Here is a 55,080-nt window from a genome sequence, read left to right on the forward strand (position 1 = left end):
GTGAACACGAAGGTCAGCGGTAGGGTGATGATCATCACCGCATACGAATACGGAAGGTAGTAGCGCTTGAGCGACTCGGGCCACCGGTCGCGAAGGAGCAGGCCGAGAAGAATGACGACGTTGACCAGTCGCAACGGAAGGTCGTTGTAGCTGGGAGCGGTCTTGGTGAATCGCAACAGATAAAGGAGCGGAAACCCGAACAGCACGAGCAGGCTCATGTAGCGCAACAGCAAGGGCCCATGCTGGTGGTAGGCCTTGTAATGGGCAAACAGCCGATGGATCCACTTCATGGCTGTATCACTGAGGCCGGTTCGTGTCGTTGCGCCCCGACAGGCTGGCGGCGACGCCGGTCGAGCCGCCGCAGATCAGGGTGTAGCGCTTTTCCGTACCTGACAAAGGGACGTCCTTGGCGAAGGCGTTGAAGCCGAAGCGGCGGTACAGCCGCCCGAGCACGTGGGTGCAGGAGGCATACAGGTCGTCCACCTGCCGATGCGTGCAAGCGTACTGCAGGGCCAGGTGGAGACAGTGACGAAGTGCGTCCACGTCGCTGCGGTGCTCGGGTGCGAGCACGAGCCGGCCCACCTCCCAATCCGATGGAGTAGGCACCGGCGCACCGTGACCGAGCTGCAGCAGCAGCGTCTCCGTCAAGGTCAGCTGATAGCCCATGGGCACGATGCGGATCGTGCCGATCGGATCGCCCTCAAGGTAGAAGCCGAACACCAGACCGCACTCGTCTCTTTTTTTTCGAGCACGGCGAACTGCGGCCCGGCGGCCGCATGGACGGACAAGTCGATCTCCTCGCGAAGGTGCAGCACGCTGGCGATCTCCGCGGGCGTCTTCAGGTGCCGCAGCACCACGTCCTGGATGGAACCGCCCTCGCGCTGCGGCGGCGCGACCGGGTAGCCGATGGCGGCCACGGGGGAAAGGACTTGAACGCTCATTGGGAGGATCCTGGGATGCGAGCTCGACGTGGCCGCATTATCAGGCCGGGCTGGACCGTAACTCAACCCTGTCAGTTTTGACAAACTCATCCTTGCCGGTGGGCGCTATGCCCCCGCACCCCGGTGTCTCGGCCTGCGGGGCCGACAATCCATCCGCCAAGCCAAGGCCCGCGACTTGTCGGGCGTGCGGACCTTGCGGGCGCTGGTGCCGTCCCCATTTGACGGGCATCCCGCCACAAGGCCCAATAGCCGGCTTTCCGCCCGACGGGGTCACCTCCATCGAATTCAGCTGCTCATCTCATGACCTACCCGATCCAGAAAACCGAGGCCGAGTGGAAGGCCCTGCTGGCGCAGAAAGGCGCCGAGCCCCGCGCCTTCGACGTCACGCGCCACGCCGCCACCGAGCGCCCCTTCACCGGCAAGTACGAGCGCGTCTGGGCCGACGGCAGCTACCACTGCATCTGCTGCGGCAACAAGCTGTTCGACTCCGGCACCAAGTTCGATGCCGGTTGCGGCTGGCCCAGCTTCTCCGAGGCCGTGCCCGGTTCGATCAAGGAGATCACCGACCGCAGCCACGGCATGGTGCGCACCGAGACGGTTTGTGCACAATGCGGCGCCCACCTCGGCCATGTGTTCCCGGACGGGCCGACCCCCACGGGCCTGCGCTACTGCATGAACTCCGCCTCGCTCGACTTCGCACCCAAGGCATGAAGCTGCTCATCGACTTCTTTCCCATCCTGCTGTTCTTCGCGGCATTCAAGCTGTGGGACATCTGGGTCGCCACCGGCGTGGCCATCGTCGCGACCATCGCCCAGATCGCCTGGCTGCGCTGGAGCACCGGCAAGGTCGAGCCCATGCAGTGGCTCAGCCTGGGCGTGATCGTGCTGTTCGGCGGCGCCACCCTGCTGGCGCACAACGACACCTTCATCAAGTGGAAGCCCACGGTGCTGTACTGGCTGATGGGCGGCGCGCTGCTGGTGGGCCAGCTGCTGTTCCGCAAGAACCTGCTGAAGTCGCTGATGGGCGCCCAGATGCAGCTGCCCGAGGCCGCCTGGCGGGTCCTGAACTGGAGCTGGATGGCCTTCTTCGCCGCCATGGGCGTGCTGAACCTGTGGGTGGCGTTCAGCTTCGACACCGACACCTGGGTCAACTTCAAGCTGTTCGGCGGCCTGGGCCTGATGGCTCTGTTCGTGGTGGGGCAGGCGCTGTACCTCGGCCGCTACCTGAAGGCCGAGGAATCGCCCCACAAGCCCTGAGGACGCGCGTGGCCGGCACCGGGATCACCGCTCAGGCCCTGCAGCAGCGGCTGCAGGAACTCCTGGCGCCCAGTCACCTCGAAGTCATCGATGAGAGCGCAGCCCATGCGGGCCATGCGGGCGCCGACGGCACGGGTTCCGGCACCCATTTCCGGGTGCGGATCGCTTCCCCGGCCCTGGCCGGCAAGCCCCGCGTGGCGCAGCATCGCCTTGTGTATGATGCGCTGCGAATTTTCATCGACCGTGGCCTGCATGCGCTGGCGATCGAAACCCTCTGATCCTTGCCGATCATCTCCCGCTCCTGACCGTCCCTAGGCAATCCCATGAAAAAGCACCTCCTCACGGCCCTGGCCGCAGCCGCCCTCTGCGCCGCCCTGCCCGCCGCCGCACAGAATGTCGCTATCGTCAACGGCAAGCCGGTGCCCAAGGCGCGCGTCGATGCGCTGTCGGCACAGGTGGCCAAGTCGGGCCGGCCGGTCACGCCGGAGATGAGCAACCAGATCAAGGACGAAGTCATCGCCCGCGAGATCTTCATGCAGGAAGCGCAAAAGCGCGGCCTGGAAGGCAGCGAGGACTTCAAGTCGCAGATGGAACTGGCCCACCAGACGCTGCTGATCCGCGAGCTGTTCGCCGACCAGCAGAAGAAGAACCCGGTGACGGATGCCGAGATCCAGGCCGAGTACGACAAGTTCGTCGCGGCCAACGGGGGCAAGGAGTACCGGGCCCGCCACATCCTGGTGGAAAAGGAAGACGAGGCCAGGAAGATCATCGCCGGCCTCAAGAAGGGCGGCAAGTTCGAGGAGATCGCCAAGAAGCAGTCCAAGGACGCGGGGTCCGGCGCGAACGGCGGCGACCTCGACTGGGCCAACGCCAGCAGCTACGTGCCCGAGTTCGCCGAAGCCATGGTCAAGCTGAACAAGGGCCAGACCACCGAGGCGCCGGTCAAGAGCCAGTTCGGCTGGCACATCATCCGCGTGGACGACGTGCGCCAGGCCCAGCTGCCCAAGCTGGAAGAGGTCAAGCCGCAGATCGCGCAGCAGCTGCAGCAGCAAAAGCTCGCCAAGTTCCAGGACGACCTGCGCACCAAGGCCAAGGTGGAATAAGGCTCAGGCCGGGGCCGAGCTCTCGGCCTGCAGCTCCTGCTGGCGCGAGCGCAGTTGCGATCCCAGTGCGTCCAGGTCAAGGCCGGGCGCCGTCCTGGCCTTGGGGAAAAGCTCGTCGCGCTCCTCCTTGACGTGGTGCTCGATCGCCCGGTTCAGCTCGGCCACCAGCGCATCCATGGCCGCATCGGCGGCGTCCATGGCCTGGATTCGCGCGATCATCTCCTTGGCTTGCTGGTGCTCGGCGCGCGCCTCTTGCAGCAGGTCGCCCGCATCGGGCATGGCGCGTTGCAGCGCCGGATAGAAGATCTCCTCCTCGATCTGCGCATGCACGGTGAGCTCGTCGCAGATCCGCATGGCGATGGCGGCACGGTCGGCACCGGCCGCGCCAGGAGACACGGCGGCGAGCCGGGCGTACTCCACGAACAGGTGTTTGACGGCGATGTGGTCGGCGTCCAGCAGCTCACAGGCGTTCTTGTCGGCCAGGGGTGTCATGGTGGTGTCTCCGTGTCGGGTTGAAGGTTCTTCACAGCAGCGGCGGGTCCATCTCGCGGCCGAAATGCCGGTGCCGGGTCATGCCCTCGATGAAGGCGGCGATCGCCTGGCGCGCGTCGCCCGCCTCGGCGAAGATGAGCCCGGTGCCGCCCTGGGCGTGGCTCTTGTCCATGCTGACCGGCAAGCCGGCTTTGACCATCAGCTGGCGCGACGCACCCAGCGCCAGGATGGTCTTGCAATGGCGGAACTGGTCCCTGATGAACTCCATGGTGTGCCCGTCCTGGGCCAGTGCCGCCACGGCTTCCTGGCCGTCCGGAAGGATCAGGGCGTCGAACAGGAAGCCGGGCTCGTTCTCCAGCGAGGCGTCCGCGTCCAGCGCGTCGCCCGCGCTGGTAGGCATGCGGCCGATCCGGGTGCCGACCAGGCGCGCGATCGCCCCTTGCTCCAGCAGGGCCGCCTGCGCCAGGGCGACCGATTTGCCTTCCACGCCGGGCGCCACCAGCACGGCCACCTTGCGTCCCTTGAGCGAGCCGTCGCCCGGGCGCGCCAGCAGCGACAACGCCGGGGACTTCTGCACCTCGGGCTTGGCAGGGTTGGCCAGAGCCAATGGCTGCGGTTCGGGCAGGGGATCGATGCCCAGCCCCGTAGCGACCTTCCTGGCCAAGGGCTCCGACGCATTGCGCAGCATGGCGACGATGCGCTCGCGGATCGCCGGCACCGTCACCTTGGACAGCTCGAACCGGAACGCGTTGGCGATGTGGTCCTGCTCCACCGGCGTCTGGCTGTCGAAGAACAGCGTGGCCTGTGTGTAGTGGTCGGCGAACTTCTCCGGCTTGCCGCGCACCTTGCCCTGCTCCTCCTGCGCCCGCAGCCGCGCCGGCACGGTCACGAATCCCTGTTCGGCGCCGGCCTGGAACGGGCAGCCGCCCGCCAGCGAGTTCGGCTCGTAGGCCACGCGGCCGCGGTGGATGGCCTGGCGATGCAGGCCGTCGCGCTGGTTGTTGTGCACCGGGGCGACGGGCGAATTGATCGGGATCTCGTGGAAGTTCGGCCCGCCCAGGCGCGTGATCTGGGTATCCACATAGGAATGGATGCGGCCGGCCAGCAGCGGATCGTTGGAGAAGTCGATGCCCGGCACGATGTGCGCCGTGCAGAAGGCCACCTGCTCCGTCTCCGCGAAGAAGTTGTCGGGATTGCGGTTGAGCACCATGCGGCCCACCGGCCTGATGGGTACCAGCTCTTCGGGCACGATCTTGGTGGCGTCCAGGATGTCGAAGCTGAACTGGTCGGCCTGCTCCTCGGTGAAGATCTGCAGGCCCAGCTCGTATTCCGGGTAGGCACCGGCCTCGATGCGCTCCCACAGGTCGCGGCGGTGATAGTCCGGGTCGGCCCCCGAGATCTTGACCGCTTCGTCCCAGACCAGCGAATGGGTGCCGGCCGTGGGCGTCCAGTGGAACTTGCAGAACACCGACTCGCCGGCCTCGTTGACCAGCCGGAAGGTGTGCACGCCGAAGCCCTGCATGGTGGCGTAGCTGCGCGGGATCGCGCGGTCGGACATCACCCACATGAGCATGTGCGTGATCTCGGGCATGAGCGAGGCGAAGTCCCAGAACGTGTCGTGCGCGCTGGCCGCCTGGGGCATCTGGTGGTGCGGCTCGGGTTTCACGGCATGCACCAGGTCGGGGAACTTCATCGCGTCCTGGATGAAGAACACGGGCATGTTGTTGCCCACCAGGTCCCAGTTGCCCTCGTCGGTGTAGAACTTCACCGCGAAACCGCGGACGTCGCGCGCCGTGTCCTTGGAGCCGCGCTCGCCCTGCACGGTGGAAAACCGGACGAATACCGGGGTGGTCTTCCCGGCCTCGCGGAACGGCGCCGCCTTGGTGTACTGCGTGAGTGGTTCGTAGCATTCAAAAAAGCCGTGCGCACCGGAGCCGCGCGCGTGCACGATGCGCTCGGGGATGCGCTCGTGGTCGAAGTGGGTGATCTTCTCGCGCAGGATGAAGTCTTCCAGCAGCGCCGGCCCGCGCACGCCGTACTTCAGCGAGTTCTGGTTGTCCGCGACCGGAACGCCCTGGTTGGTGGTGAGCCGCTGGCCAGACGAATCCACCCGCACCCGGTCCAGCGGTTCGATCGTGGCATTGACACCCTCGGGCGCGACGCTGCCGGTCTTGCCCGAGCCGTTCTCCTCCGACAGCGTGCTGCCGGTCGGCAGGCGCGAAGCCGGCTGTGCCGTGGCGCCCGGCTGCGGCTTCAGGCCATTGGCAAAGCCGTGCTCCGCCGCCTTGGTCGGGTTGTGGGGCATGGCCGCGGACAGCGCCTCGACCTGGGCCATCTTCTCTGCGGCCAGGTCGCCCGCAGCGGCTGCCACGCGCGACGGGCCGCTGTCTGTGTTGCGGGCGGCGGCCTTGGCGGCAGTGCGCTTCTTGGCGCCGGCGTCGCCGGCAGCCGTGGGTTTGTCGCTGTTCCTGGGGGATCTGGGCATGGAGGGGGTGCTTGTTGTTGGGTTCGGCGGTATTGCCGCCAGCCACGCTACAAGCCGTCCTGCCCGCTCGTCGTCGGACGGGGCCTTCCTCGTCGGGAGCGATCGGCCTGCGCCGAGCTCAGGCCCAGCGCCACGCCGTCATCAGGCCGATCAGCACCGGCTGGTGCAGCATGTACCAGCTCAGGCTCCAGCGCCCGAGCCAGGCCAGCGGCGCGGCGGCCGTCGGCAGCCGCCCGGCCACCCGCTCGGGCCGCCGGCGCAGCAGCCACTGGCCGGCCGCCATGCCCCACCACATCACGCCCAGCCAGGGCAGCAGCGGCACGTAGTCCTCGGTGACCGGCTTGCGCCCGATCAGGCCCAGCCAGTTCCAGGCCGCATCGTTCAGGAACCCGGGCGCCACCCCGAGGGCGTGGGCGTGGCTCGCCGCGAACTTGGCGGCGATGGCCAGGGCACCGGCCAGCCACAGCCAGCGCCCCCAGCCGGCCGTCAGGCGCACGATGATGAGCATCACCGCGATGCCATGCAGCACGCCGAAGTAGATGAAGCTCCTGGGGAACATCAGGTAAGAGCCGGCCGTGACCAGCAAGGCGCATCCGGCGACCTGGGCCCAGCGCTTCCAGAACCGGGGCCAGCGCTGGCCCTGCTCCACGGCCGCCGCCTGGCCCAGGCCGGCGCAGAACAGGAACAGGCTGACGATGGCGGTGCGCTGCCAGGTCCAGAACGGGTCGGTGTAGAAGTCCTGCTTCAGCCAGCCGAAGTGGTTCAGGTCGAAGCAGAAATGGAACGCCGTCATCCAGACGATGGCCAGGCCGCGCAGGGCATCGATGCGGTCGTGGCGGCGCGGTGGCATGACGCGCAAGTGTAGGGCTTGCGCCGCGCCAGCCCGGCAGCGCGGCCGGAATGGCCAGTTGACGAATCGGTGGTTGCGGCATCCAATCCCACGCTGCCAGCCGTTGGCATGCCAACCAACACGGACCACCAGGAGCCATCGATGAGAACATGCCCGCTGTATGCCTTGCCGCTGCTCGCCGCGCTCGCGGCCTGCGCTCCCATGGCCAATGTCCCCGCCACCGGCGGCTCGGCATCCATGCCGGTGGCCTCCGCCGCCTCTGCCACGCCCACCGCCGGCAAGACCGAGGTGCTGTGGCTGGGCCAGGCCACCACCCGCATCACCACGCCCGGCGGCAAGGTCATCGTCATCGATCCCTGGCTCAAGACCAACCCCAAGACGCCGGCCAACTTCAAGGCACTGGAGGCGCTGGGCAAGGTGGATCTGATCCTGGTCACGCACGCGCATTTCGACCATTTCGCCGACGCGCCGGAGCTGGCCAAGATGCACAAGGCGCCCATGTTCGGCCCGGCCGGACTGGGCCAGACCGTGGCCACCCTGGGCATCCTGCCGGGCGAGCTGGCGCCGCGCTTCGGCAAGAGCGGCACCGTCGCGCCGCTGGGCCCGAACGGTCCCAAGATCACGGCCGTGCGGGCCGAGCACTCGTCCGAGCTGGCCTGGAAGGACAGCGCCGGCAAGGACATGGTCTACCCCGGCGGCGAACCGGTGGGCTTCATCATCGAGATGGAGAACGGCTTCAAGGTCTGGCACATGGGCGATACCGGCGTGTTCGGCGACATGAAGCTGATCGGCGAGATGTACAGGCCCGACCTGGTGCTGATCCCCATCGGCGGCCACTTCGTCATGGACCCGAAACAGGCCGCCATGGTGGTGCGCGACATGATCAAGCCCAAGTACGCCGTGCCCATCCATTACGGCACCCTGCCGGTGCTGCGCGGCACGCCCGCGGAGTTCGAGGCCGCGCTGGGCAGGAGCACGGCCCGCATGCTGGCGCTGGAACCCGGCCAGAAGCTGGACTTCTGATGCGGCGGCGGCTTTGGCTCGCGGCAGCGGCTGCCGGGCTGGCGGCGTGCGCGGCACGGGCGCCACGCTCCGCCCCGCCGATGGCCGAACTGGCGCCCACCGGCACGCTGCGCGCGGCCATCAACTTCGGCAATCCCATCCTGGCTGGCCGCGGGCCGGACGGCCAGCCGCGCGGCGTGTCGGTCGACCTGGCGCGCGAGGCCGGACGCCGGCTGGGCGTGCCGGTGGAGCTGGTGACCTTCAACTCGGCCGGCACCGTGGTCGAGGCCGTCAAGGCGCGCAGCGTGGACCTGGCCTTCGTGGCCATCGACCCGGTGCGCGCGGCCGACACGGAGTACACCGCCCCCTACGTCGTCATCGAAGGCGCCTATCTGGTGCGGGAGGGCTCGCCGCTGCGCAGCAATGAGGAGGTGGACCGTCCCGGCACGCGCGTGGCGGTCGGCCGCGGCAGCGCCTACGACCTGTTCCTCAGCCGTGAGCTGAAGTCGGCCACCCTGGTGCGGGCGCCGACCTCGCCCGCCGTCACCGACCTGTTCGTCGCACAGGACCTGGAGGTCGCCGCCGGCGTGAAGCAGCAGCTGGAGGCCGACGCGCGGCGCGTGCCGGGGCTGCGGCTGCTGCCGGGCCGCTTCATGGTGATCGAGCAGGCCATGGGCGTGCCCAAGGGCCGCACCGCCGCGCAGGCCTGGCTCAGCCGCTTCATCGAGGAGATGAAGGCCTCCGGCTTCGTCGCCGAGGCCCTGCGGCGCCATGGCATCGAAGGCGCCGCGGTCGCACTGCCGCGTGGCACCTAACGCACGATGGCACAGACATTGCAGCGCTGTCCCGTCTTTTGCCGTAACTTGAGGAAGCCATGCTCTCTTTCGATTTCTCTACCTCCCCGGCCGGACGCCGGGCCGCCCTGCGCGGCGGCGGCGCCGCGCTGCTGCTGGCCCTGGCCGGCCTGCCGGCTCAAGCCCAAACCGCCGACTGGCCGCAAAAACCGGTGCAGATGGTGCTCTCGTTCCCGGCCGCCGGCGCCACCGACATCCTGGCGCGCGCCGTCGGCCAGAAGATGTCCGAGGCGCTGGGCCAGTCGGTGGTGGTGGAGAACCGCCCCGGCGCCGGCGGGAACATCGGCCTGCTGCACGCCGCCAAGGCCGCGCCGGACGGCCACACGGTGTACATGGCGGCGGTGACGAACGCCGCCATCGCCGCGGCCGCCTACCCGCCGCAGCAGGCGCACCTGGTCAAGGACTTCGTGCCCGTCGCGGGCGTGGCCATCATCCCGCACATGCTGGTGGTGCCGGCCTCGCTGCCGGCGCAATCGGTCGGCCAGCTGATCGGCCTGCTCAAGAAGGAGCCGGGCAGGCACAACTTCGCCTCGCAGGGCGCCGGCACGCTGTCGCACCTGGAGTCCGAGGTCTTCAAGGCGTCCGCCGGGCTGGACATCGTGCACATCCCCTACAAGGGCAGTTCGCAGGCCCTGCCCGACCTGATGGCCGGCAGCGCCAGCCTGATGTTCGACAGCATCCCCGCCTCCATGCCGCACGTGAAGTCCGGCAAGCTGCGTGTACTGGCGGTCGCCTCCAGCAAGCGCATCGCCATGCTGCCGGACGTGCCCACCGTGGCCGAGAGCGGGGTCAAGGGCTTCGCGGCCGACAACGTGTTCGGCGTGGTCGCGCCCAAGGGCACGCCGCCCGCCGCGCTGGCGGCGCTGGCCAAGGCGGTGCGCTTTGCGATGGAGTCGCCCGAGCTGCGCCAGCGCATGCAGGAGCAGGGCGTGGAGTTGCGCTACACGCCGGCCGATGAGTTCGGCAAGCTGATCGGCGACGAGTTCCGCACCTGGGGACGGGCCGTGGAGCAGGCCAAGGTGCGGCTGGAATAATCGGACCATGTCTGAATCCTCCGCCTCCTTCGCCCCGTCCTGGGACTTCCCGTACACCTCGCAGCGCATGCCGCTGCTGGCGCGCAACGTCGTCAGCACCTCGCAGCCGCTGGCGTCCGCCGCCGGCGCGCTGATCCTGGCCCGCGGCGGCAACGCCGTGGATGCGGCGCTCGCGACCGCCATCACGCTGACCGTGGTGGAGCCTTGCATGAACGGCATCGGCGGCGATGCCTTCTGCATCCTCTGGGACGGCACGCGCCTGCACGGCCTGAACGCCTCCGGCCGGGCGCCGCGCCGCTGGACGCCGGAGCATTTCGCCCGCTACGACGCCATGCCCTTGCGCGGCTGGGATTCGGTGACCGTTCCCGGCGCCGTGTCGGCCTGGCGCATGCTGTCGGACCGCTTCGGCACCCTCCCCTTCGCCGAACTGTTCGAGCCGGCCCTGCGCCACGCACGCGAGGGTTACCTGGTCTCGCCCACCGTTCGCCGGCAATGGCAGGCGCAGGTGCCGGAGCTGCTGCCGCAGCCCGGCTTCCGCGAGGCGTTCGCGCCGCGCGGCGAGGCGCCGCAGATCGGCGACCTGTTCATCTGCCCCGGCCAGGCCGACACGCTGGAGCGCATCGCGAAAAGCAAGGGCGAGGACTTCTACCGCGGCAGCCTGGCCCGGGCGATCGCCGACCACGCGCGCGCGACCGGCGGCCTCATCAGTGAGGAGGACCTCGCCGCGCACCAGGCCGACTGGGTCCAGCCGCTGTCGGTGCGCTACCGGGGCGTGGAACTGCACGAGATCGGCCCCAGCGGCCAGGGCATCGCCGCGCTGATGGCGCTGGGCATGCTGCAGCACCTGGACCTGCGGTCGGCCGGTCGCGACACCGCGCTGTCCCACCACCTGCAGATCGAAGCCATGAAGCTCGCGTTCGCGGACCTGCACGAGTACGTGGCGGACCCGGACGCGATGCGCGCGGTGACGGCCGAACACCTGCTGGCTCCCGGCTACCTGGCCAGTCGCGCCAGGCTGATCGACGCCGACCGCGCCGCGCCGGCGCGCCCGGGCGCGCCGGCCAGCGGCGGCACCGTGTACCTGACGGCGGCGGACCAGAGCGGGATGATGGTGTCCCTCATCCAGTCCAACTTCAAGGGCTTCGGCTCGGGCGTGGTGGTTCCGAACACCGGCATCGCCCTGCACAACCGCGGCTGGGGCTTTAACCTGAAGCCGGGCCATCCCAACCAGGTGGCGCCGCGCAAGCGCCCCTTCCACACCATCATCCCCGGCTTCCTGATGCAGGAGGGCCGTCCACTCATGAGCTTCGGCGTGATGGGCGGCTCCATGCAGGCCCAGGGACACGTGCAGGTGGCGGTGCGCATCGCCGACCACGGCCAGAACCCCCAGGCAGCCAGCGACGCACCGCGCTGGCGCATCCACGACGACAACGTGACGGTGGCGGTGGAGTGGAACTTCCCGCCCGAGGCGATCGAGGGCCTGAAGTCACGCGGCCACGACGTGCGCGTGGCGCAGCGCTTCGACACCGAGTTCGGCTCGGCCCAGTTCGCGCTGAAGACCCAGCACGGCTACGTGGCCGCCTCCGACCACCGCAAGGACGGCTACCCGGTGGGGTTCTAGGAGCTGTCCTGCGCGCCGGGGAGGACACGAGCCCGACCCCGGCGGTTGCGGAAAGATCACTCCACCACGAGCTTGCGCTCCGTGATCAGCTTGCGCCACTTGGCCGTTTCCGCGGCCACGGTGGCTCCCATCTGCTGAGGCGTCCCGCCGGTGGGCACCGCGCCCAGGATGGCCAGCCGCTTCTGCAGCTCCGGCTCCTTCAAAGCCGCGTTGAAGGCCGTGTTGATCTTCTGCACCACCTCCGGCGGCGTGCCGCGCGGGCCGTAGAGGCCGAACCAGTTGCTCACCTCGAAGTTCTTCAGTCCCTGCTCGTGCAGCGTCGGCACGTCGGGCAGGAAGGGCAGCCGCTTCAGGCTGGTCACGCCGATCACGCGCAGCTTGCCCTCCTTGATGTGCGGCATGGCCGTGACCACGTTGTCCATCAGCATGTGGACCTGGCCGGACACCATGTCGTTGAACACCAGGCCGGTGCCGCGGTACGGGATGTGCGTCATGAACACGCCCGCTTCCGCCTTGAACAGCTCGCCGCTGAGATGGCTGTTGGTGCCGTTGCCGCTGGAGCCGAAGTTGAGCTTGCCGGGCTGCGATTTCGCCAGCTTGATGAACTCCTGCAGGTTGTTCACCGGCAGCGTCTTGGACGCCACCATCACGCTGGTGGTGCTGGCCACGTCGACGATGGGCACGAAATCGCGCTCGACGCTGTAGGGCGTCTTGGGATTGATCAGCGGGCCGATGGAGTGGGTGCTGCCGGTGGCCATCAGCAGGGTGTAGCCGTCCGGGTCGGCCTTGGCCACCAGGTCCGAGCCTATCGTGCCGCCGGCGCCCGGCTTGTTGTCGATCACGATGGGCTGGCCCAGCTTTTCGGCCGCGTGGAGCGTGATGGCGCGGGCCAGCACGTCGGTGGCACCGCCCGCCGGGAACGGCACGACCAGGCGAACCGGTTTGCCGGGATAGGCTTGCGCGGCGGCGCTGCCTGCGCCCAGGGTCAGACCGAGGGCGATGAACAGGCTGGAGAGTTGTCTTCGATTCATGAGGCAGTTACTGCTGGACGGTGGGCGACGATGATCGCATAGCGAGCAGGCGTCATGCCATCGCCGTAAAATCCCCGGCTCCCGCCACCTGCCCGGCCGCAGACGCCCGCCGGGCTCGCCACTTCCCATGTCACTGCTCTACCACCAGCTCGAGCTGCTCGCGCCGGCGCGCGACGCCGACATCGGCATCGAAGCCATCAACCACGGTGCCGATGCCGTGTACATCGGCGGCCCGGGTTTCGGCACGCGCACCGCTTCGGCAGCCGCATCTTCATCACCCTCAACACCATCCTGAGGGACGACGAGCTGGAGCCGGCACTGCGCATGGCCCGGGACGTCTGGAACGCCGGCGCCGACGTGCTGATCGTGCAGGACATGGGCCTGCTGGAGCTGGACCTGCCGCCCATCCAGCTGCACGCCAGCACGCAGACCGACATCCGCACGCCCGAGAAGGCCCGCTTCCTGCAGGACGTGGGCTTCTCGCAGATCGTGCTGGCGCGCGAACTCACGCTGGAGCAGATCCGCGACATCCACGGCGCGCTGGACGCCGAGCGCTGCAAGCTGGAGTTCTTCGTCCATGGCGCGCTGTGCGTGGCCTACAGCGGCCAGTGCTACATCAGCCATGCCCACACCGGCCGCAGCGCCAACCGGGGCGACTGCAGCCAGGCCTGCCGCCTGCCCTACCACGTCACCGACGCCCAGGGCCGCTTCATCGCGCACGACAAGCACGTGCTCTCGATGAAGGACAACAACCAGAGCGCCAACCTGGCGGCGCTGGTGGACGCCGGCGTGCGCAGCTTCAAGATCGAGGGCCGCTACAAGGACATGGGCTACGTGAAGAACATCACCGCCCACTACCGCAAGCTGCTGGACGAACTGGTCGAGGCGCGCGAAGGCAGCGGCCGTCCGCTGGCGCGCGCATCCAGCGGCCGCGCCACGTTCACCTTCACGCCCGACCCCGACCAGAACTTCAACCGCGAGTTCACCGACTACTTCGTCAACGGCCGGCAGGACGACATCGGCGCGTTCGACTCGCCCAAGAACCCCGGCCAGGCCATAGGCTGGGTGACGCGGGTGGGGCCGAACTGGGTCGAGCTGGAATGCGCCGACACCCGGACCCTGCTGCACAACGGCGACGGCCTGTGCTACTACGACCTGCAAAAGGAGCTGGTAGGCATGGCCATCAACCGGGCCGAGCCGGCCGGCAAGCCGGGCCGGTGGCGGGTGTTCCCCAAGGACCCGGTCGCCGATTTTCGCGACCTGCGCAAGGGCACGCAGGTCAACCGCAACCGCGACATGAGCTGGGTGCGGGTGCTGGAGAAGAAGTCGAGCGATCGGCGCATCCGTGTGTGGGCCGAGTTCGCGGAGACCGCGGACGGCTTCAGCCTCGCCCTCACCGACGAGGACGGCCACGTCGGCTCGGCCGCGCTGCCGCACGTCAAGGAGCCGGTCCGCGAGGCCGCACGCAACGAAGCAAGCCTGCGCGAGCAGCTGGGGCGCTTCGGCAGCACGATCTTCGAACCGCTGGACATCCGGCTGCGGCTGTCCCGGCCCTGGTTCGTGCCGGCCTCGCTGCTGAACGCGCTGCGCCGCGATGCCGTCGCGGCGCTGGAGGCGACTCGGGCCAAGGCCTACCAGCGCCCGGTGCGTGCGGCGGCCGTGGAGCCGCCCGTGCCCTACCCCGAGGACACGCTCAGCTACCTGGCCAACGTCTTCAACCAGAAGGCGCACGACTTCTACCGCAAGCATGGGGTGCAGGTGGTCGACGCCGCCTATGAGAGCCACGAGGAGGAAGGCGAGGTCAGCCTCATGATCACCAAGCACTGCGTGCGCTGATCCATGAGCCTGTGCCCCAAGCAGGCCAAGGGCGTGATCGGCGTCAAGGGCACGGTCAAGGCGGAGCCGCTGCAGCTGGTCAACGGCAAGGAGAAGCTCACCCTGCGCTTCGACTGCAAGCCGTGCGAGATGCACGTGGTCGGCAGGATGAAAAGCTCGGTGAAGAACCAGCGCGCCCGCGAGATGGCCGAGGCGCCGCTGGTGTTCTACCGGACCCGGCCAGCGCGCCCGGCCTGAGGCTCAGCCCACCCACTTCCTCGCGTTGCGCCAGATGCGCAGCCAGGGGCTGGCGCCGTTGACGTCGCCGCCGGACCAGCTCATCTGGATGTTGCGGAACACGCGCTCGGCGTGCGGCATCATGGCCGTGAAGCGCCCGTCGGCGGTGGTCACGGCCGTCAGGCCGCCCGGACTGCCGTTGGGATTGAGCGGATAGGCCTCGGTGGGCCGGCCGTGGTGGTCGGTGAAGCGCATGGCGGCGATGACCCGGCCCGGGTCGCCGCGGCGCGCGAAGTTGGCATAGCCCTCGCCGTGCGCCACCACGATGGGCAGGCGGCTGCCGGTCATGCCGTCGAAGAACAGGCTGGGGGACTCCAGCACCTCCACCTGCGACAGGCGCGCCTCGTAGCGCTCGCTGCGGTTGGTGGTGAACCGGGGCCAGCCCTGGGCACCGGGGATGATGTCGGCCAGCTCGGCCAGCATCTGGCAGCCGTTGCACACGCCCAGGGCGAAGCTGTCCGTGCGGGCGAAGAAAGCCTGGAACTGCTCCGACAGCCGGGGGTTGAAGGTGATGCTGCGGGCCCAGCCGATGCCGGCGCCCAGCGTGTCGCCGTAGCTGAAGCCGCCGCAGGCGACGAAGCCCTTGAAGTCGGGCAGCCGGGCGCGGCCGGCCTGCAGGTCGCTCATGTGCACGTCCACCGGGTCGAAGCCCGCCAGGTCGAAGCAGTAGGCCATCTCGACATGCGAGTTGACGCCCTGCTCGCGCAGGATCGCGACCTTGGGTCGCGCCAGGTTCAGGAACGGCGCGGCGACGTCCTCCTGCGGGTCGAAGCTGGGGGCGAACTGCAGCCCGGGATCATTCGGATCGCCCGCAGCCGCATGCTCGGCATCGGCCCCGGCCGGGTTGTCGCGCTGCCGGCAGATCTTCCAGCTCACGCTGTCCCAGACCTGGTGCAGGTCGGCCAGCTGGGCGCTGAACACGGCCTTGGTGTCGCGCCAGACCTGCACCTGGCCCTTGCCGATGTCGATCTCCGAAGATTGCGGCCGGGTCTTGCCCACGAAGTGGCTGAACCTCGACAGGCCGTGCGCGCGCAGCACCTGCATCACCTCGTTGCGCTGGTCGGTGCGCACCTGCAGCAGCACGCCCAGCTCCTCGTTGAACAAGGCCTTGAGCGTCAGCTCGTCGCGGCGCGCGCCGACCTGCGTGGCCCAGTTCTTGGCATCGCCGTACTCGGCGCGGCTGTCGCTGATGCCGTCGCCCTCGGTCACCAGCAGGTCCACGTTGAGCGACACGCCCACCTGGCCGGCGAAGGCCATCTCGCAGGCCGCCGCGAACAGGCCGCCGTCGCTGCGGTCGTGGTAGGCCAGCAGGCGGCCCTGGGCGCGCAGTGCGTTCACGGCGCCGACCAGGTTCACCAGGTCCCGCGGATCGTCCAGGTCGGGCACCATGCCGCCGGGCTGGCCGAGCACCTGCGCCAGGATGCTGCCGCCCATGCGGTTCCGGCCCTTGCCCAGGTCGACGAGCACCAGGGTGGTGTCGGCGGCAGACTCGAGCTGCGGCGTCAGGGTGCCGCGCACGTCGGCCAGGGTGGCGAAGGCGCTGACCACCAGGCTGACCGGCGACACCACCTTCTTCGGCGCCCCGCCCTCCTGCCCGCTGCCGGAGGGGCCTTGCCATACGGTGCGCATGGACAGGCTGTCCTTGCCCACGGGGATGGAGATGCCCAGCGCCGGGCACAGCTCCAGGCCTACGGCCTTCACCGTCTCGTACAGCGCGGCGTCCTCGCCCGGCTCGCCGCAGGCGGCCATCCAGTTGGCCGACAGCTTGACCCGCGGCAGCTCGATGGGGGCGGCCAGCAGGTTGGTGATGGCCTCGGCCACTGCCATGCGGCCGGACGCCGGCGCGTCGATGGCGGCCAGCGGCGTGCGCTCGCCCATGCTCATGGCCTCGCCGGCGAAGCCCTGGAAGTCCGCCAGTGTCACCGCGCAGTCCGCCACCGGCACCTGCCAGGGGCCCACCATCTGATCCCGGTGCGACAGGCCACCCACCGTGCGGTCGCCGATGGTGATCAGGAAACGCTTGGAAGCCACCGTGGGATGCGACAGGACCTGGATGACCGCGTCCTGCAGGACCACGCCCGCCAGATCGACGGGCGGCACCTCGCGCCGCACGCTCTTCACGTCGCGGTGCATCTTGGGTGGCTTGCCGAGGAGCACGTCCATGGGCATGTCCACGGGCGCGCGGGCCCCGTCATCGGCCACCACCAGCTGGCGCTCCTCGGTCGCCAGGCCGACCACCGCGAACGGGCAGCGCTCGCGCTCGCAGAAAGCCTGGAACTGCGGCAGCGACTCGGGCGCGATCGCCATCACGTAGCGCTCCTGGCTCTCGTTGCACCAGATCTCCTTGGGCGCCAGGCCGGACTCCTCCAGCGGGATCCTGCGCAGGTCGAAGCGGGCGCCGCGGCCGGCGTCGTTGGTCAGCTCGGGAAAAGCGTTGGACAGGCCGCCGGCGCCCACGTCGTGGATGGCCAGGATGGGGTTGTCCTCGCCCAGCGACCAGCAATGGTTGATCACCTCCTGGGCGCGCCGCTCGATCTCGGGGTTGCCGCGCTGCACCGAGTCGAAGTCCAGCTCGGCCGCGTTGGCGCCGGTGGCCATGGAACTGGCCGCGCCGCCGCCCATGCCGATGCGCATGCCCGGCCCGCCCAGCTGCACCAGCAGGGTGCCGGCCGGGAACTCGATCTTGTGCGTCAGCCCGGCGTCGATGCTGCCGACGCCGCCGGCGATCATGATGGGCTTGTGGTAGCCGCGCACCACGCCGGCCACGGTCTGCTCGTACTCGCGGAAGTAGCCGCCCAGGTTGGGCCGGCCGAACTCGTTGTTGAAGGCGGCGCCGCCCAGCGGCCCCTCGGTCATGATCTGCAGCGGGCTGGCGATGTGCTCGGGCTTGCCGTTGGGGCCGTCCCACAGGCGCGATACCGAGAAGCCGGTCAGGCCGGCCTTGGGCTTCGCGCCGCGGCCGGTGGCGCCCTCGTCGCGGATCTCTCCGCCGGCGCCGGTGGCCGCGCCCGCGAAGGGCGAGATGGCGGTCGGGTGGTTGTGCGTCTCCACCTTCATCAGCACGTGCTGCAGGCGGCTGCGCTTCCGGTAGCTGCCCGGTATCACCGCACCAGGAGCGGACGCGGACTGGGGCAGGAACAGCTCGGCCTGCGAGCCTTCCATGACGGCCGCGTTGTCGGAGTACGCCACCACCGTGTGCTGTGGCGCGGCGCGGTGGGTGTGGCGGATCATGCCGAACAGGCTGTGCTCCTGCGGCACGCCGTCGATGGTGAAGCGGGCGTTGAAGATCTTGTGGCGGCAGTGCTCGCTGTTGGCCTGGGCGAACATCATCAGCTCGACATCGCTGGGGTTGCGCCCCAGCCCGCGGAAGGCCTCCACCAGGTACTCGATCTCGTCGTCGGCCAGCGCCAGCCCGAAGCGGCTGTTGGCCGCCTCCAGCGCGGCCCGCTCGCCGCCCAGCAGGTCCACCTGCTCCATGGCCGCCGGCTCGAGCTCATCGAAGAGCCGGTGCGCGGCACCGCGGTCCGGCAGGACGCTCTCGGTCATGCGGTCGTGCAGCAGCGCGGCGATGGCGGCCCGCTGCGCCGGGTCCAGCGCGGCCTTGCCGCCGAGCAGCGAGCCCTTGAGGCCGAGGCGGTACTCGACGATGCGCTCCACGCGCTTGAGCCGAAGGCCGCAGTTGTGGGCGATGTCGGTGGCCTTGGACGCCCAGGGCGACACGGTGCCCAGGCGCGGCGTGACCACGATCAGCTCGCCGGCCGCCTCCCCGGTGTGCGGCTCCCCGTACGTCAGCAGGGCCGCCAGCCGCTGCCGGTCGGCCTCGGACGGCGCGGATTCCCAGGCAGCCAGGTGGACGAAGCGCGCCGAGACCGACTGGAGCCGGTCGTGCACGGCCTGGAGGCGGGGAAGCAGTTGCTGGACGCGGAACTCGCTGAGGGCGCTGCCGCCCTCGAAGTCGGTGATGTGCAGGGTCACGGGTGTTGCCTGTGGGTGGAGCCGGGGCCGGAAACCGGGGCGGCGCACCGCTGACTGGGGAGCGCCGCAGAGCCCGTCATTGTACCGGCACGGTATTTTTCACTCTGGGATAATCCCGCGTCATGACCATCACCTACAAGGACGCCGAGGGCATCCAGGGCATGCGCACCGCGGGCCGGCTGGCTTCGGAGGTGCTGGACTACCTCACGCCGTTCATCAAGCCGGGCATCACCACCCGCGAGATCGACCGGCTGGCGGCCGAGCACATGAAGAAGCAGGACACGACCTCGGCCACCCTGGGCTACCAGCCGGCCGGCTACCCGCCCTACCCGGCCTCGCTGTGCACCTCGGTCAACCACGTGGTGTGCCACGGCATCCCCAACGACAAGCCGCTGAAGAAGGGCGACATCGTCAACATCGACGTCACCGTCATCAAGGATGGCTGGTACGGCGACACCAGCCGCATGTTCATCGTCGGCGAGGCGTCCATCGTGGCCAAGCGGCTGGTGTCGCTGACCTACGAAGCCATGTGGCACGGCATCGTGAGGGTCAAGCCCGGCGTGCGGCTGGGCGACATCGGCTTCGCCATCCAGCAGTTCGCCGAGAAGAACGGCTTCTCGGTGGTGCGCGAGTTCTGTGGCCACGGCATCGGCCGCAACTTCCACGAGGAGCCGCAGGTGCTGCACTACGGCAAGCCCGGCACGCTGGAGGAACTCAAGCCCGGCATGACCTTCACCATCGAGCCCATGATCAACGCGGGCCGCAAGGAGGTGAAGGAGTTCGGCAACGACGGCTGGACCATCGTCACCAAGGACCATTCCCTGTCGGCCCAGTGGGAGCACACGGTGCTGGTCACCGAGACCGGCTACGAGGTGCTGACCCTGTCGGCCGGCAGCCCGCCGCCGCCGCCGTTCGTCAACGCCCAGTAACCATTCATGGCGGAGCTGGCCGCGCTGCGCGAGGACTACCGGGCCCGCAAGGGCGCGGTGCTGGCGGCGCTGCAGGCCCGCGGTCGCTCGCTGCGCGGCATCCGGGGCCTGCTGCAAGGGCTGGCGCGCGAGGCCGACGCCACCCTGCGCCAGCTGTGGCAGCAGGCGCAGTTTCCTGAGGATTTCGCCCTGGTGGCCGTGGGCGGCTACGGCCGGGGCGAGCTGTTCCCGCATTCCGACGTGGACGTGCTGGTGCTCATGCCGGACGGCACCGCCTGCGACGACGATGCCGCGCTGAAGCAGAAGGTGGAGGCCTTCATCGGCCAGTGCTGGGACGTGGGCCTGGAGATCGGCTCCAGCGTGCGCACGGTGGCCGAATGCGTGGCCCAGGCGCAGAACGACGTCACCGTGCAGACCTCGCTGCTGGAGTCGCGCCTGGTCGCCGGCCACCCCCGCCTGTTCGCGCAGTTCCGCAACCGCTTCTCGGCCACGCTGGACGCCCGGGCGTTCTTCGTGGCCAAGACGCTGGAGATGCGCCAGCGGCACACCAAGTTCGAGAACACGCCGTACTCGCTGGAACCCAACTGCAAGGAGTCGCCGGGGGGCCTGCGCGACCTGCAGGTCATCCTGTGGGTGGCGCGGGCGGCCGGCTTTGGCAAGAGCTGGGACGAGCTGGCCAAGAGCGGCCTGGCCACGCCCTTCGAGGCGCGCCAGCTCAAGCGCAACGAGGCGCTGATCACCCTGATCCGCGCCAGGCTGCACCTGCTGGCCGGCCGGCGCGAGGACCGGCTGGTGTTCGACCTGCAGACGGCGGTGGCCGAGTCCTTCGGTTACCGCACCGTGATGGCGGACAGCGGCCGGGTGATCTCGCGCGCCAGCGAGGCGCTGATGCGCCGCTTCTACTGGGCCGCCAAGGCGGTGTCGCAGCTCAACCAGATCCTGCTGCTCAACATCGAGGAGCGACTCTCGCCCACGGCCCACCCGCTCACGCCCATCAACGAGCGCTTCGCCAACAAGGCCGGCCTGGTGGAGGTCGCCAGCGACGACCTGTACCAGCGTCACCCCGAGGCCATCCTGGAAACCTTCCTGGTCTACCAGACCCAGGTGGGCCTGTCCGGGCTGTCGGCGCGCACGCTGCGCGCGCTGTACAACGCGCGCCACCTGATGGATGCGAAGTTCCGCCGCGACCCGGCCAACCACGCCACTTTCCGCGCCATCCTGATGCAGCCCAAGGGCATCACCCACGCCATGCGGCTGATGAACCAGACCTCGGTGCTGGGCCGCTACCTGTGGGTGTTCCGCCGCATCGTCGGCCAGATGCAGCACGACCTGTTCCACGTCTACACCGTGGACCAGCACATCCTGATGGTGCTGCGCAACGTGCGCCGCTTCTTCATGCCCGAGCACGCGCACGAGTACCCGTTCTGCTCGCAGCTGGCCGGCGGCTGGGACAAGCCCTGGATCCTGTACGCGGCGGCGCTGTTCCACGACATCGCCAAGGGCCGCGGCGGCGACCATTCCGAGCTGGGCGCGCGCGAGGTGCGCCTGTTCTGCCGCCAGCACGGCATAGCCGCCGAGGACTGCCGGCTCATCGAGTTCCTGGTGCGCGAGCACCTGATCATGAGCCGCGTCGCGCAGAAGGAGGACCTGAGCGATCCGGCCGTCATCGCCGCCTTCGCCAGTCGAGTGGGCAACGAGCGCTACCTCACGGCGCTGTACCTGCTCACCGTGGCCGACATCCGCGGCACCAGTCCCAAGGTATGGAACGCCTGGAAGGGCAAGCTGCTGGAGGACCTGTACCGCTACACGCTGCGCGTGCTGGGTGGCCGCGCGCCCGACCCCCATGCCGAGATCGAGGCGCGCAAGCGCGAGGCGCTGGTGCAGCTGCAGCTGTACGCGCTGCCGTTCGACGCACACCGCCGGCTGTGGGACACGCTGGACGTGGGCTACTTCATGCGCCACGACGCGGGCGAGATCGTCTGGCACACCCGCCATGTGAGCCGGCACCTGGCGGCGCTGGAGGCCGGTGCTGGTGCCGGCGCCGCGCCGCTGGAAAAAGCGGCAGGCACCAGCGCCGCGCCGCTGGTGCGGGCCCGCCTGTCGCCGGTGGGCGAAGGGCTGCAGGTGCTGGTGTACACGCCGGACCAGGCGGACCTGTTCGCCCGCATCTGCGGGTATTTCGACCAGTCCGGCTTCAGCATCCTGGACGCCAAGATCCACACGGCCCGCAACGGCTACGCGCTGGACACCTTCCAGGTGGTCAGCGCCTTGCTGCCCGAGCACAACCGCGAGCTGATCAACATGGTGCAGTCCGAGCTGGAGCAGACGCTGCAGAAGGCCGGCCCCCTGCCGCCGCCCAGCCGCGGCCGGGTGTCGCGGCGGGTCAAGAGCTTCCCCATCCCGCCGCGCGTGCACCTGGCGCCGGACGAGCGGGCGCAGCGCTGGCTGCTGTCCATCTCCGCCAGCGACCGTGCCGGCCTGCTGTACTCGGTGGCGCGGGTGCTGGCGCGCCACCACATCAACCTGCAGCTGGCCAAGGTGTCCACCCTGGGCGAGCGGGTGGAGGACACCTTCCTCATCGACGGGCCGGAGTTGCAGCAAAACAGGCGGCAGATCGAGATCGAGACCGAGCTGCTGGAAGCATTGGCCGCGTAGTCCTTGGTTGCATGCGTAATGCTTTCGCGCGGGTCGAAAAACAACGTTATAGGACGTGACTGTCAGTTCTGACAGGGGCTTCCGGGCGTTCAGGCTTGTCGCTGCTGAGCCCGCTTCATAGAGTCGCGCCACGTGCTGCGTGCACATGGAGGTGAAGAAGTATGAAGCGAAGAACCCTGTGCTCCTGGAGCCTGGGCGCTCTGTTGGCCCCGATGTCGTGGGCCCAGCAAACCAACGGGGCAGTAAGAAAGCCAGGCCCGAACTGGCGCCTGCTGATCAACGAAGCCGTCACCGGCGAAACCAACATCTTCGTGCTGACCAACCGCTACCAGGGGCTGGCGGACTACATCAGCGCGCAGCCCAAAGGCCGCGCCATCGGCATCGAGCCGGTGGTGGACATCAGGCGCTTCATGAGCCTGGCGCAGGGAGGCAGCAAGCCAGACCTGGTGTTCGGCAAATCGGTCAACCAGATGGCCAAGCTGGTGCGCGACAGCGGCTACCAGCCGGTGGTGCGCCGCTCCGACGAGTACAAGGCCGCCTTCATCGTGGGCAAAGGCGTGAACGTCAAGTCCTTGGCCGAGGTCAAGGGCGAGAAGATCATCATGCCTGACGAGTACGCCGCCACCACGGCGGTGGCCAAGGCCGAGCTGCGCCGGCAGAACGTCACCAATCCCCGGATCATCCACGTGCGCTACCAGGAAGCGGTGGCGCAGCAGGTCCAGGCCGGCCTGGCGGACGTGGGCGTGGTCAATCCCAGCACCGCCAAGAAATGGGCCGAGCAAGGCGGCAGGGTGCTGGCTGAGACCCGGCCCGTCGCCAACTGGTCGCTGCTGGCCTCGCCCAGCATGCCGGCCGAGGAGGTCAATGCCCTGCGCGATGCCCTGATCGGCATGAACAAGCAGGCGCCCACCGTTCTTGCATCGCTCGGCTTCAAGGAGTGGGCCCGGGCCGACCGCAAGGAGTACCTCGAGCTGTTGGACTACACGAAGGAGTAAACCATGGGAGTGATCAAGATGAGCGCACGTACCCTGCTGGCCATGGCCGCTGCAGTCGGCGCCGGCCTGGCGTACGGCACCACCAGCCCGGCGCCGGCAGGCGCGCGGCCCGTTCCCGCGGCGCTGACGCAGGCGGCGGCCGCCATCGCCAAGGAACTGGCCACCCATTGCCCGCTGGCGCCGGCCGGGGACACCGAGTCCTACAACCGCTGCCGCCAGCACCTGTATGGCGACAGCGCCCTGCGGGCCCAGCTGCCGGCCTACCTGATCTGGGGCCGCCAGAGCAAGGTACCCAACGCCACGCTGCGCCAGACCAACCTCACGCAGTTCTCGCCCGAGGTGTGGACCAGCATGTACGCGCCGCTGTTCATGTTCAACGGCAAGCACACCGTCGAGTGGGTGCCCGAGGAGAAGAGCTTCCTGGTGCGCCTGCAGGCGGCCTTCCGCAACCGCCTGGCGCCGGGACAGTTCCCCTACCCGTTCTGGCACGAGGAAGCCAAGTGGGCGATGTACGAGAACGCCAACGGCCTGATGCTGTGGATCAACCCGGACACGCTGAAGGTCAAGGCGGCGCAGTTCACCGACCGGGCGCCCAACCCGTTGCTGCACGCCGTGGCGCCCGTCAACCACGGCAAGCATGACAACGCCACCTGGCTGTGGACCGACGCCAGGGGGGTGACGCAGCCCGCCGTGAGCCTGTTCGACGGCATCTACCGCGCCGACAACCCGCACCTCAAGGCCATGGACCGGCAGTACCGCGACCTGGCGCTGCAGATGCGCGAGTCGCAGTGCACCAGCTGCCACGTGCCCAACAACCCGGACAAGATGAGCCGCCTCGTGCTGCTGTCCACGCCGGTGCATGCCGCCGGCGAGATCGACCGCCTGATCCGCTCGGTCAAGGAAGACCGCATGCCCATGGACGAGTACCGCACCAGCTACGCGCTGCCGGACGAGGCCAAGAAGGCGCTGCTGCAAAGCGCCGAGGAGTTCAAGGCCACGGTCGAAGCGGCCAAGGCCTGGGAGCACCGGCATCAGGCGGTCAAGCCGACGGCACCCGCCCCGGTGGGACGCGTGCCCGGCATGAACGTTTCCTCCAACCAACCCCAGCAGGTGGCCAAATGAGCTCGAGCATGACAATGACCCGCCCGTCCCACCTGGTGAACCGCCGCACGGCGCTGCGCAGCGTCGCGGCTGCGGCGCTGTGCGCCACCCCGCTGGCCCAGTCGCAGTCGTCCGCGGACGGCTGGCGCCTCCTGATCAACGAGGCCTTCACCGCCGACCTGAGCATTTCCATGCTGGCCCAGCGCTACAAGAACTGGGCTGACTACATGGCCGCCGCGGTGCGCAACAAGCAGGTGGTGATCGATCCCGTCATCAGCGTGCGCCGCTTCCTGGAGCAGGCCCGAGGCGACCAGAAGCCGCTGTTCGTGTTCGGCAAGTCGGTCAACCAGCTGGCCAAGCTGGTGCGCGACCAGGGTTACCAGCCGGTGGCCCGCCGCGCCGACCCCTACAAGGCAGCCTTCATCACGGGCGCCAACTCCACCATCACCAGCATGGGCGCACTGGCAGGCCGCAAGATCCTGATGCCCGATGAGTATGCGGCCACGACAGCGGTGGCCAAGGCCGAGCTGCGCAGCATGAACATCGGTTCCTTCGTGTCGCACACACGCTTCCAGGAGTCGGTGGCGCAGCAGGTCGCGGCCGGTGTCGCCGAGGCCGGCGTGGTCAACCCCACCATCGCCCGCAAGTGGAAGGAAGAAGGCGGGCGCATCCTGGGCGAGACCCAGCCGGTGGTCAACTGGTCGGTGCTGGCCTCGCCCAAGGCTCCGCCCGAAATGGTGGCGCGCATGACCGAGGCGTTGCTGGCCATGAACACGCAGGCCGCACCCATCCTGGGCGAGATCGGCGTCAAGCAGTGGGCCAAGCCCGACAAGGCCGAGTACGTGGCGCTGCTGGAGTACACCAACGAATAGGACCGGCCCTGGCGCCTGGGGGAACAGTCATGGAACACCATAGGGGAGTGCACGCTCGGGGAGAGCAAGATCGCGGCCCGTGCGCCGCAGCCCGAATGAGGGCGGCCGGGCACAGGCTGCTGCGCTGGGTGGCGACGGCCAGTCTCGCGGTGGCCGCCACCTCGGCAGCCGCGGAGCTCAAGCTCATGGTCGCCACCGATCCCTCGGGGTCGCGTGAACTGCTCACCGCGCGCTACCACGATATCGCGATCTCCCTGCAGGCGGTGCTGGGGCAACCCGTGCGGGTAGAACGCAGCACGGTGTTCGCGGAGGTGCTGCGCTCGACCCGCACGGCCGAGTTCGACATCTACATCGTTCCGCCCCACGTGGCCGCCTCCGCGCTGGCGCACAAGTACGAGCTGGTGGGCGTGACCGGCAAACCCGAGACTTTCGTGTTGGTGGCCCGGCCCGGCATCGGGTCGGTGGCGCAGTTGGCGCAGCGCAAGATCCACCTCGCCCAGCAAGACTCGCTCTACGCTTACATGGCCAAGGGCCTGCTCAACGAGTCCGGCGGTTCGCTGACCGCCGCCAAGGAAGTACGCTACGAGCGCACCTCCGGCGCCGGCCTCGTCGCCGTGCAGCTGGGCCTGTTCGATGCCACCGTGACGCGCAAGGCGGAGTACGACGAGTGGATCAAGACGCAGAACGGGAACAAGGCCGAGGTGCTGATCGAGTCCAAACCCGTGCCGGGCGGCCTCACTTTGGTGGTCAACAAGTCCATGCCCGAGAACCTGCGCCAGAAGCTGACGGCCTGGGCCGCGGGCAATGCGCCCATGGACCTGGGGCTCGGACGCATGCAGGCCACCTCGGACAAGGCCATGTACCAGTACGTCGGCGGCCTGGGTCATTTCACGCCGCTGCAGCTGCCCGGCGTGACCCGCGTGACGGCGCAGCAGGCCGCGGAGCTGATGCGGCAAGGCGCGCAGATGGTGGACGTGCGGTCCGAAAAGGAGTTCAACGCCCGGCGCATCCCGGGCGCGGTCCTGGCGTCTTACATCGAGAAGAGCGCCAAGGACACGACCTTCAATGCCTCGCTGGACGACTTCTCGGCCGTGGACGCCCTGGACAAGAACCGTCCGGTGATCTTCGCCTGCAACGGCGCCGAGTGCTGGAAGTCGTACAAGGCCAGCAAGACGGCCGTGGCGCGCGGCTTCAAGACCGTGTACTGGCTGCGCGGCGGACTGCCCGAATGGGAAGAACTCAACTTCCAGACCGCGCGCAACTGAAGTCAATCGTCCTCGGACGCGTCCAGCCCCGGGAACAGCACCTCGGTGAAGCCGAACCGGCTGAAGTCGCGCACCCGCATCGGGTACAGCTTGCCCACCAGGTGGTCGCACTCGTGCTGCACCACGCGCGCGTGGAAGCCCTCGGCTTCCCGGTCGATGGGGCGGCCGTCGGGATCGAAGCCGCGGTAGCGGATGCGCCTGTGGCGCGGCACCACGCCGCGCAGGCCGGGCACCGACAGGCAGCCTTCCCAGCCCTCTTCCTTCTCGTCCCCCAGCGGTGTGACCACGGGGTTGAGCAGCACCGTGCGCGGCACCGGCGGCGCGTCGGGGTAGCGCGGATTGGGCGCATCGGTGCCGAAGATCACCAGCTGCAGGTCCACCCCGATCTGCGGCGCAGCCAGGCCCGCGCCGTTGACGGCCGCCATGGTCTCGAACATGTCGGCCACCAGGCGGCGGATCTCGTCGGTGCCGAATGCGGTGACGGGCTGGGCGACGCGCAGCAGGCGCGCATCGCCCATCTTGAGGATGGTTCGCACGGTCATGCGCCGCATTGTCGCAGCGCACGACGCGCACGCCGGCATCAGACGGATCAAGCGTTGAGCTGTGCCCAGACCTTGTCGAGGCGCTTGAGGCTCACCGGCTGGGGCGTGCGCAGCTCCTGGGCGAAGAAGCTCACCCGCAGCTCCTCCAGCAGCCAGCGGAACTCCTGCATGCGCTCGTCCAGCTGGCCCTTGCGTTCGGCCACCAGGCGCCAGTAGCGCTGCTCCTGCGGCTTGAGCTCGGCCAGGCGGGCCGCGTCGCGCGCCGGGTCGGCGCGCCACTTGTCCAGCCGCAGCACGATAGCCTTGAGGTAGCGCGGAAAGTGCTGCAGCGCGGCCCAGGGCGTGGCCGCGAGGAAGCGCTTGGGCATCAGCCGCTGCAGCTGCTGGGCCGCGTCCTGCGTGGCGTCGGGCGCGTTCTTGGTGTCCTTGATCTTGCGCAGCGCTGCGGCGTATTCGGTGAGGATGGTGCCGGCCAGGCGCGCGACCTCATTGGCGATCAGGGTCAGGCGGCCGCGCCCCTCCTCCACCCGACGCTTGAAGGCGGCCTGGTCGGCGGGCAAGGGCTCCTGCAGGAAGGCGCGGTCCAGCGCCACTTCGACGATCTGCTCGCGCAGTTCCTCCAGCGTGCCCAGCGGCATGTAGGCCACGGCCATCTTCTGCAGGTCGGGGATGTTCTTTTCCAGGTACTTCAGCGCGTCGCGGATCTGCAGCGCGACCAGCCGGCGCAGGCCTGCCCGGTGCCTGGCGGCGGCAACCTCGGGCTCGTCGAACACCTCGATCGCCACCCCATCGCCCTGGTCCACCAGCGCCGGAAAGCCCACCAGGCTGGTGCCGCCCCTGCGCACCTCCATCAGCTCGGGCAGTTCGCCGAAGGTCCAGGCGGTGTGGCGTTGAGCGCTTTCAACGGCCGGGACTTTTGCTCCTGCCCCCTTCGGAGGGAGGCCGGGAGATGGGCTCTCCGCCCGCTGCACGCCCCCACCCTGCCCTCCCCCGGAGGAGGAGGGAGAAGAAGCAACTTTGAGTCCTGCCAGGGCCTGGAACGCGCCACGTGCTTGCGCGCCGAGCTCCGCCTTGAGGGCGCCCAGGTTGCGGCCCATGCCCAGCTGGCGGCCGTGCTCGTCCACCACCAGCAGATTCATGAACAGGTGCGCCGGCACCATGTCGAGCTTGAAGTCGGTCCGCTTCACGTCCAGGCTGGTCGCCTCGCGCACGCGCCCCCGCAAGGCATCGGTCAACGCACCCTGCGCCCAGGCCTCGGGCCGGGTGAGTTCCGCCGCCAGCCGCGCCGCCGACTCCGGCAGCGGAACGAAGCGCGCGCGCGGCTTCTGCGGCAGGCTCTTGAGCAGGGCCTGCACCTTGTCCTTGAGCATACCGGGCACCAGCCATTCGCACCGCTCCTCGCTGACCTGGTTCAGCACGAACAGGGGAACCGTCACCGTCAGCCCGTCGCGCGCATCGCCCGGCGCATGCAGGTAGCTGGCCGCGCAGTCGACCCCGCCCAGGCGGAGGGTCTTGGGGAAGGCGTCGGTGGTGATGCCCGCCGCCTCGTGCCGCATCAGCTCTTCGCGCGTGAGCTTGAGCAGATCGGGGTTCCTGCGGCTCTCGGTCCGGTACCAGCCTTCGAAGGTGTGGCCGTTGTAGACGTCGGGCGGAATCTGCTGGTCGTAGAAGGCGTAGATCAGCTCGTCGTCCACCAGCACGTCCTGGCGCCGCGACTTGTGCTCCAGCTCCTCGACCTGGCGGACCAGCTTGCGGTTGGCCTGCAGGAACGGCAGGGAGGTCTCCCATTGCCCGGCCACCAGGCCCTCGCGGATGAAGATCTCGCGCGCGCCCTGCTGGTCCACCCGCGCGAACGGCACGCGCCGGCCGCTGTAGATCACCAGCCCGTACAGCGTGGCACGTTCCAGCGCCAAGACGTCGGCGGCTTTCTTCTCCCAGTGCGGATCCAGCAGCTGCTTCCTCAGCAGGTGGCCTGCCACCTCCTCCACCCACAGGGGTTCGATGTTGGCGATGCCGCGGCCGAACAGACGGGTGGTCTCCACCAGCTCGGCGCACACGATCCAGCGGCCCGGCCGCTTCTTCAGGTGCGCCCCGGGGTGGCGGTGGAACTTGATGCCCCGCGCGCCCAGGTACTCGGACGACTGGGCCCCGGCACCTGCGGCGCCGTCCTCCATCTTCCAGCCGATGTTGCCCAGCAGGCCGGACAGCATGGACTTGTGCAGCGCCTCGTAGGAGGCAGGTTGTGCATTGAGCTTCCAACGGTGCTCGGTCACCACCGTCAGCAGCTGGCTGTGGATGTCGCGCCACTCGCGCACGCGGCGGATGTTGATGAAATTCTGGCGCAGCAGCTGCTCGTACTGGCGGTTGGTGAGCTTGTGCTGCGCACCGTGGCCGCCGCGCGCCTCGTGAATCCACTTCCACAGCGTCAGGTACCCGGAGAACTCGCTTTTCTCGTCGTCGAACTTGGCGTGCTGCTGGTCGGCCTGGGCCTGCAGCTCCAGCGGCCGGTCGCGCACGTCCTGCACCGACAGCGCCGATGCCACCACCAGCACCTCCTCCAGGGCGCCGCGGCCGCGCGCCTCCAGGATCATGCGGCCCACGCGCGGGTCCAGCGGCAGCCGGGCCAGCTCGCGGCCGACCTCGGTGAGCTCGTTGTCTTCATCCACCGCGCCCAGCTCGCCCAGCAGCTGGTAGCCGTCGGTGATGGCGCGGCGCTGCGGGGCCTCCAGGAAGGGGAAGTCCTCCACCGACCCCAGGTGCAGGGACTTCATGCGCAGGATCACTCCGGCCAGCGAAGAGCGCAGGATCTCCGGGTCCGAGAAGCGCGGGCGGCCGTTGAAGTCCTCCTCGCTGTACAGCCGGATGCAGATGCCGTTGGCCACCCGGCCGCAGCGGCCGGCGCGCTGGTTGGCCGCCGCCTGGCTCACCGGCTCGATCAGCAGCTGCTCCACCTTGCTGCGGAAGCTGTAACGCTTGACGCGCGCCGTGCCGGCGTCGATCACGTAGCGGATGCCGGGCACGGTGAGCGAAGTCTCGGCCACGTTGGTGGCCAGCACGAGGCGCCGCCCCTGGTGCGGCTCGAAGATGCGGTCCTGCTCGGCCTGCGACAGGCGGGCGAACAGCGGCAGCACCTCGGCGCCGCGCGTCAGCGGCTGGTGCGCCAAATGCCCGCGCAGGTGGTCGGCCGCCTCGCGGATCTCGCGCTCGCCCGGCAGGAACACCAGGATGTCCCCGCCCCCGGCGCCTTGCCAGAGTTCATCGACCGCGTCGGCGATGGCCTCGTTCAGGCCGTAATCGCGCGACTCCTCGAACGGCCGCCAGCGCTGCTCCACCGGGAACATCCGGCCCGAGACATAGAGGATGGGCGCCGGCCCCTGGGCGGAGGCGAAATGCTGCGCGAAGCGGTCGGCGTCGATGGTGGCCGAGGTCACCACGATCTTGAGGTCCGGCCGGCGCGGCAGGAGTTGCCGCAGGTAGCCCAGCAGAAAATCGATGTTGAGGCTGCGTTCGTGCGCCTCGTCGATGATCAGCGTGTCGTAGGCCGAAAGGAGCGGGTCGGTCTGCGTCTCGGCCAGCAGGATGCCGTCGGTCATCAGCTTGACCGAGGCCTCGCGCGACAGGCGGTCCTGGAAGCGCACCTTGTAGCCCACCACCTCGCCCAGCGGGGTCTGCAGCTCCTCGGCGATGCGCTTGGCCACGCTGGAAGCGGCGATGCGGCGCGGCTGCGTATGGCCGATGAGGCGGCCCTTGTGCCCCGGCGCCGCGTTCAGGCGGCCGCGGCCCATGGCCAGCGCGATCTTGGGCAGCTGCGTGGTCTTGCCCGAGCCGGTTTCGCCGCAGACGATCACCACCGGGTGGGCCGCCATCGCGTCCATGATCTCCTGGCGCTTGGCGGAGACAGGCAGGGCGTCGGGGAAGGTGATGCGAAGGTCGGGCAAGGCGCAGCGGCGGAAAACCTTCGATTATCGGGCGGGCGCCGCCCGCCTGGCGCCCGCCAGCGGCCTCAGGGCGCCGGCAGCTCGGCGATCTGCTCGGTGACGCGGTCGAACCAGGCGATCCGACTGGGATAGGTCCAGGCCGTGCGCGACATGGCGCGGGCCATGGACACCGCCGTGGACGGCCGCATCATGGGCAGCGCCTGCAGCACGCCCACGCCCACCTCGGCCACCCACTGCATGCCGGCGTTGTCCAGCTGCCGCGGCTGCTGGCCGGTGGTCAGGGCCACCGGCCGCAGCAGGCGCGCCCCCACCTGGCGCGCCAGCGAGAGCAGTGCCTCGGTGTCGCTGGCGTTGCGCATCAGCAGCAGGAAACCGTCGTCGCCGAGCCGGCCCATTTCCACCTGCGCCGGCACGCAGCGCCGCAGCCGGCTTGCGCAGACGAACAGGGCGTGGTTGGCGGCGGCGCGGCCGTGCAGGTTCTCCAGGGCGTACAGGTTGCCGATGGACACGGCAATCACGCCCACCGGCCGGCGTTCGCCCTCGTGCCGGAAGAAGGCCGCGCCCACCATGGGGCCGGCGGTTTCGGCATGCGAGCGCAGGCGCGTGACCGGGTCGTAGTTGGGGCCGTGCGCCAGCACCTCGCGCAGTTCGATCAGGTACGAGTAGCGGGCCCACATCGCCGTGGCGATGGTGGCCAGGTAGGCCATGCCCGCCAGCGCGCTGGCGGCGTGCACCGGCCAGGGCACGCCCTGCCGGTCCAGGGCGATCCAGCTCAGGCCGACGACCGCCAGCAGCATGAAGGACACGCCGGCCACCGCCAGCCAGCCCAGGGGGTCGCCGCGCAGCGCGCCGCGCAGGCACAGCAGCAGCCCCGCCGCGCCCACGCCGCAAGACCAGAGCGAGCTGAGCGCCAGCGCATGGAACGGGTCGAGCAGCCAGCCCAGGGCCAGCACGCCCGTGGCCAGGCCGGCGGCCACCCGGCGGATGCGGCGCGCCTGCAGCTCGTCGCGCATCAGGCCCAGCATGGCCAGGAGCATCAGGCCCAGCGCCGTGCTGCACACTGCGGCCACGTGGGCCAGCCAGCGCGCCTCGGCCTGCGGCCGCACCACCGGCAGCGCACCCAGGTACGCGGCGGCGAACACGCCCGACATCAGCGCCGACAGGGCTGCGGTGAGCGCCACCCGGTGCAGCGAACGCGCGAAAGCCACCAGGGAAGCGGCCAGCATCAGCGCCACCGTGCCGAAGAAGGCGCCCCAGATGCCCACGACCAGCTTGTCCATGCCGCAACCATAGCGCGGCCGGACCCGGGCGCGATGGGTGTTTACCTTACACTTCGCCGCACCTTCTCCCCTGCGCCGACCGCGCCGCGCGCCATGTCCGCCGTCTTCAACTTCACCTTCGTGCCCTGGTTCCGGTCGGTGGCGCCCTACATCCACATGCACCGCGGCAAGACCTTCGTGGTCGGCGTCGCGGGCGAGGCCATCGCCGCGGGCAAGCTGCACACCATCGCGCAGGATCTCGCGTTGATCCAGAGCATGGGCGTGAAAGTGGTGCTGGTGCACGGCTTCCGGCCCCAGGTCAACGAGCAGCTCAGGGCCAAGGGCCACACCGCCCGCTACTCGCACGGCATGCGCATCACCGACGAGGTCTCGCTGGACTGCGCGCAGGAGGCGGCCGGCCAGCTGCGCTACGAGATCGAGGCGGCGTTCAGCCAGGGCCTGCCCAACACGCCGATGGCGGGTTCCACCGTGCGCGTGATCTCCGGCAACTTCATCACCGCCCGGCCCGTGGGCATCCTGGACGGGGTGGACTTCCAGCACTCGGGCCTGGTGCGCAAGGTGGACGTGGGCGGCATCACCCGCACCCTGGAGCACGGCGCGATGGTGCTGCTGTCCCCCTTCGGCTTCTCGCCCACCGGCGAGGCCTTCAACCTCACCATGGAGGAGGTGGCCACCAGCGTGGCCATCGCGCTGCAGGCCGACAAGCTGGTGTTCCTCACCGAGATCCCCGGCATCCGCATCAAGCCGATGGAGCCCGAGGCCGAGGACAACCCGATCGACCTGGAGCTGCCGCTGGCAGCGGCCGAGCGCATCCTGGCGCAGCTGCCCAGCCCGCAGCAGCCCACCGACACCGCCTTCTACCTGCAGCACTGCGTCAAGGCCTGCAAGGCCGGCGTGGAGCGCAGCCACATCCTGCCGTTCGCGGTGGACGGCTCGCTGCTGCTGGAGATCTACGTGCACGACGGCATCGGCACCATGGTCATCGACGAGAAGCTGGAGGAGCTGCGCGAGGCTTCGGCCGACGACGTGGGCGGCATCCTGCAGCTGATCGAGCCGTTCGAGAACGACGGCACCCTGGTCAAGCGCAGCCGCACCGAGATCGAGCGCGACGTTGCCAACTACACCATCATCGAGCACGACGGCGTGATCTTCGCCTGCGCGGCGCTCTACCCCTATCCCGAGGCCAGGACCGGCGAGATGGCGGCGCTCACGGTCTCGCCGCAAAGCCAGGGCCAGGGCGACGGCGAGAAGGTGCTCAAGCGCGTCGAGCAGCGCGCCCGCGGCATGGGGCTGGAGAGCATCTTCGTGCTCACCACCCGCACCATGCACTGGTTCCTCAAGCGCGGCTTCGTCCAGGTCGACCCCGACTGGCTGCCCGAGGCGCGCAAGCGCAAGTACAACTGGGACCGGCGCAGCCAGGTGCTGGTCAAGAAGCTCGTCTGAGCCGGGTCGCGCCGGCAGCCTGAGCCTTGTCCTACAGCGCAAGGCGACCGGTCCGACATACAGGGTCCGGATGGCCGCCTAAGGTGGACTGCAGGAGGTGACCCATGCCCACCAAGGTTTTCACGCGCGAAGTGCGCATCCCGGCCGGCGACGCCTGGCTGCAGGGCGACCTGGTGCTGCCCGAGGAGCCGCTGGGCCTGGTGCTGTTCGCGCATGGCAGCGGCAGCGGCCGGCACAGCGGGCGCAACCGGCGCGTTGCCGCGCAGCTGCAGCAGCAAGGCATCGCCACCCTGCTGCCGGACCTGCTGACCGCGCAGGAGCAGCAGGACGACTCGCGCACCCGGCAGCACCGCTTCGACATCCCGCTTCTGACCGGCCGCCTGCAGGACGCGGCGGCCTGGGCGGCCGAGCAGCCGGTGCTGACCGACCTGCCGCTGGGCCTGTTCGGTGCCAGCACCGGCAGCGCGGCGGCCCTGATCGCCACCGCCCGCCTGCGCCGGCGGGTCACGGCCCTGGTCTCGCGCGGGGGACGGGCTGACCTGGCCGGGCCGGCGGTGCTGGCCGCCATCGTCGCGCCGACCCTGCTGATCGTGGGCGGGCGTGACGCCGAGACACTGGCGCTGAACCAGGCCGCCTACGAGCACCTTCGCTGCGAGCGCAGCCTGGCCGTGGTGCCCGGCGCCGGGCATTTGTTCGAGGAACCCGGCGCGCTGGAGCGCGTGGCCGACCTGGCGGCCGGCTGGTTCCAGACCCGCTTCGCCGCCGCCGCGCTGGAGGTGGCGGGATGAGCCCAGCGCCGGTCCTGCCCCTGCGCGACCGGCGCCAGGCCGGCCGGCTGCTGGCCGGCAGCCTGGCACCCTACCGCGGCCGCCCCGGCCTGCTGGTGCTGGCCTTGCCACGGGGCGGCGTGCCGGTGGCCTTCGAGATCGCCCGCAGCCTGGGCGCGCCGCTGGACATCTTCGTGGTGCGAAAGATCGGCATGCCCGGACACCCGGAGTACGCCATCGGCGCCATCGCCAGCGGCGGCGTGCGCGTCATGGAACCGTTGCCCGGCGGCACCGTGCGGCCGCAGGTCCTGCAAGAGGCGATCGAGCGCGAGACCGGCGAGCTGGCGCGGCGCGAGCAGGTGTACCGGGGCGAGCAGCCGCCCGCCGACATCCGCGGCCGCACCGTGCTGGTGGTCGACGACGGCATGGCCACCGGCTCGACCATGGAAGCGGCCGTGCTGGCCTTGCGGCAGCAGCAGCCCGCCCGGCTGGTGGTGGTGGTACCCGTGGCGCCGCGCGACACGGTCGCACGGTTGCGTGCGCGGGTGGACGAGGTGGCCTGCCTGGCCACGCCCGAGCCGTTCCGCGCCGTCAGCCTGTGGTACCAGGACTTCCCGCAGTGCACGGACCAGGAGGTCTGCGAGCTGCTGGAGGAATCGCGCCGCGAGCCGGCCCACCTGTCGCATTGACCGAACCGCCCGCCATGCCGCCGGACAGCGACACCCTGCCCCAGCGCCTGCGCCCGCACCTGCGGCCGCTGGACGGGAATGGCCTGCTGGACTTCATCGGCGACGCGCGCATCGTGCTGCTGGGCGAAGCCTCGCACGGCACGCACGAGTTCTACGCCATGCGGGCCGCGCTCACGCAGCGCCTGGTCGCCGAGCGCGGCTTCAATGCCGTGGTCGTGGAGGCCGACTGGCCGGATGCCTGGCGCGTCAACCGCTATGTGCGGGGACTGTCCGGCGACCGCAGCGCGGACGAGGCGCTGGCCGGCTTCCGGCGCTTCCCCACCTGGATGTGGAGCAACACCGTGGTGCGCGACTTCGCCCGGAGCCTGCGCCGGCACAACCTGGGCGTCGCGCCGGAACGCCAGGCCGGCTTCTATGGCATGGACCTGTACAGCCTGTTCGGCTCCATCGAGGCCGTGCTGCGCTACCTGGAGGCCACCGACCCGGAAGAGGCGCGCCGGGCCCGCGAGCGCTATGCCTGTTTCGACCATTTCGGCCGCGACAGCCAGGCCTACGGCTACGTCGCCGGCCAGGGCCTGCGACCCGGCTGCGAGGACCAGGTGGCCCAGCAGCTGCGCGAGCTGATGGAGCACGCCGCCCAGCGTTCGGGCGCGCCCGGGCACGCGCGCGACGAAGCCTTCCACGCCGAGCAGAACGCGCGGCTGGTGCGCAACGCCGAGGAGTACTACCGGGCCATGTACCGGGGCCGGGCCTCGTCCTGGAACCTGCGCGACCAGCACATGCTGGAGACGCTGCAGGCGCTGGAGCGCCACCTGGCCGACGGCGGCCGCCCGCTGCCGAAGATGGTGGTGTGGGCCCACAACTCGCACCTGGGCGACGCCAGCGCCACCGAGATGGCGCGCCAGGGCGAGTGGAACGTGGGCCAGCTGGCGCGCGAGCACTGGGACGGCCAGGCCCTGCTGGTGGGTTTTTCCACTTACCGCGGCAGCGTGACGGCGGCGACCGACTGGGACGCACCCGCCCGGCGCAGGCGGGTGCGCGACGGCCTGCCCGGCAGCTTCGAGGACCTGTTCCACCGCACCGGCGAACCGGCCTTCTGGCTGGGGCTGCGCGGCAACGAGTCGCTGGGCGAGCTGCTGGCGCAGCCGCGGCTGCAGCGCGCCATCGGCGTGATCTACCGCCCCGAGACGGAGCGCTGGAGCCACTACTTCGAAACCCAGCTGCCGGCCCAGTTCGACGCCCTGGTGCACATCGACGAAACGCGGGCCGTCGAGCCGCTGGAACCCGACGCCGGCTGGAGCCCCGGCGGGCAGAGTGAAAAAGCCGGGGAACCCGCCGAGACCTACCCCAGCGGCGTCTGAGGCCTCAGGCGGCCTGCGCGCGGGTGCCGCCCCGGCCTTGGCGCACCAGCAGCAAGAGGAACAGCAGCGCGAAGGCGGCGAACCAGAGCAGGGACCAGTTGGCGATCGACAGGCCCAGGAAGGTCCAGTCGATCTTGGTGCAGTCGCCGCTGCCGCGGAAGATCATGGGGATGGCGCGCCGCAGCGGGAAGGTCTCGATCATCCCGTAGAAGTCGCGGCCGCAGGACGCGATCTCGGGCGGATACCACTGCAGCCAGCTCTGGCGGGCGGCCACGAAGCCGCCGAAACCGGCGGCCAGCAGGCCCAGCCCGCTGCCGGCCAGCAAGGCCCCGCGGCCACGGGCAAAGGCCGTCAGGCCCGCTGCCAGGGCCACCCCGATCAGCGCGTAACGCTGCACGATGCACATGGGGCACGGCTCCAGGCCGACGACATGCTGCAGGTACAGCCCGAAGGCCAGCATGGCCACGCTCACCACGGCCACCAGCGCCAGCACGCGGCGCGGCGCGCGGTCCAACCAATCGACGATCACAAGCGACTCCTCCTGACGGCGCACCGTCAGGCGGCGCCTTCCACGAACACCCGGGCCCGGCGCGGCGTGACGACCAGCGTCTCGCCTTCCCGCAAACCCAGCTCCCTGAATTGTTGCGCAGGAATCTGCGCCTCGATGATGGGGTCGGCCACTGCCGAGCCAGCCGGTTGGTGGTCGTCCAGCGGAATAAGTTCCAGCCGGGCGATCGGGCCGATCACGATGGCGCGCTGCAGCTGCGCCACGATGCCGCGCGGGCGGCCCGCGGCATCAAGGCCCTGGCCGGGCGAGTAGCGCTTGACCTGGAGGTCGTGCGGGCGCACGTAGGCCGTGGCCTTGGCGTTGCGCGCGTCGGCGTGCTCCGGCGACGCCAGCTGCATGCCCTCCAGGTGCACCTCGCCCTGGTGGGCACGGCCATGGAACATGTTGACGTCGCCCAGGAAGCCGTAGACGAAGGGGCTGGCCGGGTGGTCCCACACCTGCTGGGGCGAGCCGACCTGCTCGACGCGGCCGGCGTTCATCAGCACCACCCGGTCGGCCACTTCCAGCGCCTCCTCCTGGTCGTGCGTGACGAAGATGCTGGTCACGTGCAGCTCGTCATGCAGGCGGCGCAGCCAGCGGCGCAGCTCCTTCCTCACCTTGGCGTCCAGCGCGCCGAAGGGCTCGTCCAGCAGCAGCACCTTGGGCTCCACCGCCAGGGCGCGGGCCAGCGCAATGCGCTGGCGCTGGCCGCCCGACAGCTGCGAGGGAAAGCGGTCGGCCAGCCAGTCCAGCTGCACCAGGTTCAGCAGGTCGTGCACCTTCTTGCTGATCTGCGCCTCGCTCGGGCGCTGGCCGCGCGGCTTGACGCGCAGGCCGAAGGCAACGTTCTCGAACACCGTCATGTGCCGGAACAGCGCGTAGTGCTGGAACACGAAGCCGACCTGGCGCTCGCGCACGTGCACGTCGGTCGTGTCCTCGCCCGCGAAGAAGATGCTGCCCTGGTCGGCCGTCTCCAGCCCGGCGATGATGCGCAGCAGCGTGGTCTTGCCGCAGCCCGAGGGGCCCAGCAGCGCGATCAGCTCGCCGGACTCGATGTCCAGCGACACGTCGCGCAGCGCGTGGAAGTCGCCGAAGCGCTTGCTGACGTCGCGGATTTCGATGCTCATGATGCTTCCTTCAGGGCCAGCGGCCGCTCCGGCGGCAGCTCCGCCGCGGCCTTCATCTCGCGCTCGTGCCTCCACTCCACCACGGTCTTGATGGCCAGGGTGACCAGGGCCAGCAGCGCCAGCAGCGAGGCGACCGCGAAGGCGGCCACCGACTGGTACTCGTTGTAGAGGATCTCCACGTGCAGCGGCATGGTGTTGGTCTGCCCGCGGATGTGGCCGGACACCACGGACACCGCGCCGAACTCGCCCATGGCCCGGGCGTTGCACAGGATCACGCCGTAGATCAGGCCCCACTTGATGTTGGGCAGGGTGACGTACCAGAAGGTCTGCCAGCCGCTGGCGCCCAGCACGATGGCGGCCTGCTCCTCCTCGTTGCCCTGGGCCTGCATCAGCGGGATCAGCTCGCGCGCGATGAAGGGAAAGGTCACGAAGATGGTGGCCAGCACGATGCCCGGCACGGCGAACACGACCTTGATGCCGTGCGACTCCAGCCAGGGCCCCAGCCAACCCTGGGCGCCGAACACCAGCACGTAGATCAGGCCGGCCACCACCGGCGACACCGAGAACGGCAGGTCCACCAAGGTTGTGAGGAAGGCCTTGCCGCGGAACTCGTACTTGGCGATGCACCAGGCCGCCGCCACGCCGAACACCAGGTTCAGCGGCACCGCGATTGCTGCGGTCAGCAGCGTGAGCTGGATGGCGGACCAGGCATCGGGCTCGCGCAGGCCCTCCAGGTAGGCGCCTAGACCCTTGCGCAGCGCCTCGGCGAACACCGCGGCCAGCGGCAGCACCAGGAACAGCAGCAAAAAGGCCAGCGCCACGCCGATCAGCGTCCGGCGCACCCAGGGCGCCTCGGTGGTGGCCACGCGCTTGGTGGTGAGGCTCGCCATGTCAGCTGGCCCCGGAGCGCTTGCGCTGCCAGCCCTGCAGCGCGTTGATCACCAGCAGCAGGAAGAAGGACGCGACCAGCATCACCACGGCCACCGCCGTGGCGCCGGCGTAGTCGTACTGCTCCAGCTTGCCGATGATGATCAGCGGCGTGATCTCCGACACCATGGGCATGTTGCCGGCGATGAAGATCACCGAGCCGTACTCGCCGATGGCGCGGGCGAAGGCCATGGCGAAGCCGGTGAGCAGCGCCGGCGCGATGGACGGGAAGATCACCCGGGCGAAGGTCTGCCAGCGCGTGGCGCCCAGCGACATGGCGGCCTCCTCCAGCTCGCGCTCGGTGTCCTCCAGCACGGGCTGCACCGTGCGCACCACGAACGGCAGGCCGATGAAGATCAGCGCGATCACCACGCCGTTGGGGTTAAAGGCCAGCTGGATGCCCAGCGGCTCCAGGTACTGGCCGATCCAGCCGTTGCCCGCCAGCAGCGCCGTCAGCGAGATGCCGGCCACGGCGGTGGGCAGGGCGAACGGCAGGTCCACCAGGGCGTCGACGATGCGCTTGCCCGGGAAGCTGTAGCGCACCAGCACCCAGGCCACCAGCAGGCCGAACGCCACGTTGACCAGGGCCGCGACGAAGGACGCGCCGAAGGTCAGGCGGTAGGAGGCCAGCACCCGCGGCGAGCTGATGGCCGCCCAGAACTGCTCCCAGCTGAGCGTGAAGGTCTTGAACACCAGGGCCGACAGCGGGATCAGCACGATCAGGCCCAGGTACAGCAGCGTGTAGCCCAGGGTGATGTTGAACCCGGGCAGCACCTTCTTGCTGGTTGAACGCGAGGAAGGCGCCGCCGCCGCCCCGGGCAGCGGCGCCGCGAGGGCGCCACTCATGGAAGCCTTACTTGACGGTATATATCTTGTCGAACTGCCCGCCGTCGTTGAAGTGCACCTTCTGCGCCTCCGACAGCGAGCCGAACAGCTCCTGCACGGTGAACAGCTTGACCGGCTTGAAGGTCTCGGCGTATTTCTTGAGGACGGCCGCATCGCGCGGGCGGATCGAGTGCTTGGCGGCGATCTCCTGGCCCTCGGGGGTGTAGAGGAAGTCCAGGTAGGCCTTGGCCAGGTCGGCCGTGCCCTTCTTGGCCACTGTGCGCTCCACCACCGCCACCGGGTTCTCGGCCACGATGCTGATGGACGGGTAGACCACGTCCACCCGGTTCGCGCCGAATTCGCGGTTCACCGACTCGACCTCGGACTCGAAGGTGATCAGCACGTCGCCGGTGTTGCGCTGCAGGAAGGCCGTGGTGGCGTCGCGGCCGCCGCGGGCCAGCACCGGCACGTTCTTGTACAGCTTGGACAGGAACTCCTGCGCCTGCGCGTCGCTGCCGCCGTTCTTCTTGACGTAGCCCCAGGCCGCCAGGTAGGCATAGCGGCCGTTGCCGCCGGTCTTGGGGTTGACCACCACGACCTTGACGTCGGGCCGGGTCAGGTCCTGCCAGTCCTTGATGTTCTTGGGGTTGCCGTTGCGCACCAGGAACAGCATGGTCGAGGTGGTGGGCGCCGCGTTGTGCGCAAAGCGCTTGGCCCAGTCCTTGGCCACCACGCCGCGCTCGGCCAGGAACTCCACGTCCGTGGTGGTGTTCATGGTCACCACGTCGGCGTCCAGGCCGTCGGCCACGGCGCGCGCCTGCGCGCTGGAGCCGCCGTGCGCCTGGTCGATCTTGACGTCCTTGCCGGTCTGCTTCTTGTAGTAGGGCACGAAGGCGGCGTTGATGTCCTTGTAGAACTCGCGCGCCACGTCGTACGAGACGTTCAGCAGGGTCTGCTGGGCCGAGGCCAGCGTGCTGGCGGCCAGCAGGACGCCGCCGACCAGGGATCTGAGCTTGAGGTTCATCTTCGGTGCTGTTCTTACTTGTTCGGCTGCGGGGTCATGCGCAGGTACGGCTTGACGGCGCGGAAGCCCTTGGGGAAGCGCTGGGCGATCTCGGCCGGGTCCTGCAGGCTGGGCACGATCACCACCTCGTCGCCGTCCTTCCAGTTGGCGGGCGTGGCCACCTTGTGGCTGTCGGTCAGCTGCAGCGAGTCGATCACGCGCAGGATCTCGTCGAAGTTGCGGCCGGTGCTGGCGGGGTAGGTCAGCGTGGCGCGGATCACCTTCTTCGGGTCGATGATGAACACGCTGCGCACCGTGGCGTTGGCCAGCGAGTTCGGATGGATCATGTCGTAGAGCTGGGCCACCTTCTTGTCCGCATCGGCCAGGATCGGAAAGTTCACCGTGGTGTTCTGCGTCTCGTTGATGTCCTTGACCCACTCGCGATGCTGGTTCACCGGGTCCACGCTCACGGCGATCGGCTTGACGCCGCGCCTGGCGAACTCGCCGTTCAGGGCCGCGGTCTTGCCCAGTTCGGTGGTGCACACCGGGGTGAAATCGGCCGGGTGCGAGAACAGCACCACCCAGGAATTGCCGGCCCACTGGTGGAAAGAGATCGGGCCTTCGGTGGAATCCTGCTGGAAGTCGGGGGCGGTATCGCCCAGACGCAACGTAGCCATATGCTGCCCTTTCGTATAACGAGACAGGGAATTTTGGTGCCGCGGTTATAAAAGTCCAACGACCTTTTCGTTGTTTGTTTATGCACCATGCGGCAGATGGACAGCGCTACAGCAGGGGGCGCAGCTCGCGCGCGGCATCGAACAGCAGGGGCAGCAGCTCGCGCTGGAAGGCGCCCTCGTCCAGCCGTTGCGGCGAGGTCACCACGTTGAGCGCCGCTACCGTGCGCCCGGCCATGTCGCGCAGGGGCACGGCCAGCGCATGCACCCCCAGCTCGTGCTCCTGGCTGGCGATGCAGAAGTCCTGCGCCCTCGCCTGCTCGATGAGCTGGCGGAAGCGGCGGGTGTCCACCGTGGTGTGCGGCGTCAGCCGCGCCAGCTCCCGGCCCTTCATCCAGGCGGCGAAGGCGCTTCGGTTCATGGCGGCCAGCAGCACCCGCCCGGTCGAGGTGGCGTGCGCGGGCAGCCGCGCACCCAGGTGCAGGCCGTAGGCCAGCATGCGGGTGGGCCCGCTGCGCGCCACGATCACCACCTGGTCCTGGTCCAGCACCACGGCCGAGAAGGACTCGCCGGTCTGGGCGGCCAGGCGGTTGAGCGTGGGCTGCAGCGCCCGCGGCAGCCGGGCCGAGGCCAGGTAGCTGCCGGAAAAGCGCAGCACCTTGGGCGAGAGCCAGAAGTAGCTGCCGTCCGTCTCCAGGTAGCCCAGGTGGGCCAGCGTCAGCAGGTGGCGGCGCGCCGCCGCGCGCGTGATGCCGGCGCGCTGGGCGGCCAGCGTGGCGTTGAGCCGCTGGCGCTCGGTGTCGAAGCTCTCCAGCACGGCCAGGCCCTTGGCCATGCCCTCGATGAAGTCGGCGCGGGCGATGCTCACAGGGGAATCGGCAGGTGCGCGGCGGTCGTGACGGGCCTCAGGGGCAGCTGCCGTAGGCGTAGTAGCCGGCCGAGGTACGCCGCACGCTGGTATAGGCCCCGGTCGAGTAGAAACCCAGGTACTGGTTGGAGTTCTTGGCGTAGACCTGGCCGTCGCCGCCGACGTAGGCGCGGCCGTAGTACACGTGCGAGTAGTTGCTGGCGTACCAGTCAGCGCAGGTGTAGGGGGCGGCCGCGTTGCCGCTGACCACGCGGTCGATCATGGTCTTGATGGCCACCATCTGCCCGCCGCTCTTGCCGGGGAAGTTGACGTCGTCGTAGCCCCACCAGTCCCAGCAGCCGTTCGGGTTGGCCACCGTCGCATGGGCTTGCGGGTACAGCACGACGATGTTGTTGGTGTCGGCCCATTTGTTGTAGCCGGTGCGCCTGTAGAACTGGTCGCCGATGGTGGTCACGTTCTGCCTGCAGCCATGGAAGGCGACATGCAGCCGGCAGGCCTGCCCGGCCGCGCAGGAGGCCGGCACATAGGCCCAGCCGTCGTTGGCCATTCCGTGGTTGGTCGGGTCGCCATTGCCCCAGTAGGCCCGCTGGTCGAAATTGACGAAGGCACCGCCAAGGGTGCCGGTGTTCTTCGCGTTGAGCGATCCGTAGATCCACTTCAGGATGCCGCCGGCGATGTCGAGGTTGCAGTCGTTGATGAACGGGCTGCCCTTGTAGCTGCAGGTGTTGCCGTAGTCATCGGTAGGCATCGCGTGCTCGGCGGCGATGTCGTTGCGGTAGTTGATGTTGGCGCTGTAGATGTAATTGAGGTACATCGACTTCAGGTCGTCCATGACGGGCTGCCTGACGGTCGAGTCGATGGTGCCGGAGAACAGGTAGACCTTGGACGTCGCCAGGTTGGAGGTCGGGTCGATGTAGCCGTTGCCCGACCAGGTGTTGACGACCGAGACGAGGTACGGCAGGTTGCGCGAGCCGGTGTCGGCCATGCAGGGCCCGGTGGCGATGTTGACGTTGCCTTGCGAGCAGTACACCGGGCCGCCGGCCACGATGCCGGCGCCCTTCTTCACCGTCCTGGAATAAGCGACGTGCATCTGGGCGGCCATGTAGCCGCCCGACGAGATGCCGGAGACCGACACCTGATCGAAGCTCACGTTGTACTTGGGCAGCACGACCGCAGCCGACGCCATGGCGCCGAAGGCGCAGCCCGCCAGAGCCAAGCCGGCCGCTGCCAGCGCGCGCATTGTTCCTTGCATATCCTGTCTCCTTGCTTGTGTTGTACGCGCCACCGGCGCGCCCGCAGAGCTTAGCGGAAGGGATGAAAGGAAGAGCTCGGCCACGGATGCTCACAGCGGCCCGATGCTGCGCGATGATCGCGCAGCGGGTTCCGTCATCGTACAGCCGGACCGCCTGGCCGCTGCGTTCCGGCGCGGCATTTCCTAAGCTGGCGCCCCAAGGAGACAACCCCCATGCGCACCCAGGTCGCCATCATCGGCGCCGGCCCCTCGGGCCTGCTGCTCGGCCAGCTGCTGCACCAGGCCGGCATCGCCAACGTGATCGTCGAGCGCCAGAGCGGCGCCTATGTGCTGGGGCGCATCCGCGCCGGCATCCTGGAACAGGTGACGGTGGACCTCATGGCCGAAGCCGGCGTGGGTGCGCGCGTGCAGCGGGAAGGCATTGCGCACCATTCCATCGAACTGGTGTTCCAGGGCACGCGCCATTCCATCGACGTGCATGGGCTGACGGGCGGCAAGCAGGTCACCGCCTACGGCCAGACCGAGCTGACGCACGACCTGATGGAGGCGCGCGCGGCGGCCGGGCTGGAGACGGTGTACGAGGCCGCCGACGTCGCCGTCCAGGGCTTCGACGGCGAGCGGCCGCAGGTGCGCTTCAAGGGCAAGGACGGCCGCGAACAGGTGCTCCAGTGCGATTTCATCGCCGGCTGCGACGGCTTCCACGGCGTGTGCCGCGCCAGCGTGCCGCGCCGCGCCCTCCGGGAGTACGAGAAGGTCTACCCCTTCGGCTGGCTGGGCGTGCTGGCCGACGTGCCGCCGGTCTCGCCCCATGCCATCGTCTACGGCAACAGCGAGCGCGGCTTCTCGCTGTGCTCCATGCGCAGCATGACACGCAGCCGCTACTACGTGCAGACCGCCATGGACGACAAGGTGGAGGCCTGGAGCGACCAGCGCTTCTGGGACGAGCTGCGCCGCCGCCTGGACCCGGAGCTGGCCGACCGGGTCGTCACCGGCCCCAGCATCGAGAAAAGCATCGCGCCCCTGCGCAGCTTCGTGGCCGAACCCATGCGCTTCGGCCGGCTGTTCCTGGCCGGGGACGCGGCCCACATCGTGCCGCCCACCGGCGCCAAGGGGCTGAACCTGGCCGCCAGCGACGTCAAGTACCTGTCTTCCGCCTTGATCGAGCATTACCGCGAGCACAGCGACGCCGGCCTGGACCAATACTCCGCCCGGGCGCTGGCGCGGGTGTGGAAGGCCGAGCGATTCAGCTGGTGGCTGACCTCGCTGATGCACCGCTTCCCCGACACCGGCGACTTCGGCCAGCGGCTGCAGGACGCCGAACTGGGCTACCTGGTGGGCTCGCGCGCCGCCGCCACCGCCCTGGCCGAGAATTACGTGGGCCTGCCGCTGTAGGAAGCGCTATCGCTCAGCGCGGCAGCGTCGGCAGGCCGCAATCGGGCGAAGGGTCGAGCAGCGGCTCGCCACAGGCCTGCGCCGCGCCGCCGCGCAGGCCGTACACCGTCTGGAACTGCGCATAGCAGGCCTGGCTTTGCCGGTAGGCCGCCCAGCGGGCGGCGCAGGCCTGTTCCTGCCTGTCACCCCCCGCCGCACGCGGCAGCGCCAGCGACGCCGGCGGAGCGCCCGAGACCGCCGCGCCGCGGACGGCGTCACGCCCGTCCTGAGATGGCGGCGCGCCGGGCTGGGCCTTCGCCGACGGAAGCAGCAGCATGCAAACGGCGATCAAGGACAGGCGGACGTGCAGCATGGAAACCTCGCACCGTCCAATCTAGCGCGGCCCCGCGCGCCTGTGGGCCGCGGGGACAGGCATCCATACCCGCCCTGCTCAGCCGCCGCGTCGGCGCGCGCTCTTGCGCGTGCGCTCCATGAAGCCCGGCGGCTTGGTGCGCACCCAGGCGATGAAGCGCGCCACCTCGGGGTGGCTGCGCAGCGCCTCGATGCTGTGGTAGTCGCGCGCCAGCTCGGCTTCACTCAACAGCGCATGGACCTGGCGGTGGCAGATGCGGTGCAGCACCTCGGTGTGCCGTCCGCCGTGCGAGCGCGGCAGCAGGTGGTGGGCGTCGCGTTGCGCCGGCGGGATGGGACGGCCGCACAGGGGGCACGCCGGGTCACCCACCGCGACGGGCGGCAGCGCGTCCAGGGTGGTGTCGCGTTGGCGGCGTTTGATGCGCCCGGTGGCCATGCGCCCAGTATGCGCGGCCCGGCGCGGAGCCGCGGCTCTGCTAGCCTCGCGCCATGAGCAGCACCGCCGCCCCCCAGCCGCTGCGCCATGTGCGCATCCTCAGCCTGGCGCTCAACCTGCCCGGTCCCGCCGCGCTCATGCGCTGCCACCGCCTGGGCGCCAGCTGCGCCAAGCTCGAGCCGCCCTCGGGCGATCCGATGGCCCGCTACGACGCCGCGGCTTATGCCGAACTGCACCAGGGCGTGCGCGTGGCCACGGCCGACCTCAAGACCGAGGCCGGGCACAAGATGCTGCACCGCGAGCTGGAGAAAGCCGACGTGCTGCTGACCTCGTTCCGCCCATCCGCGACCGAGAAGCTGGGCCTGGGGTGGAAGGCGCTGCATACCCGGTACCCGTCGCTGTGCCAGGTGGCCATCGTCGGCGCGCCGGGCGCGGGCGCCGAGGAGCCCGGCCACGATCTGACCTACCTGGCCGGCCACGGGCTGGTCACCGGCCTGGAGCTGCCGGCCACGCTGTACGCGGACATGGGCGGCTCGCTCATGGCCACCGAGGCCGTGCTGCAGGCCGCGCTGCTGCAGGCCGAGCGCTACACCGGCTCGGGCGACGTGCACCCGATCGGCCGGTATTTCGAGGTTGCGCTGTCGGAGGCGGCCGCCTGGCTGGCCCTGCCGCGCCGCTGGGGCATGACGCTGCCGCAGGGTGCAGTGGGCGGCGCGCACGCCGGCTACCGCGTCTATGCCTGCCGGGACGGGCGGGTGGCGGTGGCGGCGCTGGAGCCGCACTTCGCGGCGGCGCTGTGCGCCGCGGCTGGCGTGGCGGACGCCGGCGCGAACTCGCTGGCGTTGCCGGCCACGCACCAGGCGATCGCCGCCTTTTTTTCCTGCCACACGCGGGCCGAGCTGGACCGGCTGGCGGGCGAAAAGGACATTCCGCTGCACACGCTGGCCCCCTGAGCGGCCGGCCGCCACCCGCGCGGGGCGGGCGAGGCAGCTTCAGCGGCCCAGGAAGCGGCCGAGCGGCCCCTGCTCCGTCGCGGGCCGCGTGACCGGCCGGTCCAGGAACGAGGGCGCGGCGGCGGGGCTGGATGCCGCAGGACGCACCGCGGCCGGTGCAGCGCCTGCCGGCGCCGGCTGCGGCTGCGCCGGCCGCAACGGGGCCGGTTGCGACGGGACCACGGTGCTCGGGCGCGCAACGATAGGCCGCGGCTGGGCCTGGGCGGCTATCGGCGCTGCCGCCACGACGCTGTCGGGCACGGTCATGGCGATGGTCTTGCCGGCCAGCTCCATCAGCATCTTCTCCGCCGCATCGCCGGTCATGGCGTACGGGTTGAACGTGCTGTGCGGCGAGTACTTCAGGAACACCGCGCGGTTCTCGGCGGCCGGCGCGGCAAAGCCCATGGACCAGCCCGCCCATTGGCGCTCGGCGATCTCCTGGTACTTGAGCATGGTCACCGTGTGGTGCCGGTCGTCGCGCAGCAGCTTGGCGTACAGCGCGTTGACCTCGTCGCGGGCACCCTCCAGTGCCTGCAGCGCGATCCTGCTGTTGAAGGCCAGGATGCCCGTCAGGTCGCGCCGGTAGTTGTTGGCCTGCGACTGCTGCAGGATGCGCTTGAGTTCGTTGAGGTCCACGCCCTCTCGGACGGTGCTGGCATAGATCAGCCGGATCATCATGGAAAGCTCCTCAGAAGGCGGGTTGGAGAACGGGGTGTGCGCCGGACAGCAGGCCATGCAGCTCGGCCAGGTGTTTGCGTCCGACCGGGCCGAGCTGCGCGACGCGTGCCTCGTAGCCGCCCAGCTGGGTGCGAAGCTCGGCCAGGGAGGTCACGCCTTCCAGCGCGAACAGCAGCTGAAGCGCGTCGCCGGGAAGGTGGGCCATCGCGAATTCGCTGATCACTGCGAGCGCATCCGGAAGCTCCGCTCCGGCGAACCGCGGCGGCGCCGCCGGAACGGTACCGGCCGGCACCAAGGTAGGGGCTGCGGCCGCGCGTCTGGGCACGGCAGGGACGTTCGCAGGAGCCGTCCCACCTTCGCCCAAGACCACATAGCCGGCCTTCATTAGCGCGTCCAGCATCGAATGCACCTCGGCGGGGGACCAGCTGCCGGCGCCATACTGACGCGGGTCGGCCCGGCCGTCGATGGCTGCCAGCAGGGCCCGAAGCCTGGGCGGCAGGAACACGCGGGGGTTGTGCACCGCCGCCGTTCCTGCCTCTGTCCGGATATAGCTCGCCATCGCTGCCTTTCTGTGCCGGCGGTAGAGCCGACGTAAACAGATGTATCTGGACGTGACTATTCCAAACAAAACCAATTGGTCTTGTAGGACAACGCGCCGTTCAGCAATGAACTGTGCAGTTTTACCGGTTTAGCGGGTCAGCGCGCTTTGCGGCTGCGGGCGGCGCCCGTGACGCGTGGCGGCAGGCCCGTGTGCTGCGTGAGCACGCGGCCCGGCGCAGCCTTCACCCCCGCCGGCTTGGCTGGCGTGGAGTTCTTGCGCCGTGCACCCTGGTAGGCGCCGTCGGTGACCGGCTGGAAGCTGGGGATCAGGTGGTGCTTGCCGTTGCCGATCAGGTCGGCCCGGCCCAGGGCCTTGAGCGCTTCGCGCAGCAGCGGCCAGTTGTTCGGGTCGTGCCAGCGCAGGAAGGCCTTGTGCAGGCGGCGGCGCTTCTCGCCGCGCACGATGTCCACCGTGTCCTCTTCCGCGGCGGCGCGGCGCACCTTGCGCAGCGTGTTGCGGCCCGAGTGGTACATGGCGGTGGCCGTGGCCATGGGGCTGGGGTAGAAGGTCTGCACCTGGTCCGCGCGGAAGCCATTGCGCTTGAGCCAGAGCGCCAGGTTCATCATGTCCTCGTCGCTGGTGCCCGGGTGCGCCGCGATGAAGTACGGGATCAGGTACTGCTTCTTGCCCGCCTCGGCCGAGTACCTCTCGAACATCTGCTTGAAGCGGTCGTAGCTGCCGATGCCCGGCTTCATCATCTTGGACAGCGGGCCGCCCTCGGTGTGCTCGGGCGCGATCTTGAGGTAGCCGCCCACGTGGTGCTGCACCAGCTCCTTGACGTACTCGGGCGACTGCACGGCCAGGTCGTAGCGCAGGCCCGAGCCGATCAGGATCTTCTTGATGCCCTTGAGCGAACGCGCCCGCCGGTACATCCTGATGAGATGCCCGTGGTCGGTGTTCAGGTTGGAGCAGATGCCCGGGTAGACGCAGCTGGGCTTGCGGCAGGCCGCCTCGATCTCGGGCGACCTGCAGCCGATGCGGTACATGTTGGCCGTCGGTCCGCCCAGGTCGGAGATGACGCCGGTGAAGGCCGGGATCTTGTCGCGGATCTCCTCGATCTCGCGGATGACCGAGTCCTCGCTGCGGCTCTGGATGATGCGGCCTTCATGTTCCGTGATGGAGCAGAAGGTGCAGCCGCCGAAGCAGCCGCGCATGATGTTCACCGAAAAGCGGATCATCTCCCAGGCCGGGATCTTGGTCGCGCCCTCGTGGCTGCCGTGCTCGTCGGCGTAGCGCGGGTGCGGGCTGCGCGCGTAAGGCAGGCCGAACACGTGGTCCATCTCGGCCGTGGTCAGCGGGATGGGCGGGGCATTGACCCAGACGTCGCGGTCGCCGTGCGCCTGCACCAGCACCCGCGCATTGCCGGGGTTGGTCTCCAGGTGCAGCACGCGGTTGGCATGGGCGTACAGCACCGGGTCGCTCCTGACCTGCTCGTACGAGGGCAGGCGGATGACGGTGCGGTCGCGGTTGAGCCTGACGCGCGGGTTGGGCACGAAGGTCAGGGGCTGGATCGTCGTGGCCTCGGCGCTCCCATCTTCTTTAGCACAGCTCTCCCCCTGCGCCTTGGCCTGGTCCGAGATGGTCAGGTAGGGGTTGAGGTGGTCCTCGACGCGGCCCGGCTGGTCCACCTCGGTCGAGTCGATCTCCATCCATCCTTGCGGCGTGCTGCGCCGGATGAAGGCCGTGCCGCGCACGTCGGTGATGGCTTCCACCGGCTCCCTGGATGCCAGCCGGTGCGCGATCTCGACGATGGCGCGCTCGGCATTGCCGTACAGCAGCAGGTCGCACTTGGCATCCACCAGGATGGAGCGGCGCACCTTGTCCTGCCAGTAGTCATAGTGGGCGATGCGGCGCAGGCTGCCCTCGATGCCGCCCATGACGATGGGCACCTCGCCGTAGGCCTCGCGGCAGCGCTGCGAGTACACCAGCGACGCCCGGTCCGGCCGCTTGCCGCCCACGTCGCCGGGCGTGTAGGCATCGTCGCTGCGGATCTTCCGGTCGGCTGTGTACCGGTTGATCATGGAATCCATGTTGCCGGCGGTCACGCCGAAGAACAGGTTGGGCTTGCCCAGCGCCTTGAATGGCTCGGGCGACTGCCAGTCGGGCTGGGCGATGATGCCTACCCGGAAGCCCTGCGCCTCCAGCACGCGGCCGATCACCGCCATGCCGAAGCTGGGATGGTCCACGTAGGCGTCGCCGGTGACGATGACGATGTCGCAGCTGTCCCAGCCGAGCTGGTCCATCTCGGCCCGGCTCATCGGCAGGAACGGCGCCGTGCCGAAGCGCGCGGCCCAGTACCGCCGGTAGCTGGTGATCGGCTTGGCGGCGCGCGCGAACAGCGAAACGTCGGCGGGGGCGTTCATGCGGAAAGGGGTGGGGGTCGCGCCCGTGGGCGCGCGGTGCGGGGAAGGCCGCCATTGTAGGTGGCGCGGCCCGCGCCGGCCACCCTCGTGGTTATTCGGCGGCGCACTGCGCGCGCACGTTCTCCACCAGGGGCAGCACCATCTCGGCGCTGGGATGCCGCGCCATCAACGCCAGGCACAGCATGGAGAGGAACAGCTGCGCCTTGTCGGGCCCCACCTCGGCAAGGGCTTCACGCACGGCGGCATAGCTGCGGTCCAGGTCGGCATCGGTCATGCCCCTATCCTAGGGTCGGCCGAGCCTGCGTTGGTGACAAGGCGTCACCGCTGTCGTGTGGGCGGCGGGTTGCCGCGCGCGGCCTCCAGCTCCCAGGGGCTGTTTTCGACGTTGGGACCCTCCGGGTAGGCCTGCGGGCCCTTGGCGATGCCCGGATCGGCCGGCGCGCCGGCCACGCCGGCCGGCATGTCGGGCGCCGCCTGCTCGAGCAGGTCGTCGTCCGGCGAGGTCGCCAGGGTGCCCGAGCCCTTCTCGCCCAGGGTCTTGTTGCGCGGATCGCCGTCGTGGTTCTCGTTGCCGGCGCCGCGGCCGGGTCCGGCACCGATGCTGGTGTTGCTCATTGCTGTGTCCTCGCTGTGTCTGCGGGCTCCACCTTAGACCGGCCTGCCACGACCGGCGCAGGCCCCGGCCCCATGGCGCTGTAGGCATCCGGCCAACGCGAAGCCTCGACAAGGCCGTCCTACGCCGGACGGCTAGGCTTGCCGACACCGCCCCGCCCCGGCGCGCCTAGGGTGGAAGCATGAACGAAGCACACGAGATTCCACAACACCTGCTGGGCGGCCAGCAGGTGGCCATCTTGGCCCTGGACGGGGTCGAGCAATCCGAACTGGCCCAGCCGCGCGCGGCGCTGCAGGAGATGGGCGTGATCACGCGGCTGCTGTCCGCCCGCCGCGGCAGCGTGCAAGGGGTGGAGCACGGCCGGCCGGCCGACACCTTCGCGGTAGACATGACCTTCGACAAGGCCGATGCGTTCGCCTTCGACGGCGTGCTGCTGCCCGGCGGCGAGAAGAACGCTGCGGCCTTGCGCCACCACCCGCAGGCCCAGGCGTTCGTACGGGCCATGGACGAGCAGGGCAAGCCCCTGGCCGTGATCTGCCACGGGCCCTGGCTGCTGGCCTCGGCCGGGCTGGTGCAGGGCCGCCGCATGACCAGCTACCCCGCCCTGGCCGACGAATTGCGCCAGGCTGGCGCCCGCTGGGAGGACGCGCCCGCCGTGCGCGACGGCCACTGGATCTCCAGCCGCACGCCGCAAGACCTGGACGCCTTCATCCAGGGCTTCAAGGAGCTGCTGGCTGAGCGCATGAAGCGCAGCGTGGCCGGCACCGCCGACGACACGCTCACCGCCGTGGGCATCGACGGCTGAGGCGGCGGGCGCCAACGCCGCCACAATGCGGGCATGACCACCGCCGCCGGCGAGACCTCCCCAGCCGACCTGCTGCGGTTCTGGCGCGAAGCCGGGCCGCAGCGCTGGTTCCGCAAGGACCCGGCGTTCGACGAACGCTTTCGCACGCGCTTCCTGCCCGCGCACGAGGCGGCGGCACGGGGCGCGCTGCAAGGCTGGGCCGACACGGCCGACGGCGCCCTGGCGCTGCTGCTCCTGCTGGACCAGTTCCCGCGCAACGCCTTCCGCGGCTGCGCACGCGCCTATGCCACCGATGCCGCGGCGCGCGAGATCGCCCACGGTGCGCTCGAGCGCGGGTTCGATGCGCAGGTCGAGGCGCCCCTGCGCAACTTCTTCTACCTGCCGCTGATGCACTCGGAGCGGCTGGCCGACCAGGTGCTGGCGGTGGACAAGACCCGCGCGCTGGGCGAGGAGCCGCTGCGCCATGCACGCATCCACCACGACATCATCGAGCGCTTCGGCCGCTTTCCGCACCGCAATGCGGTTCTGGGTCGGGCCACCACGCCCGAGGAGCAGGCGTTCCTGGACGGCGGCGGCTTCGCCGGCTGATCACGCGCCGGCCACGCGCAGGGCGAGGACCAGCCCTTGCGCCAGATGGCCGGCACGGCAGGCCGGCACCACGGTCCCGGCGGTCGCGACGGCCTGCATGGCCAGCGTCACCAGGAGCACCACGAGCATCATCGTGAGGTGGAAGTACATGCGCGCCTAGGCTAGGACCGGGAGGCCGGCGCACCCGTAGGAAGACGCCTCATGCCCGCGGCGGACATGCCGGGCCAGCCATTGCCGGCGGTGCTCGGCGCAGGACAGCCGCTCCCGCAAGGCGAAGGCCCTCGACTACAGCGCCGCCCCGCGGGCCGCGCTCCACTGCGGGAAAGCCACTGCACGACGAGCCCGCCATGCGCATCCACCACCTCAATTGCATCTCCACCTGCCCGCTGGGCGGCCACCTGATGGACGGCCGCACGCCGGGTGTCCTCACGCGCGGCCATCTGTGCTGCCACTGCCTGCTGCTGGAAACCGAGCAGGGGCTGGTCCTGGTGGACACCGGCCTGGGCCTGCGTGACGTGGCGCATCCGCGCGCGCGCCTGTCCGGCTTCTTCCTTGCCCTGCTCAGCCCAGAGTGGCGCGAGGAGATGACGGCGGCGCGCCAGCTCGCCCAGCTGGGGTACCAGCCGCGCGACGTGCGCCACATCGTGCTCACGCACCTGGACTTCGACCACGCCGGCGGCCTGGACGATTTCCCCCAGGCCACGGTGCACCTGCTGCGGCAGGAGCGCGACGCGGCGGCGGCGCAGGCGACCTGGCTGGACCGCCAGCGCTTCCGCCCGCAGCAGTGGGGCACGCGCGCGAACTGGCGGGTGTACGGCGCCGCCGGCGGGGAGCGCTGGTTCGGCTTCGACGGCGTGCGCCAGCCCGAGGGGCTGCCGCCCGAGGTGCTGCTGGTGCCGCTGCCCGGCCACACGCTGGGCCACGCCGGGGTGGCGGTGCGCCGCGACGACGGCCACTGGCTGCTGCAGGCGGGCGACGCCTACTTCCACCACCGCGAAATGGACCTGGAGCGGCCCTGGTGCACGCCCGGGCTGCGGATGTACCAGGCGCTGATGGAAAAGGACCGCCGGGCCCGGCTGGACAACCAGGCGCGCCTGCGCGAGCTGCGCCGCGCGCACGGCCACGAGGTGGAACTGGTCTGCGGCCACGACCCGGTGGAATTCGAACACGTCAGCGGGCGGCCGCTGGGCGCGCCGGCCGGCGCAGCGCAGGAGCCCGCACGCGGCCGGGGGTTCGCCCCGGCGGGCGGCCGCGCCTAGGTGGCCCAGGCCGTCGTGCCCATGCCCAGGCCAGCGAAGGTGCTGGCCGCCGCATCGCCGTGGCTGGGAGCCGGCGTGAGCGAAGCCGTCGCCGAGTCCTCGCCATCGAATTCCTCGGTCAGCAGGCAGCCGGGCGCCTCGCGCACCTGGTTGCGCACCAGGGCGTAAGCCTCGGGCGAGATGACGATGCTTCCGCCGCAGGCGGTGGCAGCCACCTGGGCCACCTCCACGGTGGCCGGGCCGACCACGCACCAGAAGATGGCGCTGCCCACGCGGAAGCTGGCGATCCCGGCCGGCGCGGTATGCAGGCCGATGCGCAGCCGCAGCTCGCTGGCGCAGCGCTGCAGGTTCAGGGCCATCTGCAAGGCGCAGCCCGGATCCTCGAAGAACAGCACGGTGCCGCTGGCACGCTGCCGGTCCACCTTGCCCTGGTGGCGCGAGGCCAGCCAGTCGACTTCGGCGGCGAAGCTTTCGCGGTCCGGCGCGGGCCAGCCGGCCATGCCGGGGCTGTCGATGCACAGCAGCGTGACCACACGCTGCTCGAAGGAGATGACGCTGCTGCCGCTGGCGTCGTGTCCGGTGTCGAGGGCAGCCTGGGTGAAATTCATGGGTGGTTTCCAGCGGTTCTGTGCAACCGGATGAAACCATCCTCCTCGCGCGGCGCCCTAGGGAAGACCTCCGTCTTCCCTAGGGAAAGCGCCTAGCGGCGGCCGCCGCTCGGGTCGCGTTCGCGGCCCAGCAGATCGGGCGTGCCGCCGGTGCGCGGCGTGTCCGAGGCCACCGCCCGCTCGCGCGCCGCCGTTCCCGCCTTGCCGTCGAGGCGTTCGACTTCCACGTCCTTGCGGCGGACGGTGTCGCTGATGGCTTCCTCGCGCTCGCGCACCTGCTTGCCCACCACCACCTCCTCGACCACGTGCGCGGTCTTGGCCACCACCGGCTCCTCGACCACCTCGCGCACCTCGATCTCGCCCTCGGTGAAGCTTTGCAGGTCCGCCGGGGTGGCCGGCCGGTCCACCGCATGCCGCTCGACGATGGCATGCTCCTCGCGCAGCCGCACCAGTTCACGCACCGGCCGCTCCGAGACGCGCTGGATGACGCGCACGCCGCCGCGGTCCACGGCGCGCTTGCCGACCTGCAGCTCCTCCTCCACGACGTTGAGCTTCTGCTGGCCGATGACGCCGGACTG

General features: G+C 69.8%; 52 protein-coding genes and 1 pseudogene (2 of these 53 only partly in view). 24 read left to right on the forward strand and 29 right to left on the reverse strand.

Features of this window, described 5'->3' with window-relative positions:
• The 3 genes in view from RTA_RS10340 to RTA_RS20695 are tightly spaced (at most 7 nt apart) and all read right to left on the reverse strand, a layout consistent with a single transcriptional unit that may run on beyond the window.
• Positions 1 to 290 carry the beginning of an ATP-binding response regulator gene (locus tag RTA_RS10340; protein WP_013901340.1) on the reverse strand. It extends 2,218 nt beyond the left edge of the window, so the window shows 290 of its 2,508 coding nt (coding positions 1-290); the start codon lies at positions 288 to 290; the stop codon falls past the left edge of the window.
• A 7-nt stretch (positions 291 to 297) separates the two neighbouring features.
• On the reverse strand, positions 298 to 720 hold the full coding sequence (locus tag RTA_RS10345) for an N-acyl amino acid synthase FeeM domain-containing protein (RefSeq protein ID WP_226986067.1): 423 nt from the start codon (positions 718 to 720) through the stop codon (positions 298 to 300).
• A complete protein-coding gene (locus RTA_RS20695) occupies positions 651 to 941 on the reverse strand; it encodes a hypothetical protein (RefSeq protein WP_013901342.1) in 291 nt (96 codons plus the stop codon). Before RTA_RS20695 ends, RTA_RS10345 begins: the two co-directional genes overlap by 70 nt.
• Positions 942 to 1,241: 300 nt before the next feature.
• Between RTA_RS20695 and msrB the strand changes: the two genes are divergently transcribed.
• The 4 genes from msrB to RTA_RS10365 are packed head-to-tail and all read left to right on the forward strand — an operon-like array spanning position 1,242 to position 3,300.
• Complete coding sequence (gene msrB / locus RTA_RS10350; RefSeq protein ID WP_013901343.1) at positions 1,242 to 1,652, forward strand: peptide-methionine (R)-S-oxide reductase MsrB; 411 nt, start codon at positions 1,242 to 1,244, stop codon at positions 1,650 to 1,652.
• Entirely contained in the window at positions 1,649 to 2,197 is a 549-nt protein-coding gene (locus RTA_RS10355; RefSeq protein ID WP_013901344.1) for a septation protein A, read from the forward strand. The genes msrB and RTA_RS10355 overlap by 4 nt, the downstream gene beginning before the upstream one ends.
• 8 nt (positions 2,198 to 2,205) lie before the next feature.
• The gene (locus RTA_RS10360) at positions 2,206 to 2,475 is read left to right on the forward strand and encodes a BolA family protein (RefSeq protein WP_013901345.1); all 270 of its coding nucleotides are present in this window, start codon (positions 2,206 to 2,208) and stop codon (positions 2,473 to 2,475) included.
• Positions 2,476 to 2,520: 45 nt separating this feature from the next.
• Positions 2,521 to 3,300 (forward strand): peptidylprolyl isomerase, encoded by a 780-nt coding sequence (locus RTA_RS10365; protein ID WP_013901346.1) that lies wholly within the window; start codon positions 2,521 to 2,523, stop codon positions 3,298 to 3,300.
• A 3-nt stretch (positions 3,301 to 3,303) separates the two neighbouring features.
• Here the strand turns inward: RTA_RS10365 and RTA_RS10370 are convergent, their stop codons facing one another.
• The 3 genes from RTA_RS10370 to RTA_RS10380 all read right to left on the reverse strand — a co-directional run bounded on the left by RTA_RS10370 (position 3,304) and on the right by RTA_RS10380 (position 7,127).
• The gene (locus RTA_RS10370) at positions 3,304 to 3,792 is read right to left on the reverse strand and encodes a hemerythrin domain-containing protein (RefSeq protein WP_013901347.1); all 489 of its coding nucleotides are present in this window, start codon (positions 3,790 to 3,792) and stop codon (positions 3,304 to 3,306) included.
• A gap of 31 nt (positions 3,793 to 3,823) precedes the next feature.
• Complete coding sequence (locus RTA_RS10375; protein ID WP_013901348.1) at positions 3,824 to 6,277, reverse strand: catalase; 2,454 nt, start codon at positions 6,275 to 6,277, stop codon at positions 3,824 to 3,826.
• A gap of 118 nt (positions 6,278 to 6,395) precedes the next feature.
• On the reverse strand, positions 6,396 to 7,127 hold the full coding sequence (locus tag RTA_RS10380) for a heparan-alpha-glucosaminide N-acetyltransferase (RefSeq protein ID WP_041675335.1): 732 nt from the start codon (positions 7,125 to 7,127) through the stop codon (positions 6,396 to 6,398).
• A gap of 141 nt (positions 7,128 to 7,268) precedes the next feature.
• Between RTA_RS10380 and RTA_RS10385 the strand changes: the two genes are divergently transcribed.
• From RTA_RS10385 to RTA_RS10400, 4 genes are all read left to right on the forward strand, one after another.
• Complete coding sequence (locus RTA_RS10385) at positions 7,269 to 8,150, forward strand: metal-dependent hydrolase (protein ID WP_013901350.1); 882 nt, start codon at positions 7,269 to 7,271, stop codon at positions 8,148 to 8,150.
• 80 nt (positions 8,151 to 8,230) lie between these two features.
• Positions 8,231 to 8,944, forward strand: coding sequence for an ABC transporter substrate-binding protein (locus tag RTA_RS10390; protein WP_041675336.1), 714 nt, complete (start codon positions 8,231 to 8,233; stop codon positions 8,942 to 8,944).
• A gap of 59 nt (positions 8,945 to 9,003) precedes the next feature.
• Positions 9,004 to 10,017, forward strand: coding sequence for a Bug family tripartite tricarboxylate transporter substrate binding protein (locus RTA_RS10395; protein ID WP_013901352.1), 1,014 nt, complete (start codon positions 9,004 to 9,006; stop codon positions 10,015 to 10,017).
• Between the two features lie 7 nt (positions 10,018 to 10,024).
• Positions 10,025 to 11,638: a gamma-glutamyltransferase family protein gene (locus RTA_RS10400; protein WP_013901353.1), complete on the forward strand. Its 1,614-nt coding sequence runs from the start codon at positions 10,025 to 10,027 to the stop codon at positions 11,636 to 11,638.
• Positions 11,639 to 11,694: 56 nt separating this feature from the next.
• On the opposite strand, the gene RTA_RS10405 is transcribed toward RTA_RS10400, so the two are convergent.
• On the reverse strand, positions 11,695 to 12,669 hold the full coding sequence (locus tag RTA_RS10405; protein WP_013901354.1) for a Bug family tripartite tricarboxylate transporter substrate binding protein: 975 nt from the start codon (positions 12,667 to 12,669) through the stop codon (positions 11,695 to 11,697).
• A gap of 127 nt (positions 12,670 to 12,796) precedes the next feature.
• Between RTA_RS10405 and RTA_RS10410 the strand changes: the two are divergent.
• Positions 12,797 to 14,742, forward strand: a pseudogene (locus RTA_RS10410) (peptidase U32 family protein).
• A 3-nt stretch (positions 14,743 to 14,745) separates the two neighbouring features.
• Here the strand turns inward: RTA_RS10410 and purL are convergent.
• A complete protein-coding gene (purL, locus tag RTA_RS10415; RefSeq protein ID WP_013901358.1) occupies positions 14,746 to 18,756 on the reverse strand; it encodes a phosphoribosylformylglycinamidine synthase in 4,011 nt (1,336 codons plus the stop codon).
• A 122-nt stretch (positions 18,757 to 18,878) separates the two neighbouring features.
• On the opposite strand from purL, the gene map reads away from it, so the two are divergent.
• The 6 genes from map to RTA_RS10445 all read left to right on the forward strand — a co-directional run bounded on the left by map (position 18,879) and on the right by RTA_RS10445 (position 26,573).
• Positions 18,879 to 19,685, forward strand: a complete 807-nt coding sequence (gene map, locus RTA_RS10420) for a type I methionyl aminopeptidase (protein ID WP_013901359.1) — start codon at positions 18,879 to 18,881, stop codon at positions 19,683 to 19,685.
• A 6-nt stretch (positions 19,686 to 19,691) separates the two neighbouring features.
• A complete protein-coding gene (locus RTA_RS10425; protein ID WP_013901360.1) occupies positions 19,692 to 22,340 on the forward strand; it encodes a [protein-PII] uridylyltransferase in 2,649 nt (882 codons plus the stop codon).
• Positions 22,341 to 22,501: 161 nt separating this feature from the next.
• Positions 22,502 to 23,335: a phosphate/phosphite/phosphonate ABC transporter substrate-binding protein gene (locus RTA_RS10430; protein WP_013901361.1), complete on the forward strand. Its 834-nt coding sequence runs from the start codon at positions 22,502 to 22,504 to the stop codon at positions 23,333 to 23,335.
• An 18-nt stretch (positions 23,336 to 23,353) separates the two neighbouring features.
• Positions 23,354 to 24,457, forward strand: coding sequence for a hypothetical protein (locus RTA_RS10435; RefSeq protein ID WP_143762950.1), 1,104 nt, complete (start codon positions 23,354 to 23,356; stop codon positions 24,455 to 24,457).
• 8 nt (positions 24,458 to 24,465) lie between these two features.
• The gene (locus RTA_RS10440; protein ID WP_143762951.1) at positions 24,466 to 25,308 is read left to right on the forward strand and encodes a phosphate/phosphite/phosphonate ABC transporter substrate-binding protein; all 843 of its coding nucleotides are present in this window, start codon (positions 24,466 to 24,468) and stop codon (positions 25,306 to 25,308) included.
• 95 nt (positions 25,309 to 25,403) lie between these two features.
• Entirely contained in the window at positions 25,404 to 26,573 is a 1,170-nt protein-coding gene (locus RTA_RS10445; RefSeq protein ID WP_049871269.1) for a rhodanese-like domain-containing protein, read from the forward strand.
• A gap of 2 nt (positions 26,574 to 26,575) precedes the next feature.
• Here RTA_RS10445 and def read toward each other — a convergent pair whose 3' ends face one another.
• The 3 genes from def to RTA_RS10460 form a co-directional block, all read right to left on the reverse strand.
• The gene (gene def / locus RTA_RS10450; protein ID WP_041676322.1) at positions 26,576 to 27,115 is read right to left on the reverse strand and encodes a peptide deformylase; all 540 of its coding nucleotides are present in this window, start codon (positions 27,113 to 27,115) and stop codon (positions 26,576 to 26,578) included.
• 47 nt (positions 27,116 to 27,162) lie between these two features.
• The gene (gene hrpA, locus RTA_RS10455) at positions 27,163 to 31,053 is read right to left on the reverse strand and encodes an ATP-dependent RNA helicase HrpA (protein WP_041675338.1); all 3,891 of its coding nucleotides are present in this window, start codon (positions 31,051 to 31,053) and stop codon (positions 27,163 to 27,165) included.
• A gap of 65 nt (positions 31,054 to 31,118) precedes the next feature.
• Positions 31,119 to 32,333, reverse strand: a complete 1,215-nt coding sequence (locus RTA_RS10460) for a GGDEF domain-containing protein (RefSeq protein ID WP_013901367.1) — start codon at positions 32,331 to 32,333, stop codon at positions 31,119 to 31,121.
• Positions 32,334 to 32,426: 93 nt separating this feature from the next.
• On the opposite strand from RTA_RS10460, the gene argA reads away from it, so the two are divergent.
• The 4 genes from argA (at position 32,427) to RTA_RS10480 (ending at position 36,593) form a co-directional block, all read left to right on the forward strand.
• The gene (gene argA, locus RTA_RS10465; protein WP_041675340.1) at positions 32,427 to 33,776 is read left to right on the forward strand and encodes an amino-acid N-acetyltransferase; all 1,350 of its coding nucleotides are present in this window, start codon (positions 32,427 to 32,429) and stop codon (positions 33,774 to 33,776) included.
• Between the two features lie 104 nt (positions 33,777 to 33,880).
• Positions 33,881 to 34,564, forward strand: coding sequence for a dienelactone hydrolase family protein (locus RTA_RS10470; protein WP_013901369.1), 684 nt, complete (start codon positions 33,881 to 33,883; stop codon positions 34,562 to 34,564).
• Positions 34,561 to 35,232: a phosphoribosyltransferase gene (locus RTA_RS10475; protein ID WP_013901370.1), complete on the forward strand. Its 672-nt coding sequence runs from the start codon at positions 34,561 to 34,563 to the stop codon at positions 35,230 to 35,232. The genes RTA_RS10470 and RTA_RS10475 overlap by 4 nt, the downstream gene beginning before the upstream one ends.
• On the forward strand, positions 35,229 to 36,593 hold the full coding sequence (locus RTA_RS10480) for an erythromycin esterase family protein (protein ID WP_013901371.1): 1,365 nt from the start codon (positions 35,229 to 35,231) through the stop codon (positions 36,591 to 36,593). Before RTA_RS10475 ends, RTA_RS10480 begins: the two co-directional genes overlap by 4 nt.
• A gap of 4 nt (positions 36,594 to 36,597) precedes the next feature.
• Here the strand turns inward: RTA_RS10480 and RTA_RS10485 are convergent, their stop codons facing one another.
• The 8 genes from RTA_RS10485 to RTA_RS10520 form a co-directional block, all read right to left on the reverse strand.
• Positions 36,598 to 37,122 carry a disulfide bond formation protein B gene (locus tag RTA_RS10485; protein WP_013901372.1) on the reverse strand — a complete coding sequence of 175 codons (525 nt, stop codon included), beginning with the start codon at positions 37,120 to 37,122 and terminating at the stop codon, positions 36,598 to 36,600.
• A 26-nt stretch (positions 37,123 to 37,148) separates the two neighbouring features.
• Complete coding sequence (locus RTA_RS10490; protein ID WP_013901373.1) at positions 37,149 to 38,267, reverse strand: sulfate/molybdate ABC transporter ATP-binding protein; 1,119 nt, start codon at positions 38,265 to 38,267, stop codon at positions 37,149 to 37,151.
• The gene (gene cysW, locus RTA_RS10495; protein WP_013901374.1) at positions 38,264 to 39,157 is read right to left on the reverse strand and encodes a sulfate ABC transporter permease subunit CysW; all 894 of its coding nucleotides are present in this window, start codon (positions 39,155 to 39,157) and stop codon (positions 38,264 to 38,266) included. Before cysW ends, RTA_RS10490 begins: the two co-directional genes overlap by 4 nt.
• Position 39,158: 1 nt before the next feature.
• Positions 39,159 to 40,040 carry a sulfate ABC transporter permease subunit CysT gene (cysT, locus tag RTA_RS10500; protein WP_013901375.1) on the reverse strand — a complete coding sequence of 294 codons (882 nt, stop codon included), beginning with the start codon at positions 40,038 to 40,040 and terminating at the stop codon, positions 39,159 to 39,161.
• Positions 40,041 to 40,047: 7 nt separating this feature from the next.
• On the reverse strand, positions 40,048 to 41,043 hold the full coding sequence (locus tag RTA_RS10505; protein ID WP_013901376.1) for a sulfate ABC transporter substrate-binding protein: 996 nt from the start codon (positions 41,041 to 41,043) through the stop codon (positions 40,048 to 40,050).
• A gap of 14 nt (positions 41,044 to 41,057) precedes the next feature.
• Complete coding sequence (locus RTA_RS10510) at positions 41,058 to 41,699, reverse strand: peroxiredoxin (RefSeq protein ID WP_013901377.1); 642 nt, start codon at positions 41,697 to 41,699, stop codon at positions 41,058 to 41,060.
• Positions 41,700 to 41,805: 106 nt separating this feature from the next.
• Complete coding sequence (locus tag RTA_RS10515; RefSeq protein ID WP_013901378.1) at positions 41,806 to 42,564, reverse strand: IclR family transcriptional regulator domain-containing protein; 759 nt, start codon at positions 42,562 to 42,564, stop codon at positions 41,806 to 41,808.
• A 37-nt stretch (positions 42,565 to 42,601) separates the two neighbouring features.
• Complete coding sequence (locus tag RTA_RS10520) at positions 42,602 to 43,816, reverse strand: extracellular catalytic domain type 2 short-chain-length polyhydroxyalkanoate depolymerase (protein ID WP_013901379.1); 1,215 nt, start codon at positions 43,814 to 43,816, stop codon at positions 42,602 to 42,604.
• Positions 43,817 to 44,029: 213 nt separating this feature from the next.
• Here RTA_RS10520 and pobA point away from each other — a divergent pair, with 213 nt between their 5' ends.
• A complete protein-coding gene (gene pobA / locus RTA_RS10525) occupies positions 44,030 to 45,208 on the forward strand; it encodes a 4-hydroxybenzoate 3-monooxygenase (protein ID WP_013901380.1) in 1,179 nt (392 codons plus the stop codon).
• Positions 45,209 to 45,221: 13 nt separating this feature from the next.
• Here pobA and RTA_RS10530 read toward each other — a convergent pair whose 3' ends face one another.
• Complete coding sequence (locus RTA_RS10530; RefSeq protein WP_013901381.1) at positions 45,222 to 45,560, reverse strand: hypothetical protein; 339 nt, start codon at positions 45,558 to 45,560, stop codon at positions 45,222 to 45,224.
• A gap of 78 nt (positions 45,561 to 45,638) precedes the next feature.
• A complete protein-coding gene (locus RTA_RS10535) occupies positions 45,639 to 45,995 on the reverse strand; it encodes an HNH endonuclease (protein ID WP_013901382.1) in 357 nt (118 codons plus the stop codon).
• A gap of 53 nt (positions 45,996 to 46,048) precedes the next feature.
• On the opposite strand from RTA_RS10535, the gene RTA_RS10540 reads away from it, so the two are divergent.
• Positions 46,049 to 46,948, forward strand: a complete 900-nt coding sequence (locus tag RTA_RS10540; RefSeq protein WP_013901383.1) for a CoA transferase — start codon at positions 46,049 to 46,051, stop codon at positions 46,946 to 46,948.
• A gap of 39 nt (positions 46,949 to 46,987) precedes the next feature.
• Here RTA_RS10540 and RTA_RS19755 read toward each other — a convergent pair whose 3' ends face one another.
• The 5 genes from RTA_RS19755 to RTA_RS10565 all read right to left on the reverse strand — a co-directional run bounded on the left by RTA_RS19755 (position 46,988) and on the right by RTA_RS10565 (position 51,244).
• Positions 46,988 to 47,665: a BLUF domain-containing protein gene (locus RTA_RS19755; protein WP_013901384.1), complete on the reverse strand. Its 678-nt coding sequence runs from the start codon at positions 47,663 to 47,665 to the stop codon at positions 46,988 to 46,990.
• Positions 47,666 to 47,675: 10 nt separating this feature from the next.
• Positions 47,676 to 48,224 carry a hypothetical protein gene (locus RTA_RS20220; RefSeq protein ID WP_081466260.1) on the reverse strand — a complete coding sequence of 183 codons (549 nt, stop codon included), beginning with the start codon at positions 48,222 to 48,224 and terminating at the stop codon, positions 47,676 to 47,678.
• Between the two features lie 137 nt (positions 48,225 to 48,361).
• Positions 48,362 to 50,629 (reverse strand): YgiQ family radical SAM protein, encoded by a 2,268-nt coding sequence (locus RTA_RS10555; protein ID WP_013901386.1) that lies wholly within the window; start codon positions 50,627 to 50,629, stop codon positions 48,362 to 48,364.
• 91 nt (positions 50,630 to 50,720) lie between these two features.
• Positions 50,721 to 50,903 carry a hypothetical protein gene (locus tag RTA_RS10560; RefSeq protein ID WP_013901387.1) on the reverse strand — a complete coding sequence of 61 codons (183 nt, stop codon included), beginning with the start codon at positions 50,901 to 50,903 and terminating at the stop codon, positions 50,721 to 50,723.
• A gap of 44 nt (positions 50,904 to 50,947) precedes the next feature.
• On the reverse strand, positions 50,948 to 51,244 hold the full coding sequence (locus RTA_RS10565) for a hypothetical protein (RefSeq protein ID WP_013901388.1): 297 nt from the start codon (positions 51,242 to 51,244) through the stop codon (positions 50,948 to 50,950).
• Between the two features lie 179 nt (positions 51,245 to 51,423).
• Between RTA_RS10565 and RTA_RS10570 the strand changes: the two genes are divergently transcribed.
• Both RTA_RS10570 and RTA_RS10575 read left to right on the forward strand, forming a co-directional pair.
• Positions 51,424 to 52,047: a type 1 glutamine amidotransferase domain-containing protein gene (locus tag RTA_RS10570; RefSeq protein ID WP_013901389.1), complete on the forward strand. Its 624-nt coding sequence runs from the start codon at positions 51,424 to 51,426 to the stop codon at positions 52,045 to 52,047.
• A 33-nt stretch (positions 52,048 to 52,080) separates the two neighbouring features.
• Positions 52,081 to 52,635: a DUF924 family protein gene (locus RTA_RS10575; RefSeq protein WP_013901390.1), complete on the forward strand. Its 555-nt coding sequence runs from the start codon at positions 52,081 to 52,083 to the stop codon at positions 52,633 to 52,635.
• Here RTA_RS10575 and RTA_RS20970 read toward each other — a convergent pair whose 3' ends face one another.
• The gene (locus tag RTA_RS20970; RefSeq protein ID WP_013901391.1) at positions 52,636 to 52,785 is read right to left on the reverse strand and encodes a hypothetical protein; all 150 of its coding nucleotides are present in this window, start codon (positions 52,783 to 52,785) and stop codon (positions 52,636 to 52,638) included.
• Positions 52,786 to 52,982: 197 nt separating this feature from the next.
• Between RTA_RS20970 and RTA_RS10580 the strand changes: the two genes are divergently transcribed.
• Positions 52,983 to 53,894 (forward strand): MBL fold metallo-hydrolase, encoded by a 912-nt coding sequence (locus RTA_RS10580; protein WP_049871270.1) that lies wholly within the window; start codon positions 52,983 to 52,985, stop codon positions 53,892 to 53,894.
• On the opposite strand, the gene RTA_RS10585 is transcribed toward RTA_RS10580, so the two are convergent.
• Together RTA_RS10585 and RTA_RS10590 are read right to left on the reverse strand one after the other, a co-directional pair.
• Positions 53,891 to 54,502: a nucleotidyl cyclase domain-containing protein gene (locus RTA_RS10585; RefSeq protein ID WP_013901393.1), complete on the reverse strand. Its 612-nt coding sequence runs from the start codon at positions 54,500 to 54,502 to the stop codon at positions 53,891 to 53,893. The two genes, RTA_RS10580 and RTA_RS10585, sit on opposite strands and share 4 nt — an antisense overlap.
• Positions 54,503 to 54,594: 92 nt before the next feature.
• Positions 54,595 to 55,080, reverse strand: the final stretch of a protein-coding gene (locus tag RTA_RS10590) for a YsnF/AvaK domain-containing protein (RefSeq protein WP_013901394.1). 513 nt of this gene lie beyond the right edge of the window; the window shows 486 of its 999 coding nt (coding positions 514-999); the start codon falls outside the window, past its right edge — the gene reads right to left on this strand; its stop codon occupies positions 54,595 to 54,597.

Source organism: Ramlibacter tataouinensis TTB310 (assembly GCF_000215705.1).
In the GTDB taxonomy this organism is placed as follows: Bacteria; Pseudomonadota; Gammaproteobacteria; order Burkholderiales; family Burkholderiaceae_C; genus Ramlibacter; species Ramlibacter tataouinensis.

What these genes read in the sequence shown, in the direction of transcription:
- RTA_RS10585 (WP_013901393.1), bottom strand. Translation starts at nt 54,502, where the DNA reads ATGAATTTCACCCAGGCTGCCCTCGACACCGGACACGACGCCAGCGGC.
- RTA_RS10555 (WP_013901386.1), bottom strand. Translation starts at nt 50,629, where the DNA reads ATGAACGCCCCCGCCGACGTTTCGCTGTTCGCGCGCGCCGCCAAGCCG.
- RTA_RS10445 (WP_049871269.1), top strand. Translation starts at nt 25,404, where the DNA reads ATGAGGGCGGCCGGGCACAGGCTGCTGCGCTGGGTGGCGACGGCCAGT.
- RTA_RS20220 (WP_081466260.1), bottom strand. Translation starts at nt 48,224, where the DNA reads ATGGCGAGCTATATCCGGACAGAGGCAGGAACGGCGGCGGTGCACAAC.
- RTA_RS10530 (WP_013901381.1), bottom strand. Translation starts at nt 45,560, where the DNA reads ATGCTGCACGTCCGCCTGTCCTTGATCGCCGTTTGCATGCTGCTGCTT.
- cysW (WP_013901374.1), bottom strand. Translation starts at nt 39,157, where the DNA reads ATGGCGAGCCTCACCACCAAGCGCGTGGCCACCACCGAGGCGCCCTGG.
- RTA_RS20970 (WP_013901391.1), bottom strand. Translation starts at nt 52,785, where the DNA reads ATGTACTTCCACCTCACGATGATGCTCGTGGTGCTCCTGGTGACGCTG.
- RTA_RS10570 (WP_013901389.1), top strand. Translation starts at nt 51,424, where the DNA reads ATGAACGAAGCACACGAGATTCCACAACACCTGCTGGGCGGCCAGCAG.
- RTA_RS10385 (WP_013901350.1), top strand. Translation starts at nt 7,269, where the DNA reads ATGAGAACATGCCCGCTGTATGCCTTGCCGCTGCTCGCCGCGCTCGCG.
- map (WP_013901359.1), top strand. Translation starts at nt 18,879, where the DNA reads ATGACCATCACCTACAAGGACGCCGAGGGCATCCAGGGCATGCGCACC.
- RTA_RS10510 (WP_013901377.1), bottom strand. Translation starts at nt 41,699, where the DNA reads ATGGCTACGTTGCGTCTGGGCGATACCGCCCCCGACTTCCAGCAGGAT.
- RTA_RS10475 (WP_013901370.1), top strand. Translation starts at nt 34,561, where the DNA reads ATGAGCCCAGCGCCGGTCCTGCCCCTGCGCGACCGGCGCCAGGCCGGC.
- RTA_RS10370 (WP_013901347.1), bottom strand. Translation starts at nt 3,792, where the DNA reads ATGACACCCCTGGCCGACAAGAACGCCTGTGAGCTGCTGGACGCCGAC.
- RTA_RS10365 (WP_013901346.1), top strand. Translation starts at nt 2,521, where the DNA reads ATGAAAAAGCACCTCCTCACGGCCCTGGCCGCAGCCGCCCTCTGCGCC.
- RTA_RS10540 (WP_013901383.1), top strand. Translation starts at nt 46,049, where the DNA reads ATGAGCAGCACCGCCGCCCCCCAGCCGCTGCGCCATGTGCGCATCCTC.
- RTA_RS10505 (WP_013901376.1), bottom strand. Translation starts at nt 41,043, where the DNA reads ATGAACCTCAAGCTCAGATCCCTGGTCGGCGGCGTCCTGCTGGCCGCC.
- def (WP_041676322.1), bottom strand. Translation starts at nt 27,115, where the DNA reads ATGACCGTGCGAACCATCCTCAAGATGGGCGATGCGCGCCTGCTGCGC.
- RTA_RS10460 (WP_013901367.1), bottom strand. Translation starts at nt 32,333, where the DNA reads ATGGACAAGCTGGTCGTGGGCATCTGGGGCGCCTTCTTCGGCACGGTG.
- RTA_RS10440 (WP_143762951.1), top strand. Translation starts at nt 24,466, where the DNA reads ATGACAATGACCCGCCCGTCCCACCTGGTGAACCGCCGCACGGCGCTG.
- cysT (WP_013901375.1), bottom strand. Translation starts at nt 40,040, where the DNA reads ATGAGTGGCGCCCTCGCGGCGCCGCTGCCCGGGGCGGCGGCGGCGCCT.
- RTA_RS20695 (WP_013901342.1), bottom strand. Translation starts at nt 941, where the DNA reads ATGAGCGTTCAAGTCCTTTCCCCCGTGGCCGCCATCGGCTACCCGGTC.
- RTA_RS10405 (WP_013901354.1), bottom strand. Translation starts at nt 12,669, where the DNA reads ATGAATCGAAGACAACTCTCCAGCCTGTTCATCGCCCTCGGTCTGACC.
- RTA_RS10575 (WP_013901390.1), top strand. Translation starts at nt 52,081, where the DNA reads ATGACCACCGCCGCCGGCGAGACCTCCCCAGCCGACCTGCTGCGGTTC.
- RTA_RS10400 (WP_013901353.1), top strand. Translation starts at nt 10,025, where the DNA reads ATGTCTGAATCCTCCGCCTCCTTCGCCCCGTCCTGGGACTTCCCGTAC.
- RTA_RS10490 (WP_013901373.1), bottom strand. Translation starts at nt 38,267, where the DNA reads ATGAGCATCGAAATCCGCGACGTCAGCAAGCGCTTCGGCGACTTCCAC.
- RTA_RS10470 (WP_013901369.1), top strand. Translation starts at nt 33,881, where the DNA reads ATGCCCACCAAGGTTTTCACGCGCGAAGTGCGCATCCCGGCCGGCGAC.
- RTA_RS10430 (WP_013901361.1), top strand. Translation starts at nt 22,502, where the DNA reads ATGAAGCGAAGAACCCTGTGCTCCTGGAGCCTGGGCGCTCTGTTGGCC.
- msrB (WP_013901343.1), top strand. Translation starts at nt 1,242, where the DNA reads ATGACCTACCCGATCCAGAAAACCGAGGCCGAGTGGAAGGCCCTGCTG.
- RTA_RS10375 (WP_013901348.1), bottom strand. Translation starts at nt 6,277, where the DNA reads ATGCCCAGATCCCCCAGGAACAGCGACAAACCCACGGCTGCCGGCGAC.
- RTA_RS19755 (WP_013901384.1), bottom strand. Translation starts at nt 47,665, where the DNA reads ATGATGATCCGGCTGATCTATGCCAGCACCGTCCGAGAGGGCGTGGAC.
- RTA_RS10355 (WP_013901344.1), top strand. Translation starts at nt 1,649, where the DNA reads ATGAAGCTGCTCATCGACTTCTTTCCCATCCTGCTGTTCTTCGCGGCA.
- RTA_RS10380 (WP_041675335.1), bottom strand. Translation starts at nt 7,127, where the DNA reads ATGCCACCGCGCCGCCACGACCGCATCGATGCCCTGCGCGGCCTGGCC.
- RTA_RS10520 (WP_013901379.1), bottom strand. Translation starts at nt 43,816, where the DNA reads ATGCAAGGAACAATGCGCGCGCTGGCAGCGGCCGGCTTGGCTCTGGCG.
- RTA_RS10425 (WP_013901360.1), top strand. Translation starts at nt 19,692, where the DNA reads ATGGCGGAGCTGGCCGCGCTGCGCGAGGACTACCGGGCCCGCAAGGGC.
- RTA_RS10560 (WP_013901387.1), bottom strand. Translation starts at nt 50,903, where the DNA reads ATGACCGATGCCGACCTGGACCGCAGCTATGCCGCCGTGCGTGAAGCC.
- RTA_RS10390 (WP_041675336.1), top strand. Translation starts at nt 8,231, where the DNA reads ATGGCCGAACTGGCGCCCACCGGCACGCTGCGCGCGGCCATCAACTTC.
- pobA (WP_013901380.1), top strand. Translation starts at nt 44,030, where the DNA reads ATGCGCACCCAGGTCGCCATCATCGGCGCCGGCCCCTCGGGCCTGCTG.
- RTA_RS10580 (WP_049871270.1), top strand. Translation starts at nt 52,983, where the DNA reads ATGCGCATCCACCACCTCAATTGCATCTCCACCTGCCCGCTGGGCGGC.
- RTA_RS10435 (WP_143762950.1), top strand. Translation starts at nt 23,354, where the DNA reads ATGAGCGCACGTACCCTGCTGGCCATGGCCGCTGCAGTCGGCGCCGGC.
- RTA_RS10535 (WP_013901382.1), bottom strand. Translation starts at nt 45,995, where the DNA reads ATGGCCACCGGGCGCATCAAACGCCGCCAACGCGACACCACCCTGGAC.
- RTA_RS10565 (WP_013901388.1), bottom strand. Translation starts at nt 51,244, where the DNA reads ATGAGCAACACCAGCATCGGTGCCGGACCCGGCCGCGGCGCCGGCAAC.
- argA (WP_041675340.1), top strand. Translation starts at nt 32,427, where the DNA reads ATGTCCGCCGTCTTCAACTTCACCTTCGTGCCCTGGTTCCGGTCGGTG.
- RTA_RS10395 (WP_013901352.1), top strand. Translation starts at nt 9,004, where the DNA reads ATGCTCTCTTTCGATTTCTCTACCTCCCCGGCCGGACGCCGGGCCGCC.